Origin of the sequence: Clostridium sp. AF19-22AC, from assembly GCF_003479085.1 — a bacterium.
In the GTDB taxonomy this organism is placed as follows: Bacteria; Bacillota; Clostridia; order Lachnospirales; family Lachnospiraceae; genus Faecalicatena_A; species Faecalicatena_A orotica.
Genome location: NZ_QUGN01000002.1, coordinates 57672 through 115342 on the forward strand (window position 1 = coordinate 57672; position 57671 = coordinate 115342).

Annotated in this window: 50 protein-coding genes (2 of these 50 cut by a window edge); 40 read left to right on the plus strand and 10 right to left on the minus strand. The window is 45.9% G+C overall.

Annotation, left to right across the window (positions count from 1 at the left end; all coding sequences use genetic code 11):
- Nucleotides 1–329, minus strand: the 5' portion of a protein-coding gene (locus DWX43_RS02350) for a hypothetical protein (RefSeq protein ID WP_109729204.1). Its footprint begins 49 nt before the window's first position; the window shows 329 of its 378 coding nt (coding positions 1–329); it begins with the start codon at nucleotides 327–329; the stop codon falls past the left edge of the window.
- A gap of 135 nt (nucleotides 330–464) precedes the next feature.
- Here DWX43_RS02350 and pheA point away from each other — a divergent pair, with 135 nt between their 5' ends.
- Genes pheA through DWX43_RS02365 form a run of 3 tightly spaced genes read left to right on the plus strand, consistent with a single transcriptional unit; the run spans nucleotide 465 to nucleotide 3777 of the window.
- On the plus strand, nucleotides 465–1595 hold the full coding sequence (gene pheA, locus DWX43_RS02355) for a prephenate dehydratase (RefSeq protein WP_118618581.1): 1131 nt from the start codon (nucleotides 465–467) through the stop codon (nucleotides 1593–1595).
- A gap of 30 nt (nucleotides 1596–1625) precedes the next feature.
- Nucleotides 1626–2918 (plus strand): ATP-binding protein, encoded by a 1293-nt coding sequence (locus tag DWX43_RS02360; protein ID WP_118618583.1) that lies wholly within the window; start codon nucleotides 1626–1628, stop codon nucleotides 2916–2918.
- Between the two features lie 43 nt (nucleotides 2919–2961).
- Nucleotides 2962–3777 carry a DUF6612 family protein gene (locus DWX43_RS02365; RefSeq protein WP_109729207.1) on the plus strand — a complete coding sequence of 272 codons (816 nt, stop codon included), beginning with the start codon at nucleotides 2962–2964 and terminating at the stop codon, nucleotides 3775–3777.
- A gap of 142 nt (nucleotides 3778–3919) precedes the next feature.
- On the opposite strand, the gene DWX43_RS02370 is transcribed toward DWX43_RS02365, so the two are convergent.
- On the minus strand, nucleotides 3920–5656 hold the full coding sequence (locus tag DWX43_RS02370; protein WP_118618585.1) for an NFACT RNA binding domain-containing protein: 1737 nt from the start codon (nucleotides 5654–5656) through the stop codon (nucleotides 3920–3922).
- A 174-nt stretch (nucleotides 5657–5830) separates the two neighbouring features.
- Here DWX43_RS02370 and DWX43_RS02375 point away from each other — a divergent pair, with 174 nt between their 5' ends.
- The 9 genes from DWX43_RS02375 to DWX43_RS02415 all read left to right on the plus strand — a co-directional run bounded on the left by DWX43_RS02375 (nucleotide 5831) and on the right by DWX43_RS02415 (nucleotide 12712).
- The gene (locus DWX43_RS02375; protein WP_118618587.1) at nucleotides 5831–6709 is read left to right on the plus strand and encodes a YicC/YloC family endoribonuclease; all 879 of its coding nucleotides are present in this window, start codon (nucleotides 5831–5833) and stop codon (nucleotides 6707–6709) included.
- Nucleotides 6710–6746: 37 nt separating this feature from the next.
- Nucleotides 6747–7385, plus strand: coding sequence for a guanylate kinase (gene gmk, locus DWX43_RS02380; RefSeq protein ID WP_109729210.1), 639 nt, complete (start codon nucleotides 6747–6749; stop codon nucleotides 7383–7385).
- A 3-nt stretch (nucleotides 7386–7388) separates the two neighbouring features.
- The gene (gene rpoZ / locus DWX43_RS02385) at nucleotides 7389–7634 is read left to right on the plus strand and encodes a DNA-directed RNA polymerase subunit omega (protein WP_109729211.1); all 246 of its coding nucleotides are present in this window, start codon (nucleotides 7389–7391) and stop codon (nucleotides 7632–7634) included.
- A 59-nt stretch (nucleotides 7635–7693) separates the two neighbouring features.
- Complete coding sequence (gene rimO, locus DWX43_RS02390; protein ID WP_118618904.1) at nucleotides 7694–9016, plus strand: 30S ribosomal protein S12 methylthiotransferase RimO; 1323 nt, start codon at nucleotides 7694–7696, stop codon at nucleotides 9014–9016.
- A complete protein-coding gene (gene pgsA, locus DWX43_RS02395; protein ID WP_109729212.1) occupies nucleotides 9016–9558 on the plus strand; it encodes a CDP-diacylglycerol--glycerol-3-phosphate 3-phosphatidyltransferase in 543 nt (180 codons plus the stop codon). Before rimO ends, pgsA begins: the two co-directional genes overlap by 1 nt.
- Before the next feature lie 3 nt (nucleotides 9559–9561).
- Nucleotides 9562–10077, plus strand: a complete 516-nt coding sequence (locus tag DWX43_RS02400; protein ID WP_118618589.1) for a CinA family protein — start codon at nucleotides 9562–9564, stop codon at nucleotides 10075–10077.
- A 467-nt stretch (nucleotides 10078–10544) separates the two neighbouring features.
- Nucleotides 10545–11237 (plus strand): hypothetical protein, encoded by a 693-nt coding sequence (locus DWX43_RS02405; protein WP_109729214.1) that lies wholly within the window; start codon nucleotides 10545–10547, stop codon nucleotides 11235–11237.
- Between the two features lie 35 nt (nucleotides 11238–11272).
- Entirely contained in the window at nucleotides 11273–12283 is a 1011-nt protein-coding gene (locus DWX43_RS02410; RefSeq protein WP_109729215.1) for a GGGtGRT protein, read from the plus strand.
- Nucleotides 12284–12382: 99 nt separating this feature from the next.
- Nucleotides 12383–12712: a cupin domain-containing protein gene (locus tag DWX43_RS02415; RefSeq protein WP_118618591.1), complete on the plus strand. Its 330-nt coding sequence runs from the start codon at nucleotides 12383–12385 to the stop codon at nucleotides 12710–12712.
- Nucleotides 12713–12779: 67 nt separating this feature from the next.
- Here the strand turns inward: DWX43_RS02415 and DWX43_RS02420 are convergent, their stop codons facing one another.
- Nucleotides 12780–13598: an ATP-dependent RNA helicase gene (locus DWX43_RS02420; RefSeq protein ID WP_109729217.1), complete on the minus strand. Its 819-nt coding sequence runs from the start codon at nucleotides 13596–13598 to the stop codon at nucleotides 12780–12782.
- Between the two features lie 192 nt (nucleotides 13599–13790).
- Between DWX43_RS02420 and DWX43_RS02425 the strand changes: the two genes are divergently transcribed.
- Nucleotides 13791–15125, plus strand: coding sequence for an MATE family efflux transporter (locus tag DWX43_RS02425; RefSeq protein WP_109729218.1), 1335 nt, complete (start codon nucleotides 13791–13793; stop codon nucleotides 15123–15125).
- An 18-nt stretch (nucleotides 15126–15143) separates the two neighbouring features.
- Here the strand turns inward: DWX43_RS02425 and DWX43_RS02430 are convergent, their stop codons facing one another.
- The 5 genes from DWX43_RS02430 to DWX43_RS02450 are packed head-to-tail and all read right to left on the minus strand — an operon-like array spanning nucleotide 15144 to nucleotide 18445.
- Nucleotides 15144–15665 carry a hypothetical protein gene (locus tag DWX43_RS02430; RefSeq protein ID WP_109729219.1) on the minus strand — a complete coding sequence of 174 codons (522 nt, stop codon included), beginning with the start codon at nucleotides 15663–15665 and terminating at the stop codon, nucleotides 15144–15146.
- Nucleotides 15666–15686: 21 nt separating this feature from the next.
- A complete protein-coding gene (locus DWX43_RS02435) occupies nucleotides 15687–16418 on the minus strand; it encodes an ABC transporter ATP-binding protein (RefSeq protein WP_243099234.1) in 732 nt (243 codons plus the stop codon).
- Between the two features lies 1 nt (nucleotide 16419).
- The gene (locus DWX43_RS02440; protein ID WP_347559292.1) at nucleotides 16420–16809 is read right to left on the minus strand and encodes a GntR family transcriptional regulator; all 390 of its coding nucleotides are present in this window, start codon (nucleotides 16807–16809) and stop codon (nucleotides 16420–16422) included.
- Complete coding sequence (locus DWX43_RS02445) at nucleotides 16806–17591, minus strand: hypothetical protein (protein ID WP_118618595.1); 786 nt, start codon at nucleotides 17589–17591, stop codon at nucleotides 16806–16808. The genes DWX43_RS02440 and DWX43_RS02445 overlap by 4 nt, the downstream gene beginning before the upstream one ends.
- A complete protein-coding gene (locus DWX43_RS02450; protein WP_118618597.1) occupies nucleotides 17588–18445 on the minus strand; it encodes an ABC transporter ATP-binding protein in 858 nt (285 codons plus the stop codon). The genes DWX43_RS02445 and DWX43_RS02450 overlap by 4 nt, the downstream gene beginning before the upstream one ends.
- 183 nt (nucleotides 18446–18628) lie before the next feature.
- Between DWX43_RS02450 and DWX43_RS02455 the strand changes: the two genes are divergently transcribed.
- From DWX43_RS02455 to DWX43_RS02520, 14 genes are all read left to right on the plus strand, one after another.
- Nucleotides 18629–19573, plus strand: coding sequence for an L-lactate dehydrogenase (locus DWX43_RS02455; RefSeq protein ID WP_118618598.1), 945 nt, complete (start codon nucleotides 18629–18631; stop codon nucleotides 19571–19573).
- A 239-nt stretch (nucleotides 19574–19812) separates the two neighbouring features.
- Complete coding sequence (locus tag DWX43_RS02460) at nucleotides 19813–20622, plus strand: M15 family metallopeptidase (RefSeq protein WP_109729815.1); 810 nt, start codon at nucleotides 19813–19815, stop codon at nucleotides 20620–20622.
- 83 nt (nucleotides 20623–20705) lie between these two features.
- Entirely contained in the window at nucleotides 20706–22520 is a 1815-nt protein-coding gene (locus DWX43_RS02465; protein WP_118618600.1) for an ABC-F family ATP-binding cassette domain-containing protein, read from the plus strand.
- 227 nt (nucleotides 22521–22747) lie between these two features.
- The gene (locus DWX43_RS02470) at nucleotides 22748–23668 is read left to right on the plus strand and encodes a sugar phosphate nucleotidyltransferase (protein WP_109729226.1); all 921 of its coding nucleotides are present in this window, start codon (nucleotides 22748–22750) and stop codon (nucleotides 23666–23668) included.
- A gap of 67 nt (nucleotides 23669–23735) precedes the next feature.
- The gene (gene galE, locus DWX43_RS02475) at nucleotides 23736–24770 is read left to right on the plus strand and encodes a UDP-glucose 4-epimerase GalE (protein WP_109729227.1); all 1035 of its coding nucleotides are present in this window, start codon (nucleotides 23736–23738) and stop codon (nucleotides 24768–24770) included.
- A 15-nt stretch (nucleotides 24771–24785) separates the two neighbouring features.
- Nucleotides 24786–32159 (plus strand): non-ribosomal peptide synthetase, encoded by a 7374-nt coding sequence (locus DWX43_RS02480; RefSeq protein WP_118618602.1) that lies wholly within the window; start codon nucleotides 24786–24788, stop codon nucleotides 32157–32159.
- Complete coding sequence (locus tag DWX43_RS02485; RefSeq protein ID WP_118618604.1) at nucleotides 32156–33973, plus strand: histidine kinase N-terminal 7TM domain-containing protein; 1818 nt, start codon at nucleotides 32156–32158, stop codon at nucleotides 33971–33973. The genes DWX43_RS02480 and DWX43_RS02485 overlap by 4 nt, the downstream gene beginning before the upstream one ends.
- 5 nt (nucleotides 33974–33978) lie before the next feature.
- The gene (locus DWX43_RS02490; protein WP_118618606.1) at nucleotides 33979–35559 is read left to right on the plus strand and encodes an HD domain-containing response regulator; all 1581 of its coding nucleotides are present in this window, start codon (nucleotides 33979–33981) and stop codon (nucleotides 35557–35559) included.
- The gene (locus tag DWX43_RS02495; RefSeq protein WP_118618608.1) at nucleotides 35537–37168 is read left to right on the plus strand and encodes an AMP-binding protein; all 1632 of its coding nucleotides are present in this window, start codon (nucleotides 35537–35539) and stop codon (nucleotides 37166–37168) included. Before DWX43_RS02490 ends, DWX43_RS02495 begins: the two co-directional genes overlap by 23 nt.
- Nucleotides 37165–37410 (plus strand): phosphopantetheine-binding protein, encoded by a 246-nt coding sequence (locus tag DWX43_RS02500; RefSeq protein ID WP_243099235.1) that lies wholly within the window; start codon nucleotides 37165–37167, stop codon nucleotides 37408–37410. The genes DWX43_RS02495 and DWX43_RS02500 overlap by 4 nt, the downstream gene beginning before the upstream one ends.
- A 108-nt stretch (nucleotides 37411–37518) precedes the next feature.
- Complete coding sequence (gene ilvN, locus DWX43_RS02505; protein ID WP_109729232.1) at nucleotides 37519–38019, plus strand: acetolactate synthase small subunit; 501 nt, start codon at nucleotides 37519–37521, stop codon at nucleotides 38017–38019.
- A gap of 157 nt (nucleotides 38020–38176) precedes the next feature.
- The gene (gene ilvC / locus DWX43_RS02510; protein ID WP_109729233.1) at nucleotides 38177–39196 is read left to right on the plus strand and encodes a ketol-acid reductoisomerase; all 1020 of its coding nucleotides are present in this window, start codon (nucleotides 38177–38179) and stop codon (nucleotides 39194–39196) included.
- 94 nt (nucleotides 39197–39290) lie between these two features.
- On the plus strand, nucleotides 39291–40664 hold the full coding sequence (locus DWX43_RS02515) for an MATE family efflux transporter (protein WP_109729817.1): 1374 nt from the start codon (nucleotides 39291–39293) through the stop codon (nucleotides 40662–40664).
- A gap of 87 nt (nucleotides 40665–40751) precedes the next feature.
- Nucleotides 40752–41393 (plus strand): orotate phosphoribosyltransferase, encoded by a 642-nt coding sequence (locus DWX43_RS02520; RefSeq protein WP_109729234.1) that lies wholly within the window; start codon nucleotides 40752–40754, stop codon nucleotides 41391–41393.
- A gap of 187 nt (nucleotides 41394–41580) precedes the next feature.
- On the opposite strand, the gene rpsT is transcribed toward DWX43_RS02520, so the two are convergent.
- A complete protein-coding gene (gene rpsT, locus DWX43_RS02525; RefSeq protein ID WP_148481948.1) occupies nucleotides 41581–41844 on the minus strand; it encodes a 30S ribosomal protein S20 in 264 nt (87 codons plus the stop codon).
- A 197-nt stretch (nucleotides 41845–42041) separates the two neighbouring features.
- Here rpsT and gpr point away from each other — a divergent pair, with 197 nt between their 5' ends.
- The 5 genes from gpr to DWX43_RS26865 all read left to right on the plus strand — a co-directional run bounded on the left by gpr (nucleotide 42042) and on the right by DWX43_RS26865 (nucleotide 49336).
- On the plus strand, nucleotides 42042–43022 hold the full coding sequence (gene gpr, locus DWX43_RS02530; RefSeq protein WP_109729818.1) for a GPR endopeptidase: 981 nt from the start codon (nucleotides 42042–42044) through the stop codon (nucleotides 43020–43022).
- Between the two features lie 93 nt (nucleotides 43023–43115).
- Complete coding sequence (locus tag DWX43_RS02535) at nucleotides 43116–44297, plus strand: stage II sporulation protein P (RefSeq protein WP_118618610.1); 1182 nt, start codon at nucleotides 43116–43118, stop codon at nucleotides 44295–44297.
- A gap of 95 nt (nucleotides 44298–44392) precedes the next feature.
- A complete protein-coding gene (locus DWX43_RS02540; RefSeq protein ID WP_109729237.1) occupies nucleotides 44393–46315 on the plus strand; it encodes a DNA gyrase subunit B in 1923 nt (640 codons plus the stop codon).
- 36 nt (nucleotides 46316–46351) lie between these two features.
- Nucleotides 46352–48595, plus strand: a complete 2244-nt coding sequence (locus DWX43_RS02545; RefSeq protein WP_109729238.1) for a DNA topoisomerase (ATP-hydrolyzing) — start codon at nucleotides 46352–46354, stop codon at nucleotides 48593–48595.
- Nucleotides 48596–48925: 330 nt separating this feature from the next.
- A complete protein-coding gene (locus DWX43_RS26865) occupies nucleotides 48926–49336 on the plus strand; it encodes a hypothetical protein (RefSeq protein WP_181368529.1) in 411 nt (136 codons plus the stop codon).
- A gap of 84 nt (nucleotides 49337–49420) precedes the next feature.
- On the opposite strand, the gene DWX43_RS02555 is transcribed toward DWX43_RS26865, so the two are convergent.
- Entirely contained in the window at nucleotides 49421–49954 is a 534-nt protein-coding gene (locus DWX43_RS02555; RefSeq protein ID WP_118618612.1) for a PadR family transcriptional regulator, read from the minus strand.
- 119 nt (nucleotides 49955–50073) lie between these two features.
- Between DWX43_RS02555 and DWX43_RS02560 the strand changes: the two genes are divergently transcribed.
- The 8 genes from DWX43_RS02560 to DWX43_RS02595 all read left to right on the plus strand — a co-directional run.
- A complete protein-coding gene (locus DWX43_RS02560) occupies nucleotides 50074–51444 on the plus strand; it encodes an MATE family efflux transporter (protein WP_118618614.1) in 1371 nt (456 codons plus the stop codon).
- A gap of 214 nt (nucleotides 51445–51658) precedes the next feature.
- Nucleotides 51659–52126, plus strand: coding sequence for a ribosome maturation factor RimP (gene rimP, locus DWX43_RS02565; protein WP_109729241.1), 468 nt, complete (start codon nucleotides 51659–51661; stop codon nucleotides 52124–52126).
- Nucleotides 52127–52143: 17 nt separating this feature from the next.
- Nucleotides 52144–53355, plus strand: a complete 1212-nt coding sequence (nusA, locus tag DWX43_RS02570; RefSeq protein WP_109729242.1) for a transcription termination factor NusA — start codon at nucleotides 52144–52146, stop codon at nucleotides 53353–53355.
- Between the two features lie 44 nt (nucleotides 53356–53399).
- Nucleotides 53400–53654 (plus strand): YlxR family protein, encoded by a 255-nt coding sequence (locus DWX43_RS02575; RefSeq protein ID WP_109729819.1) that lies wholly within the window; start codon nucleotides 53400–53402, stop codon nucleotides 53652–53654.
- Nucleotides 53635–53964 carry a ribosomal L7Ae/L30e/S12e/Gadd45 family protein gene (locus DWX43_RS02580; protein ID WP_347559293.1) on the plus strand — a complete coding sequence of 110 codons (330 nt, stop codon included), beginning with the start codon at nucleotides 53635–53637 and terminating at the stop codon, nucleotides 53962–53964. The genes DWX43_RS02575 and DWX43_RS02580 overlap by 20 nt, the downstream gene beginning before the upstream one ends.
- Nucleotides 53965–53978: 14 nt before the next feature.
- Nucleotides 53979–57059, plus strand: coding sequence for a translation initiation factor IF-2 (gene infB / locus DWX43_RS02585; protein WP_118618616.1), 3081 nt, complete (start codon nucleotides 53979–53981; stop codon nucleotides 57057–57059).
- A gap of 38 nt (nucleotides 57060–57097) precedes the next feature.
- Entirely contained in the window at nucleotides 57098–57469 is a 372-nt protein-coding gene (rbfA, locus tag DWX43_RS02590) for a 30S ribosome-binding factor RbfA (RefSeq protein ID WP_109729244.1), read from the plus strand.
- A 1-nt stretch (nucleotide 57470) separates the two neighbouring features.
- Nucleotides 57471–57671, plus strand: partial view of a bifunctional oligoribonuclease/PAP phosphatase NrnA gene (locus DWX43_RS02595; protein WP_109729245.1) — the 5' end (the start) only. The gene runs 762 nt beyond the window's last position; 201 of the gene's 963 nt are visible here — the first part of the coding sequence; it begins with the start codon at nucleotides 57471–57473; its stop codon lies off the right edge, out of view.

Here is a 57671-nt window from a genome sequence, read left to right on the forward strand (position 1 = left end):
GCATAATCGAATCTTATGAGTCCTTTCAGATTATATTTGGACTTGCTGTAATCCCAGGGACACGCGTGATGCTTTTTCAAAAAGCTGCCGGAGAGGAACTCACCGGCAAAGATACAGCAGGTATACACACTGCCGCGCAAAAACGGGCTCTTCCCTTTCAGGAGACGGCAGACAGGGGTCAGCAGACAAGCTGCCCCATAAATCGGGAACATCCAGATGGAAGTCCGTCCGACCAGAGTGAATTCTTTTCGTTTAAAGGAATGCAGGGCTGTGAATATAATCTCCATGCACCAGCCCACGGTGCCGCATATAATAAATTTGTTCTTCATGGTAAGAAGTATGTTTAGGACAGGGGAATTTTATACGCAGTTTATGTTAAAAAACAGCCTGAACGGAAAAAATGGTTGGATTATACAGTTAAATGTATTATAATATTTCTTAGTTTGTGCAAAGGAGAAATAAAAATGGCTACATTGGAAGAACTGAGAATGCAGTTGGATGAGATCGATGACCAGCTTGTAAATCTGTATGAAAGCAGGATGCAGGTATGCAGGGAAGTCGGGGAACTGAAGGTAAATACAGGCAGAAAAGTGTTTGACCGGCAAAGAGAGCGGGAAAAGCTGGAGGCAGTATCTGCAAAGGTATCCGGGGATTTTAACAAGAAGGGAATTCAGGAACTGTATGAACAGCTTATGTCCATGAGCAGAAAGCTGCAGTACCAGCAGCTGGTTGAGGCCGGCGCACTCGGACGCCTTCCATTTATTGAGGTGGATTCACTGGACAAATCAAATGCCAGGGTGGTATTCCCGGGGGTGGAAGGCGCTTACAGCCAGGCTGCCATGCAGCATTATTTCGGTGAGAACTGCAACAGTTTCCATGTGCGTACATTCCGGGATGCGATGGAAGCGATTGAGGAAGGGTCTGCCGATTATGCGGTTCTTCCGATTGAGAATTCGTCTGCAGGTGCTGTCGATGAGATGTACGATCATCTTGTAGAGTTTGAAAATTACATAGTAGGTGAAACAGTGATCCCTATTACACATACACTTGCCGGCCTGCCGGGAACGAAACTGGATGATATCCAGCGGGTGTATTCAAAAGGAGTAGCACTTCTGCAGGCATCACGTTTTCTGAATGAACACGGTAACTGGCAGCAAATCAGTGTGGCTAATACGTCTATCGCGGCCAAGAAGGTCCTGGATGACCAGGATTACACCCAGGCGGCTGTGTGCAGTGCATATGCGGCTAAAGTTCATGGATTGTCTGTACTTGAAGAAAATATCAATGATGTGCCGAATAACTCCACAAGGTTTATCGTTGTAACGAATCAGAAGATTTTCCTTCATGATGCGTCAAAGATCAGTATCTGCTTCGAGGTGCCCCATGAGAGTGGTTCGCTGTACCACATCCTGTCTCACTTCATATATAATGACCTGAACATGACAAAGATCGAATCCCGCCCGATTGAGGGAAGAAACTGGGAGTACCGTTTTTTCGTGGATTTTGAAGGGAATATGGCGGATGCAGCGGTGAAAAATGCAATCAGGGGCCTTCGGGAAGAAGCCAGAAATCTGAAGATACTCGGGAATTATTAAAACAGGAACGGACAGGAAAGAGGAACAGATATGCGTACGAATGAATTAATGCTCTATAAAAATATGGAATATGGGGAACTTCTTCTGGATATGACATTTTTGATAGAGAATTATGAGAATGAATATTATAACAGGGAAGACTTAAGAAGTCTGCTCTTTGAATGTGTGAATGCGCTGCTGGAGCTGTCAGTGAGCCACGGTTTTGAAGGAAATCTGTGGCACACGTATCTGACATTTCTTCTGGCAAGCGATGAGAATGCATACAGTACATCCTGTGAGATCGTAGGCCCGGTGGATGGAAGCATCAACGATATTGCACTTCAGGACTTCGGGGTTTTCAAAGAATTGTTTGATTATGATTTCAGCAGGCTGGAGGAAATACTGGACGTAAAATGTTTCTCAGTTCTGCTGGATTATCAGAGCATCAATGAAGGCAGCAAGGTTTTCAATAAACGCATCAGGGACAGAATCTGCGGGCTTGCAAAAGCTCTTGGAAATGCCGGAAGCGTGGGGATGTTTAAAAATATACTGACCCAGTTCTATAAGGAATTTGGCGTGGGAAAGCTCGGTCTGCATAAGGCCTTCCGTGTGGAACACCCGGAAGAGGAAGGCGTACAGATCGTGCCGATTACGAATATTGCACATGTGCACCTGGATGATCTGGTCGGATACGAGATTGCAAAAAAGAAACTGATCGATAATACACGGGCATTTGTAGAGGGCAGGAGGGCAAACAATTGTCTTCTGTACGGTGATGCAGGAACAGGAAAGTCGTCTTCCATCAAGGCAGTCCTGAATCAGTATTATGACCAGGGGCTGAGGATGATCGAGGTCTATAAGCATCAGTTCCAGGATCTGAATGATGTGATCGCGCAGATCAAGAACAGGAATTATAAGTTTATTATTTATATGGATGACCTCTCATTCGAGGAATTTGAGATTGAGTATAAATACTTAAAGGCTGTCATCGAAGGCGGGCTGGAAAAGAAACCGAACAATGTACTGATCTATGCCACTTCAAACCGCAGGCATCTTGTGCGCGAGACATTCAAGGATAAGGCGGACCGGGACGAAGAATTGCATACGAATGATACAGTTCAGGAGAAACTGTCATTGGTAGCCAGATTCGGGGTGACAATCTATTTTGGTTCTCCGGACAAAAAAGAATTCCAGATGATTGTAAAAGAACTGGCAAAACAGAATGGAATTAAAATGCCCGAGGAGCAGCTGCTCCTCGAGGCAAATAAATGGGAACTGACCCACGGCGGCCTTTCAGGCCGTACGGCACAGCAGTTTATTGACTATCTTCTCGGATGTCAGTAAGACGTGTGTACAGCAGCCCCAGAACAAAAAAGAAGGATATTTCATGAATAAAATTGCAAAAAAAACAGGGAGTGTACTTTTGCTGCTAATTTTCTGTGTAGTTCTTACAGCAGGATGCAGCGGAAAACTGACTCCTAAAAAATTAATGTCATCGGTTTCAAAGAATCTTGCAGGGGCGGAATCCATAACTAATACGCTGAGTATGCATATAGAACTGGAAGATGTACTGGATACAATGAAGATTTCGATGGACATGACGATGGAAAATACTGCAAAACCGAAGGCTGGCCATGCGAAGGGGACGGCAGAGGTGAATTTCAGCGGAAATAAGGTAGGCAGCGGTATCGAGATATATCAGGTAAATGAGGGCGATGAATTTGTAACATACAGCAGTATGTATGATAAGTGGAGCAGAGAAGCTGCCAGCAGCGCCGGGAAGAGTACGTTTAACGGCAATCTTTTCGAGGAGGCGGGCGCATCCATTAATTCATTCCGCCTGGCAGAGCAGAGTGTAGAGGTAGGCGAAAAGGAATGCTATGAGATGTACGGGGATATAACAGGAAAAGAACTGCTGCAGTTTATGGGGCTGGATATGATGGGTGCATTTGGTCTGGTAGAAATCCCGGATGAAGATGCAATTGCAAATCTGGCAGTTCCGGTTACGATAGACGTATATCAGGAGGAACTACTGCCGGCCAGAGTAATCGTGGATATGACAGATGTGATGAATGACCTGTACGATGAATACGGTAAAAGTACGAATGTGAATGACTTTACAATTCAGCTCGGTTATACGGGATTCGATAATGTTGGGGAAATCCAGGTACCGCAGGAAGTAAAAGACGCCTGTACACCATAATAATGATGTATAATAGGGGCTGTAGAAATATTCCCCTAAAAGCGAAAAGCTCTCGTCGTACAATGTACGGCGGGAGCTTCTTTGACATTACGTAACGATAACGTCATTTTCCAACATATATTAAATAGAAAACTTTCCTGTACTATGAAAGCTCCTTAATATGCGAGATATCACTGTCTATGACAAGCGAATAATTTGTATAGTATACAACGAAACCGGGTTTCGCCCCTTTTGGTTTTTTAACATGTTTCTTTTCTATATAATCTATTTCTACCTTGTCACTTCCGCGTGATTTTGAATAATAAGCGGCCAGACGTCCGGCTTCTTCGAATGTCTTGTCGGGAAGTTCTTCTCCCTCTGATTTGACAATGACATGTGACCCGGGAGCCCCCTTAGCATGGAACCACCAGTCATTGCCCACGGCAAAGCTGAATGTGAGTTCATCGTTCTGAAGGTTATTTTTGCCTACATAAATATGAAACCCATCGCTGGATATATAATGAAGCGGTTTATTTTTTATTTTTACCTTTTTCTTTGTAAACTTCCGGCGCATATAGCCTGCGCTAATCAGTTCTTCCTTGATTTCGGCCAGATCGTCTTCCGTCAGTGCGATGTCCAGGGCCGTGCTTATTGATTCAAGGTAAGTTATGTCATCACCAGTTTCCTGAATCAGTTTGGATAAAGCCTCCCATGTTCTCTTTTGCTTGTTGTATTTATCAAAATAACGCTGTGCATTTTCCTGAGGTGTTTTCGTGCCATCCAAAGGAATCGTGACCATCTCATTGGTATAATAGTTGAGCGCTTCCAGTTTTTTAGCGCCTGCATCAAGGTTATAGCCGTAGGTGTTGATCAGTTCGCCGTAAACCTTGTATTTATCGCGGTTCTCCGTATCCTTAAGCTGCTTAAGCTGCAGATCATACTTTTTCCGGTTCCTTTCCAGTGCAGTCTGTACGATATGGCGCAGGTCAGCTGACTTCTGACGGATGCGCGTGATCGTATTTTTAGAAGCATAATATGTTTCCAACACTTCTGAAATACTGGAAAATTCCCGCTGCGCGTAGCCGCCAAAATGGGTCAGCGTAAGTGCGGAGAACTCTTTTGGCTCCTTTCCATCGTAATAAATGGCAGGAGAGAATTGGTTCTCCTTCACTGCCAGAAAAAATATGTTAAACTGATTATACACATGTTTCAGGATGTCTTCTGACAGTTCCTTTGGAGTGACAGAAGAATCTACACCAGAAAGCGAACATACTTCTTCAGCCACTACAGGGCTTACACCGGTGAAGCTGGTATATATGGCCTTGGAAAGCGGCATTGGCTTTTCCGTAAGAAGACGGATAAAATCAGGCTCCTCTACACTCAGGGGATCAGACTTTTCCATTGTGTCAGGGATAAAGTACTCCCTGCTCGGAAGAACCTCGCGCACAGAACTCATCTGAGCAGATACATGCTTGATACTGTCGATCACCATGCCGTCCTCTGTGCAGAAAATGATGTTGCTGTGTTTTCCCATAATCTCCACGACCAGGTCTTTCCGGCACAAATCGCCGAGTTCATCAAGATGTTCGATCGTAAAATGGATGATACGCTCCAGCTTCGGCTGGTAAATGTCTACAATCCGGCCATTACTGATATGTTTTCTCAAAAGCATACAGAAATTAGGGGCCGTCATCGGGCTTGGTTTGTTTGAATCTGTTAAATATATCAGCGGGAGAGAGGCGCTTGCAGAAATACAGAGCCGTTTCTGCCCGGAAGAAGACTTCAGTGTCAGAAGCAGTTCATCTGTCTCAGGCTGTGCGATTTTAGCGATTCTGCTATTTAATAATTGTTCTTTTAGTTCGTGGACCAGACAGGCCACGCATGTTCCGTCAAATGCCATGATTTTTCCTTTCTTTATGCGGCAGGATGGTTACCACGTTTTTAAATAATAGTAGCCTTATTCCGCCCAAATGTCAAGAATTGCAGGTGAAAGGTTGACCGGGAAGGGGCATAGGGGGTATAATGTTTCATAATGCGTAAGAAACAAAATATGGAAAATAAAGGATGAACGACCATGATAAAAAGCATGACAGGTTTCGGCAGGTGTGAGGTTTTAAAGGAATTCAGAAAGTTTACGGTGGAGCTGAAAAGTGTGAACCACAGATATCTGGATGTGAATATCCGCATGCCAAAGAAGCTTAACTTTTTTGAAACATCAATCCGTACGCTGCTGAAACAGTATGCGAACAGAGGGAAAGTGGATATTTTTATTACTTATGAGGATACGTCTGAAAGTCAGGTATCTCTCAAATACAATGCTTCACTGGCGGCAGAATACATGAAGTATTTTAAACAGATGGAAGAAGAGTTTGGTCTGGAGAACGATATACGTGTCTCTGCCTTGTCCCGTTATCCCGAGGTTATCACGATGGAAGAACAGTGTGAGGATGAGGAAGAACTCTGGAATGGGCTGAAAGAGGCTTTGGAAGGTGCATTTGCACAGTTTGTGGAGACAAGGAAGACGGAGGGGCAGAACCTGAAGCAGGACATTCTTGAGAAGCTGACAGGGATGGAGAAGCTGGTTGCTTTTATCGAAGAACGTTCCCCTGAGATCATAGCCCAGTACCGCGCCAGGCTGGAAGAAAAAGTGGGAGAGCTGCTTAAGGATACCCAGATGGAGGAAAGCCGCATTGCTGCGGAAGTCATCCTGTTTGCAGACAAGATCTGCACAGATGAGGAAGTGGTTCGTTTAAAGAGCCATATCAGTCATATGAGGGACACGCTGGAAGAAAAGGAAGGGATCGGAAGAAAGCTGGATTTCATTGCCCAGGAGATGAACCGTGAGGCGAATACGATCCTGTCCAAGGCAAATGATCTGGAGGTTTCCAACTGTGCCATCAGCCTGAAGACAGAGATAGAAAAGGTCAGGGAGCAGATACAGAACATAGAATAAGTAACATAAAATATAGAACAGGTAAAGGATGTCTGAGATGAATAGAAGAGGAATTCTGATCGTCGTGTCCGGATTTTCCGGTTCCGGCAAGGGAACTTTAATGAAGGAACTGTTGGGCCGCTATAAGGAGACATATGCGCTTTCTATCTCCGCAACAACACGTTCTCCAAGGGAAGGAGAAGTGGACGGAAGGGAATATTTTTTCAAAACCCGGGAAGAATTTGAAAAAATGATTGCGAAAGATGAACTGATAGAGTATGCTAGGTATGTGGAAAATTATTACGGAACCCCGCGTGAATATGTGGAGAAGCAGTTAGAAGCAGGCAAGGACGTCATTCTGGAGATTGAGATACAGGGCGCCCTGAAGGTAAAGGAGGCATTTCCGGACACACTGCTTTTGTTTGTCACACCTCCGTCGGCAGAAGAGCTTAAGAAGCGTCTTGTCGGAAGGGGCACGGAGACAATGGAGGTCATTGAATCCCGGATGAAGCGCGCAGTAGAAGAAGCCGAAGGCATGGACAGATACGATTATCTGATAATCAATGATGAACTGGAGGTCTGCACGGAGCAGATGCATACTATTATCCAGAGTGAACATCACAGAAGTTTTCGTAATACAGGATTTATGAAAGAAATTAAAGCTGATTTGGACAGAAGTTTGAAAGGAGAATCATAAGATATGTTACATCCATCTTACACAGACTTAATGCAGGTCGTTAACAAAGACGTAGAGGAAGGCGAGACAAAGATCGTCAACAGCCGTTACTCTATTGTACTGGCAACATCAAAAAGGGCAAGACAGCTGATCGACGGTGAACTGCCTCTTGTAAATGCAAAGAATGGCGAGAAGCCGCTTTCAACTGCTATTGAAGAACTGAATGAAGGCAAGCTGAAGATTATCGCTGAGAATGCAGAAGAAGAATAGTAAAGAAAAGGAGGCAGATGCGCTTAGAGTATCTGCCTTTTAAAAATCTGGGAGGTTTTATGAAGATACTTTTTATTTCTCTGGGATGCGACAAGAACCTGGTGGATACTGAGGTTATGCTGGGGCTTCTGGCATCAAGAGGATATCAGATGACAGATGATGAGACAGAAGCAGATATCATTGTTATCAATACATGCTGTTTCATCCATGATGCCAAGGAGGAGAGTATTCAGAATATTCTTGATATGGCAGAATATAAGAAAGAAGGAAACTTAAAGGCTCTGATTGTGACCGGGTGTCTGGCAGAACGCTATCGTCAGGAGATACTGGATGAGATTCCTGAAGTGGATGCCGTGCTGGGGACGACAGCCTATGACAAGATTCTGGATGCTGTAGATGAGGCTTTAGCTGGGCATCATGTAGTAACGATGGAAGATATCAACGCTCTTCCAGACGTGACGCAAAACCGTCTGGTAACGACAGGGGGACATTATGCATACCTGAAGATTGCAGAGGGATGTGATAAACACTGTACCTACTGCATCATCCCGAAGATCCGGGGGAACTTCCGGAGTGTACCGATGGAGCGCCTGATCAAGGAGGCGGAATATCTTGCCGGGCAGGGGGTAAAGGAACTGATCCTCGTAGCGCAGGAGACCACGCTTTATGGAAAGGACCTTTATGGAGAGAAGAGGCTGCACCTGCTTTTGAAAGAGGTGTGCAGAATTAGTGGAATTCAGTGGATCAGGATTCTGTACTGTTATCCGGAAGAGATTACGGATGAACTGATTCAGGTAATGAAGGAAGAAAAGAAGATCTGCCATTATCTGGATCTGCCAATCCAGCATGCCAGTGACGATATCCTGAAGCGCATGGGAAGAAGGACGTCAAAGCAGGAACTTAAGGATATTATCGGCAGACTGAGACGGGAGATCCCGGACATCTGCCTGCGTACAACGCTGATCACCGGCTTTCCGGGAGAGACGCAGGAGCAGCATGACGAACTGCTTAATTTTGTAGATGAGATGGAATTTGACCGTCTGGGCGTGTTCACTTACTCACCGGAGGAGGATACCCCGGCAGCTTCGATGCCGGACCAGATTGACGAGGAAGTGAAGCAGGAACGTCAGGCAGACCTGATGGAGCTTCAGCAGGAGATCGCGTTTGATAATGCCCAAAACATGGTCGGCAGGGAAGTACTGGTTATGATAGAAGGAAAAGTGGCAGACGAGAATGCCTACGTCGGCAGGACTTACCGGGATGCCCCGAATGTAGACGGACTAATCTTTGTAAATACAGACGAAGTACTTGTGTCCGGGGATTTTGCAAAAGTCAAAGTAACCGGGGCAGTAGACTATGATCTGATAGGAGGACTTGTGTAATGAATTTACCAAATAAGCTTACAATATTAAGAGTCATTATGGTGCCGTTTTTTGTATTGTTCATGCTTACTGATATCGGGGGCAGTGCAAATAAATGGATTGCACTTGTGCTCTTTGTGATTGCCAGTCTGACAGACCTTTTGGACGGGAAGATTGCAAGAAAGTACAATCTTGTGACAAATTTCGGGAAGTTTATGGACCCTCTTGCTGACAAGCTTTTAGTCTGCTCTGCAATGATCTGCCTGATTGAGATGAATAAGCTCTCAGCATGGATTGTAATCGTGATCATCAGCAGGGAGTTTATTATCAGCGGATTCAGACTTGTAGCGTCTGATAACGGGGTTGTAATCGCAGCCAGCTACTGGGGGAAGTTCAAGACTGTTTTCCAGATGGCAATGATTATCGTGCTGATCGCAGATCTGGGTGGTATGTTTGCTGTAATCGGAGATATCCTTGTATGGATTGCGCTTGCACTTACTGTAATTTCCCTGATAGACTATGTGGTAAAGAACAAACAGGTTCTGACACAGGGAGGGATGTAAAAGATGTATCCGGAGTGGGTATTGAATAAAAAAAAAGCGGATGAGGCGAGCCTTGAGGAACGCCTCGTTGCCATACTGTCCGCTAAGGGACTTACCATTACCACCGCAGAATCCTGCACCGGCGGCCTGATCGCAGGAACGCTGGTGAATGTGTCCGGTGCCTCTGACGTGCTGAATGAGGGATATGTGACCTATTCCAATGAGGCAAAGGAGCGGCTTGTCGGGGTAAAACACGAGACGCTTGAGACATACGGGGCTGTCAGTGAACAGACTGCGGCAGAGATGGCCAGGGGAGCTGCGAAGGCAGCACATGCGGATGTGGCTTTAAGTGCTACAGGAATTGCTGGACCGGGCGGCGGGACTGAGGAAAAGCCGGTCGGGCTGGTGTATATCGGATGTTATGCCTTGGGAAAGACAAAAGTGTTAAAATGCCAGTTTACAGGAACCAGAATGGAGAACCGGATGCAGACGGTGGAAGATGCCCTGACTCTGGCGGTTGAACAGCTAGAAGGCTGCTGACAGCAGATAGAATATATAGAAAGAAAAAAGACTTCTGAGTTACCATTAACCGGGCTTGCCAGCCTGGCTTCTGTAAGCAGGAGTCTTTTATTGTACCAGTTTTCTGATTTCACATAAATTCCATATAACTTTTAAGGTTCGTCTAAAGTAACGTATTTATACTGTCATGGAAATATAAAATAAGCAAGGAGAATTGGCAGTTAAGTATGAGGACAGGTAAATATGGAAGAAGAGTCGGCTGAGGCAGTGATACAGTCTATTTCCGGGGAAGTTTATCAGTACTTAAATGGTGGAGAGTAGCTGGAAACTAAAATTGTCTTATAAATATGACACATGTCAGGCGAAACTTGTATAATCTTACAATTGACGAAAGTCGAAAATTGTGCGAAAATATCTCATATACGGCGTTAAATAAATATCAAGCGCCTATAGGAAGAAAATCATACATATTTGAAAGGAGTTTTAACATGATTTATTCACATGAAGTAGAAATGATGTGTCCGGTAGCTCAGGGTGCAAATCACGGACCAGCTCCAATTCCGGAAGAAGCAAAATGGGTACAGGCTAAAGAGGTTAAAGATATTTCTGGATTAACACATGGTGTAGGCTGGTGTGCTCCTCAGCAGGGTACATGCAAGCTGACATTGAATGTTAAAGAAGGTATCATTCAGGAAGCACTGGTTGAGACAATCGGATGTTCAGGAATGACACATTCAGCAGCTATGGCATCAGAGATCCTTCCGGGAAAGACTATTCTGGAGGCACTGAACACAGACCTTGTCTGTGATGCTATCAATACAGCAATGAGAGAACTCTTCTTACAGATTGTATACGGAAGAACACAGAGTGCATTCTCTGAAGACGGACTTCCTATCGGCGCAGGTCTGGAAGATTTAGGAAAGGGACTTCGTTCACAGGTTGGTACAATGTACGGAACACTGGCAAAAGGTCCTCGTTACCTGGAGATGGCAGAAGGATATGTAACAGGAATCGCTCTGGATGAGAACGATGAGATCATCGGATACCAGTTCGTAAGCCTCGGCAAATTAACAGACTTTATCAAAGCAGGCGATACACCGAATGATGCATGGGAAAAAGCAAAAGGCCAGTACGGACGTGTTGCTGATGCAGCTAAGATTATCGACCCACGTAAAGAATAACAGGTAACGTTAAAATAAATCAGGAGGACAATTAAATGGCTTTATTTGAATCATATGAAAGAAGAATTGATAAAATCAATGAAGTATTAAACAGCTATGGCATTGCTTCTATCGAAGAGGCAGAGAAGATCACAAAGGATGCCGGACTTGATGTTTACAATCAGGTAAAGAGCATCCAGCCAATCTGTTTTGAAAATGCCTGCTGGGCATACATTGTAGGTGCGGCAATCGCAATCAAAAAAGACTGCAGGACAGCAGCGGAAGCAGCAGCAGCAATCGGAGAAGGACTTCAGTCTTTCTGTATCCCTGGTTCTGTAGCTGACCAGCGTAAAGTAGGTCTTGGACATGGTAACTTAGGAAAAATGCTTCTGGAAGAAGACACAGACTGCTTCGCATTCCTGGCAGGACATGAATCTTTTGCAGCAGCAGAAGGTGCCATCGGTATCGCTGAGAAAGCAAACAAAGTCCGTAAAAAACCTCTGCGTGTAATCCTGAACGGTCTTGGAAAAGATGCAGCAAAGATTATCTCCAGAATTAACGGATTTACATATGTACAGACAGAGTATGACTACTATACAGGAGAACTGAAAGAAGTTCAGAGAACTGCTTATTCAGAAGGACTCCGTGCAAAAGTTAACTGCTACGGTGCAAATGATGTACGTGAAGGTGTTGCAATCATGCACAGTGAAGGCGTAGACGTATCTATTACAGGAAACTCTACAAACCCGACACGTTTCCAGCACCCGGTTGCAGGTACATACAAGAAAGAATGTATCGAGCAGGGTAAAAAGTACTTCTCAGTAGCATCAGGCGGTGGTACAGGACGTACACTTCACCCGGATAACATGGCTGCAGGACCGGCTTCTTATGGTATGACAGATACTCTGGGACGTATGCATTCAGATGCACAGTTCGCAGGATCTTCATCTGTACCGGCTCACGTAGAGATGATGGGACTGATCGGCGCAGGCAACAACCCGATGGTTGGTATGACTGTTGCTGTTGCAGTTGGCATTGAAGAAGCAGCAAAGGCTGGAAAGTTCTAGGAAGATAATTTAAATATTTTTTGAGAACCGCGCTAACTGTTTATGGTTGGTGCGGTTTTTGAGAATATGAGTTGTTACTGGTTTTTAGGAGGTACTAAAATGACAGTTGAAAGAATAGAAAATATGTGCGGCGGAGAGGGCCATGTAATCATCAAAAGAATACTGGGTGAAAAAGAATTAAACGGAAAATGCGGCCTGTATGCCGAAGTTACGCTGGAACCGGGATGTACGCTGGGTTATCATGAGCACCATGCAGAGAGTGAGACATACTATATACTCTCGGGTGAAGGTGTATATAACGACAATGGAAACGAAAGAAGTGTGAAGCCGGGAGATGTTACCTTTACCCCGGATAACTGCGGACACGGGCTGGCTAATACAGGGCTGGAGAATCTGGTATTTATGGCACTGATCATTAAGGATAATTAAATCAATATAAAAAGAGCGGGCGCTGCGAAATAGACGAGTAATTCATCTATGGAGCAGCGCCCGTTTTTTAACTCATATGTCTTCGTACCAGACAGGAAACAGCACCCGCCAGACATAATCCAAGTAATACGTTATGAAGTGAACCGAATACATCAAGGGCACCTTTTATTCCATTCAAGATCTCATAAGAACCCAGAGTATCCGGCAGGAAGGAACAGAGCAGGAAGGAAAGATAAGAGGCTATATAGATAAAAATGAAGGAAAACAGGCCTCTTCCGGTATCTTCCCGGTAGACTTTCCGCCCCTCGCGTATTCTCATTTTTGTTAATGACCAGAAAAAGGAGATCAGCTCGAACAGCAGGAAAACGGCTGCTACCGCCGCATATGCGGCCAGTGCAAAGTTCTTTTCCGTTAAGATATTCTGCGGGTCCCCGTAAGGTGCGGCCCCCCTCCAGAAATTATAGGCAAGGACGCCAAACGTACCTGCCATGATCAGAACGGAAATAATTCTGACAACAGAGCGGGCTACGCGATAGATTGCTTTTGTACCGTATTTAGCTGTCTTTTTGACAGGCGAGAGCAGCCGGCCGGAAGATTTGCGCCTTGCACGTTTTCTTCTGGGGGAATCGTGGTCGTACTGATAATCATTACTGTCGTAATCGTCATCATCATACAGGTTGTCTTCATAGTCATCACCATACAGGTCGTCTTCATAGTCATCATCGTAATCGCTGTCATATTCATCCGTGTCAACGGCCACTGTTTTATTGACTGTATCACCAGACACAGGTTTCGTATCAAAGCTATATGAAAAGGGAATTTCTTCTTCGTAGGTTACTTCAAAATCATCATCAAAAATAGTAGCACCGTTTTTGGTAGTACTCATCAAACTCCTCCTCGAATTGAATCTAACAAAATATATCTATCCACTTTAGGTATGGTATAACTTTTTCTTAATATACTCAAGGGCAAACACAAAAAATTCATAAAGTCCTAAGATTTCTTTTATATTTTTATGAAAAGTGTTAGAATAAAAAAGTGTTGCGATCATGAGAAAAAAGAAGCAGGAGTGATAGATATGATTACGGATATGACAGAAGGAAAGCCTTTTGGGATACTTTGGAGATTCACGGTACCTATGCTGATCAGTGTAATGTTCCAGCAGCTTTATAATATAGTAGACAGTGTTGTAGCGGGGAAGTTTGTCGGAGTGAACGCCCTGGCGGCAGTGGGTGCATCTTATCCCATTACGATGATCTTTATGGCGGTGGCTACGGGGCTGAATATTGGATGCTCGGTTGTGATTTCGCTCTATTTCGGTGCAAAAGAGTATGAACAGATGAAGAGTGCCGTGAGCACCTCCCTTCTGACGGTTCTGGGGATCAGCGTTTTCCTTACCATCCTGGGCCTTATTCTGGGCAGGCCGCTGATGACTCTTTTAAAGACGCCGGAAGATATTTTCGGGGATTCGGCACTTTACCTTAACATATACATATGCGGACTGATTTTTCTTTTTATGTATAATATCTGTACGGGTGTCTTTACCGCGCTGGGAGATTCAAAGACTCCTCTGTATTTCCTGATTGCATCCTCGATTGGGAATATCATTCTGGACCTTGTTTTTGTCATCTGTTTCCATATGGGTGTGGGCGGCGTGGCGTGGGCCACATTTCTGGCACAGGGCGTTTCTTCCATACTTGCGTTCTTCACCCTGCAGAAGCGGTTGAAAAGTGTCGGGAGCAGAGAGTACAGAAGGTTTTCATCTACTATGCTCAAAAAGATCATGGAAGTAGCGGTTCCGAGCATCCTGCAGCAGAGCTTTATCTCGGTCGGGAACCTGTTTGTCCAGGGGCTGATTAACAGTTACGGTTCCGCGGTTGTGGCGGGGTATTCGGCGGGAATGAAGATCAATACATTTGCAATCACCTCGTTTACCACGCTGGGAAATGGTGTTTCCAGCTTTACGGCCCAGAATATGGGGGCGCGAAAGCCAGACCGGATTTCGAAAGGCTTCCGCGCGGGTACAGTCATGGTTCTGAGTGTTGCAGTACCGGTATTCCTTCTCTTTTTCTTCGCCGGACAGCCAATCGTGCAGCTGTTTATGAGCGAAGGGGGAGAGCGGGCCGCCGAAGTCGGCGTGGAGTTCCTGCGAATCACATCCCCGTTCTATGCAGTAATCTCGTTAAAACTCATTGCGGACGGCATCCTGAGGGGAGCCGGGGCAATGAAAGCGTTTATGATTGCTACGTTCTCTGACCTGATCCTGAGAGTGATTCTGGCATTTGTGTTGTCAGGAGTCTGGGGAGAGACAGGGATCTGGCTGTCGTGGCCGGTCGGCTGGGTGATAGGGACATCACTTTCCGTCGGATTTTATATATCGGGTATCTGGAAAAAGCAGAACCTGATTGCTTAGAATGTATTTAAATAAGGCTTATTCTGACGTGAGGATATCCTGTAGCCAGTCGATGCCAAGAAGGGCAAGTATGATGCAGAGCCCGAGCACAATACTGAGTATGATCTGGGAAATGGAGGGTACCCATATTGCCTTTGCCCCGAACATGGTAAAGATCACAAAATAGTAAATGATAATGGACAGTACCATATAGATACCAAAAATTTTCAGCATAACTTTTGCTTTTGCCATATAAAGATCCCGTTTCAGGATGGGGAGTGTATCGTATTTCCGGAGCAGAAAGGATAACTGATCCCGCTCACGGATCCAGAACAGGCGGAAGTTCAAATAGACTGTCTCTATGGCGAGTCCGGCCCAGAAGGCAGGATGCCAGAAGGAAACGGGTTCCACCGCTGCCGTAAGACCGTCCGCATTCAGGCCGTACGTCTGGATGGATGCCTGGGTTTGAGCCTGAATGAAGTAAACATACAGTATGATAACCATGATAATATAATAATAACTGGCATGCAGCCTCTTTTTTTCTATCTGATATAGTGTCATAATGTATCCTCCTCACAGGAATCAGGACAAAAGGTCTTTAATATGAAATCTTTTAAACGGATCGGCATCGGGATTCTTTTCCCGGGCAGAGCGGCGGTACTGGTCTTCCAGTGATTCTTTTGTATCGTTTCTGATGAGCCTCCCATTTTTTAAAACAAGGACATAGTCAGCAAGTTTGTCTAAATCCTCGGTTATATGGGTGGATAGAAGAATCCCGATATCTTTTTCGAGAACATCCTTAAGGATTGCGAGAAAATCCCTCCGGAAAACAGGATCGAAACCTGCCATCGGTTCATCCAGGAAAAGGAATCGAGGCTGGTGTGCAAGTGCGAAGCAAAACTGCATTTTCATGGCTTCCCCTTTGGAAAGCTGATAAACCTTGCAGGAAGGCGCAAGCTCCATCTTATCCAGCCAGAAGTAGTAGTCTTCAAGTGACCACTCCGGAAAATAAATTCCCAGATTCTGCCCGTTCTCCAGTATAGACTGTTCCTGAAAAAATGATAAATTCTCTGAAATATATCCAATCTTTTCTTTATATGCGGCAGGATTCTGTGACAAGGAGATACCGTCTATGACTGCCTCGCCCTGCATCCTGCGTGCTGTCCCGGATATGCAGCGGAATAAGGTTGTTTTCCCGGAACCGTTTGGGCCGATCAGTGCGGCAAGGTAACCGCTTTCGAGCATAAAGGAGATATCCTGTAATGTAAAGTTTTTATAGCTCTTTGTAATATTTCTGCATTCGAATTTTGACATCTTATTCGTCACTTCCTTCCCAGAGAATCTGCACCATATCCTGAAACTGGCTGAGTGTTAATTCCAGACGCCGGCCTTCCTGTATTAATTGGCTGATCTGCCCCTCCAGCCGCTTCAGCTGTTCTTCCCGGAGTGCCTCCCGGTCAGGTTCTTTGATATAGAAGCCTTTCTGGGGAAGTGAGTAGATCAGCCCGCCCGCCTCCAGTTCCTCATAGGCGCGTTTAGTTGTGATGACACTGATGCTTAAGTCTTTTGCCAGTGAGCGGATGGAAGGAAGCATATCTCCTGGTTTGAGCTCTCCTTTTAGGATGGCATTTTTAACAGCCTGTATAATTTGTTCATAAATAGGGAGACTTGAGTCTTCCCTGATGAATATATTCAATCGTTTCACTCCTTTTTATCCGGAATAGGGTAATATATTTTTTCATAGGAAAGCATGTAGGACAAAACAGGAGTAATGCAATACTTTGCCAGCAGGATATTGACGGCAAAGGCAATGCACCAGATAAGGAATATCCACCATGTCCATGTGATCCGGGCTGCAGCAAGGGAATAGAAAATAATAATCTCTAAGAGCAGCAGTGCAAACCAGTAGACGCCGGCAATGACCTCGCTGCTCTTTTCACTGACTATATCAGGCTCTGCAATAAGTGCTTCTTTTCTGTTGCCCGGATCTGTGCGGAGGTTCAGGTCAATCAGCAGGAAAAACCAGAGACTGAGCTGTGCGAGAATTTCCGTCCAGTTTTGGGAGACAAAGAACTGTCCTATTACGACGTAACGGAGGAGTATATATGTAAATACAATACTCAGAATTACTTTTATCATTAGATGCAGTCTTAAGTACTTCATTTTTTCTTTTTCCCCTGCCGCACAGACATACAGCGGTCTGGAAAGACGGATTGGCATTTTTTCAAGCAAAACCCACAGAAGTATGATTGCAGCTGCAGAGGCGGCAGATAAAAGGATGATTCCGCTGCTGTCAGAACTGAAAAAGTGATCCAGCGCAGCCTGCGGATAAGTGCCGTCCGGGCGCACCATATCCCCTAAGTACTGAAGAAGGGTGATGTGCACAATCATGCTCATACCGATACAATAAACGATGAAGTAAATCAGGATACTTAAAAAATTCTTTTTGATATCCAGCCATAAATCATTCAGAATAATACGGATCATTTTATGAACCCTCCTTTGCTGAGATAATACATCAGGTCTTCCAGAGACGGTCTGGTTACGGCCAGTCCTTTTAACTGTCCTTCCTTTGGAAATTCAATCAGGAGAGAACTTTTATAAGGTTCATAGAGCCGGCAGATGACATTGGGCCCGAAGGTATGTTCAATCTGCTCACGCGTTCCGGAGGCAATGTAAAAACGGTCCCCCAGTTCTTCCTTATCCAGCTCCAGGCATATGCTGCCTTCGTCTAAAAGAATGATATAATCCCCAATCTGGTCAAGGTCATTCGTCAGGTGTGTGGAGAAGAGGATGCTGCGCTTTCCGCTTTCCACAATATCCTGCATGTAGCCCAGAAGCTCTCTGCGAAAGAGCGGGTCCAGCCCGGCGGCCGGTTCATCCATCAGAAAGAGCTTTGCATCGTGTGATAAGGCAAAGGCAAGCTGGAAGCGGGTTTTTTGTCCCTTAGACAGTTTTCCGGCCTTCTGCTTCGGAAGCAGCCCGAAGCGTTCACAGAACTGGAGGTAAAGGGAATGATCGTACCGGGAATAAAGCGAACCAAAGAGCCTGCCGTTGGCTTCTATACTGAGATTGTCTTCAAACAGTGATTCATCCAGCACAAACCCGATTTCATTCTTTGCCTCTTTTTCTTCTGTTTCCATATTATACCCATTGACATAAATATCACCGCTGTCCTTCTGATACAGCCGGAGGATCGTCTTAATCAGTGATGTCTTGCCGGCCCCGTTCCTGCCAATCAGTCCCATGATATATCCCGGTTCCAGTGACAGATTAATATCGAGAAGTTGCAGACTGCCGATGGACTTGTTCAATTTGCGGATTTCCAGCAGATTATCCATAAAATCCCTCCTGACGTGTACTGTGTATAGGTGCCTATGACTGTATATAATCTGTATATGTCTATATATACAGATTAAGCCCGGAAGATATATTTGTCAATAGGGGAATAGAAAATAAAAGAATTTGGTAATAATAACCTGTGTACAGAGAATGACATACACATTTGAAAAGGAGATTATGAGATGAATATTCAGAAATGCGGAATTATCGGATGCGGCGGTGTGGGTGCCACAACCGCCTATACACTGGTCGAGAGCGGTCTTTTTAATGAAATGGTCCTGATTGATATTGACAAACGAAAGGCGGAGGGGGAAGCGCTGGATATCGGGCACGGAATTCCTTTTACTGTACCTTCGGACATCTACGCAGGGGATTACTCAGATTTGAAGGATGCCTATCTGGTCGTTGTCACAGCAGGGGCGAACCAGATGTCGGGAGAGACAAGGCTCGATATTTCGGCAAAGAATGCGAAAGTATTCCGCCAGATCATTCCGGAGATTGTAAAATACAATTCTGAATGTATTCTTTTAATTGTTACAAATCCGGTGGATGTCCTTACAAGCCTTGCACTGAAACTTTCGGGATTTCCGGCAGGACGTGTGATTGGGAGTGGGACGGTACTGGATACGGCGAGGCTGAAATATCTTCTGGGAAAGAAGTTTAATCTGGATTACCGGAATATACATGCATGGATGATCGGTGAGCACGGCGACAGCGAGCTGGCTGCATGGAGCAGTGCGACTGTGGCAGGACTCCCTGTGGATGAATACTGCCGCCAGCACGGGAGAACAAGGGACAGTCTCCAGTTGAATGAGATTTATGAGGAAGTCAGAGACAGTGCATATGAGATTATAGATCGAAAAGGTTCCACATTCTATGCGGTTGCGATGGCCGTAAAACGAATCGCACAGGCACTTGTCAGGGATGAGCATTCCATTTTGACTGTATCAAGCCTTGCCCAGGGACATTATGGAATCAACCATGTCTGCATTGGCCTGCCGACCGTGCTCGGCGTTAACGGGGCAGAAGACATCATAGAAATCCCCCTGAATGCACAGGAGAGGGAGAAACTGAAAGAGTCTGCGGCAGCCCTGAGTAAGATTTATCATGAGGTGCAGGACATTTAAAGTATAGTCTGGAAGAGGAATCCTATTTTATTAAAAAAGAATGAAAATTGTAAAATAGTGTCGACTTCTCAAATTTATCTGGTAAAATAAATATGCTAATACGATGATATAAGCTTTAGAGAAATGTGAATGACATAGAACGGGAATTGTTATGGGAAAGGAGCTCTATGCAGGAAGATTTTTATTCAGAGGCAGAGGACCCTGCTTTATATAAAAGTGAAATGAAGAGAAGGCACTGGATGGCAAGGAGAAGAAGGCAGCGGCGTATCAGGATCCTTGTATTTACAGGCAGTATTGTCCTTATGGGTACGGTTCTGTTCGCACAGAAATATACCGCATCTGAACATCAGGTGGTACGTGCGGAGAAAAAGCAGAAAGTGGTAGAGACATCAGCCGATATTGATAATTCACAGAAGAAAGTATCTGCAAATGATAAGGAAGGTGTGAATTCAGATACTGCGGAATATGAGATAGATGCATCTGCATGGAATCTGATCCTTGTAAATAGCAGCCATCTTGTTCCGGATGGGTATTCCGTGGAGCTGACAGAATTAACAGATGGTGAAGCCGTGGATTCGAGGATTTATGATGACCTGAAGGCAATGCTGGATGCAGCCGAAGGCGAAGGGCTGTCCCCGGTTATATGTTCCTCATACAGGTCACTGGAAAAGCAGACCACATTATTTGAGGAGCAGGTCAGCATGAACATGTCAAATGGCGCTTCCAGAGAAGAGGCAGAGAAACAGGCGGCGGTATGGGTGGCCCCTCCCGGTACGAGTGAACACCAGCTGGGACTGGCCCTTGACATTGTGTCGAGTTCCTACCAAGGGCTCGACGAGGCACAGGAAGAGACTGCTGAACAGAAGTGGCTGATGAAGCATTGCGCGGAGTACGGCTTTATACTCCGTTATCCCACTGATAAAAGTGATATCACGGGGATTGGCTACGAACCGTGGCATTACAGATATGTCGGGAAAAAGGCGGCCAAAGAAATCATGAAGCAGGGAATCTGCCTTGAAGAATATCTGGGTGCAGCGAAATCAAATTGATGAAGTAGAATTAAGCTCCGGCAAGTTGACGTTTTTAGGAAAATCCCTTATGATAGAAAGGTCGAAAAGGGAGGAATATTCTTATGAATGTTTTAAATATAGAGCATATCAGTAAAATTTACGGAGAAAAAGTCATCTTTGATGATGTTTCCTGCGGAATCCATGAGGGAGATAAGATCGGGATCATCGGAATTAACGGGACCGGCAAGACCACCTTACTGAGAATCATAGCCGGGCTGGAAGAACCAGATGACGGGCAGGTGGTCAGGCAGAATGGGATGAAAGCCGGTTATCTGCCGCAGAACCAGAAATTCCCGGAGGAGGCATCTGTTTTATCTTATGTGCTTGCAGGACAGAAGCAGGATGTTTGGAATGTAGAGAGTGATGCGAAAAGTATATTGAACCATCTGGGACTTACTGACCATGAGGCAGTCATGGGGCATTTATCCGGCGGCCAGAAGAAGAGGGCGGCGCTCGCAAAGGTTCTGGTAGAACCTGCGGACGTCCTGATTCTGGACGAGCCGACCAATCATCTGGACGAAGACATGATAAACTGGCTGGAGGACTATCTGAAGAGGTACAGGGGCGTCGTCCTGATGGTGACCCATGACAGATATTTTCTGGATAAAGTGACGAATAAGATTCTGGAGATCAGCTATGGGAAGCTCTATGCCTATGAAGCAAACTATTCAAGGTTCCTTGAGATGAAGGCACAGCGGGAAGAGATGGAGCAGGCGAGCGAAAGAAAGCGCCAGAGCGTCCTGAGGATGGAGCTCGAGTGGGCAGCCAGAGGCTGCCGGGCGAGGAGCACTAAGCAGCGGGCCAGACTGGAACGACTGGAAGCACTGAAAAACGGTAATGCCCCGGTCCAGCCCCAGCTGGTAGAGATGGATTCCGTCGAAACACGCATGGGCAAAAAGACGATAGAGCTTCACCATGTGAGTAAGAGTTATGGAAGCAGAATCATGGTAAAAGATTTTGACTATATCGTTTTGAGGAACCAGCGCCTTGGTATCGTAGGCCCCAACGGCTGCGGAAAGTCAACCCTGATTAAGATGATTGCCGGAATACTCCAGCCGGATTCCGGAAGTATAGAAATCGGTGAGACGGTAAAGATCGGTTATTTCGCCCAGGAAGTACCGGATATGAATACAAGCCAGAGAGTCATTGATTATGTACGCGATATTGCGGAATATATTCCGACCAGACAGGGCAGGATTACCGCTTCGCAAATGCTGGAACGGTTTTTGTTTACCCCTGATATGCAGTATTCCCCTATTGAAAAGCTTTCGGGAGGGGAGAAGAAGCGGCTGTATCTGCTCGGAATCCTTCAGGCAGGGCCGAACTGCCTGCTGATAGATGAGTGCAATGATCTTGATATTCCTACGCTGACGATTTTCGAAGATTATTTGAACAGCTTTCCGGGAATCGTAATCACAGTTTCACATGACAGGTATTTCCTTGATAATGTTGTGGACAGGGTTTTTGCGTTTGAGGGGGATGGCCGGCTTGTGCAGTACGAAGGCGGCTACACGGATTACATAGAGGCAAGGCAGCGAAATGCTGCATCTGGTGCGGCAACGGCCGGGCCAGTGGATGCTCTTGAAGAAAAGAAGAGCAGCAGGGACTGGAAGCAGAACAGCCCGGTAAAGCTGAAGTTCTCATATAAAGAGCAGAAAGAATATGAAACAATCGATGAGACGATTGCCGCACTCGAAGAGAAAATAGAATCTCTGGAGGACGAAGTTCTTAAAAATGCCACAAATTCAGCAAAATTAAATGAGCTGCTTGAGAAAAAAGAACTGGCAGAAAAGGAACTGGAAGAGAAAATGGAACGCTGGGTCTATCTGAATGATCTTGCGGAAAAAATTGAGGCACAGAAAACAGGCGGAAATTAGAATAAAAAACAGGCGGAGTGAACCGCCTGTTTTTTGTTTATCAAGTGGCCTAAGCGGCACTTATATGATATAATAATTTAGTACATTGACCCCAGGAATATTAAGATGTATAATAGTCATGTGATTTTAAAAACGAAAATGAAGTAAAAAAATCGAAAGATGTGACTATATTAAATTCGTATGTGATTATACGGGGTCGTAATCAAATCGGAAAGAGGTGTTTGGATATGAAAAAACCAGTATTAGTGATTATGGCTGCGGGAATGGGCAGCCGTTATGGCGGCTTGAAGCAGATTGATCCTGTAGATGAAGAAGGGCATATCATCATGGATTTTTCCATTTATGATGCCAGACGGGCAGGGTTTGAGAAGGTTGTTTTTATTATTAAGGAAGAGTTTGACGAAGAATTCCGCTCCAGCATAGGAGATAGAATCAGCGAATTCATGGAAGTGGATTATGTATATCAAAAGCTTGAAGATCTGCCAGAAGGATTTTCTGTTCCGGAAGGCCGTGTGAAGCCATTTGGTACAGGTCATGCCATCTTAAGCTGCCGGAATGTTGTGGACGGACCTTTTGCGGTTATCAATGCGGACGACTACTATGGAGTGCATGCATTAAAGGAAATATACAATTATCTTTCACAGAATGAAGATGATGACAAATACAGGTATGCTATGGTCGGATATCACCTGATTAAGACGATGACAGAGAACGGTTCTGTGTCACGCGGTGTCTGTGAGACTGATGAAGCGGGGTATCTGACAGGAATTACAGAACGTACGCAGATAGAAAAGACAAAGGATGGCGCGGCATTTACAGAAGACGGCGGTAAGAGCTGGACGAAGATTGACCCGGAATGTATTGTATCTTTGAACATGTTTGGCTTTACTGCAAGCATGATCAAGGAGCTCCAGATGCGTTTTCCAAAGTTCCTTGAAAAGAATCTGAAGGAGAATCCGCTGAAATGCGAATATTTCCTCCCGACGGTTGTAGGCGAACTCATTGAAGAAGGAAAGGCAACCGTGAAAGTACTGGAGTCAAAAGACAGATGGTACGGTATTACCTATAAGGAAGATAAGCAGAGCGTTGTGGATGCTGTTGCCGGGATGAAAGAAAACGGTACATATCCGATGCATCTCTGGAAATAAGGAATCAGCAGGATAGAGGCGCAGCAGGCGCCGGTAACAGGACATCAGTAGAGAAAGGAAGTAAATCATGGCAATTTTAGTAGCAGGCGGAGCAGGATATATAGGGAGTCATACATGTGTGGAACTGTTGGAGAGAGGATATGAGGTTGTCGTAGTGGACAATCTGTATAATTCAAGCGAGACGGCACTGGAAAGAGTCCAGAATATCACAGGCAGGACTCTCAAGTTCTATAAAGGGGACATTCTGAACAGGGAAGATCTGGACCCGGTTTTTGAAAAGGAAGATATTGAAGCTGTCATCAACTTTGCGGGACTGAAGGCGGTCGGGGAATCCGTGGAGAAGCCCTGGGAGTACTATCACAATAACATTACCGGGACGTTAATCCTATGCGATGTGATGAGGAAGCATGGCTGTAAGAACATTATTTTCAGTTCATCCGCGACAGTTTATGGGGATCCTGCAGAGATTCCAATTACTGAAAACTGCCCGAAGGGAGAAATCACAAACCCATATGGACGGACGAAAGGGATGCTGGAGCAGATTCTGACAGATCTGCATACCGGAGATCCTGAGTGGAATGTGATGCTCCTTCGTTATTTTAACCCGATTGGGGCACATAAATCGGGGCTGATTGGAGAAGATCCGAAAGGAATCCCGAATAACCTTGTACCTTATATCGCACAGGTTGCAGTCGGGAAATTGAACTGTCTGGGGGTATTCGGAGATGATTATGACACACCGGACGGCACAGGGGTGCGTGACTATATCCATGTAGTTGATCTGGCTGTCGGGCATGTCAAGGCAATTGAAAAGCTAAAGACCAGCAAAGGCGTCCACATTTATAACCTTGGAACAGGAGTTGGATACAGCGTGCTGGATGTGGTAAAGGCCTACGAGAAGGCATGTGGCAGGGAAATACCATATCAGATCAAGCCGCGCCGTGCGGGAGACATTGCCACCTGCTACTGTGATGCCTCAAAAGCAAAAGAAGAACTCGGCTGGACGGCCGAAAGAGGAATCGAGGAAATGTGTGAGGATTCCTGGAGATGGCAGTCCATGAACCCGGACGGTTACAGAACTGCCGGCCAGACAGAAAAGTAAATAGGAGAAAGCAAAATGTACGGAGAAGATAAATTGTCAGATATGAACTGCCTGCCATTATCCTCCAGCCAGATGAATATCTGGAACCTGGAAATGGCACACCCGGGACTCCCCATGAACAACATATGTACAGCACTGAAAATAGAAGGGAATCTAAATCTGGAGTATCTTCAGACGTGCATGGAACTTGCGTTCCGGGCATTTCCGTCTCTTCGCACAAGAATCACAGTGAGGGACGGAAAGCCCGGACAATATATTACAGAGGAACTGCCGGGAAGGACAGCTTTATTCGATTTCACGGAAACGGATGAGGAAGGGCTTACGACCTGGTTCCATTCTGTTGCCAGAGAGCATTTTATGCTCGAGGACCATTCCCTGTGTGAGATGTTATTATTTAAGACATCTGAGAGCAGTGGCGGGATCCTTACAAGAGTACACCACATCATCGCCGATGCATGGTCTCACGCATTGGTTACCAATCATATCATTCATAATTATTTCCGGCTCCTTAGCGGTCTTAAGCCTGATCATGAGGCTGTCCCGTTTTATGAGGAGCATATCATAAATGAACAAAATTATTTACAATCCAAAGCCTTTGAGAAAGATAAAAGGTACTGGAAAGAGGCTTTGAAAAATATTTCACCGGGACTGGCAAAAGAGTACCAGTGTGCTCTCGTAAGCCCTGTCGGTTATCGTAAATCATACCGGTTATCCAATCGCCTGAACCGTCTGATTGGCAGTTTTTGTGAGAAAGAGAAGGTTTCTCCGTTTGCGGTCTTTTACATGGGTCTGGCGATTTACTTAAGGCGCATGAAAGGGCAGGAGAGATTCTGCATCGGTGTGCCGACAATCAACAGACTCAATTACAGGGAAAAGCAGGCCGGCGGGATGTTTGTCAATACACTGCCATTTGTGAATGAACTTGATATTTCGATGTCATGGAACCAGTTTAATGAAAAGCTTCAGTCTGACTGGTTTTCCTTATTGTGCCATCAAAGAATCCCGTTTGAATATATAAAAAAACTGGCTCAGGAAGGCGGCCACGAAGGAAACGAGCCTTTGTTCCACATTGTGCTGTCCTATCAGAACGGTAAGATGGACCATTTAAGGGGGGCCCGTGTTTTTCTGGAAGGCCGGTGGCTGTACAGTGGTTACCAGAGCGAAGCGCTGTGCATTCATTTAAGCAGCCGCGACGGAGAAAACCAGTTTACGGTAGATTATGATTATCTGACACAGATTTTCAGTGAACAGGAAATAGAGAAGCTCCATGAAACGCTTTCACGCATCCTAAAAGAAGCCCTCCGGGAACCGGACAAGCCGATATCCTGCCTCTCCCTGCTTGGCGAGGAGACCGAGGAGAGGGTCATCTTTGATTTTAACCAGACGGATACATGGTATGAACGTGAAAAATGTATTGCACAAAAGCTGGATGAGATGATGCAGCTGTATCCGGACCGGGCAGCCGTTATATTTGAAGGAAAAAGAATATCATATAAAGAGCTGGGAAGACAGGCGGGAATCATTTCCGAAAGAATCAGGGAGATAACAGGGGATGAACAAGGAACGGTTGCATTGCTGATGGAACGCAGTGACCGTTTGTTTGCCGCGCTTACAGGTATCATATTTTCAGGTAACAGCTGGCTTTTTATAGATACAGAGCTGCCATCCATGAGGAAAGAGGAATTGCTGGCAGACAGCCATGCGCTGTTTGTCATTACTGATGACAGTCAGGCACTGGATGGGGAAGACGCCCGAAAAGAAATGTTATGGGGGCAGGACACTGCAGTACATGTCCTGGAGTTTACCGCGCTTATTTCTGGAAAGGACAGCCCGGTTTCCACTGATCCCATTGTATTATCACAACCGGATGATCTGGCATATCTGGTTTATACATCCGGCAGCACAGGTCTTCCGAAGGCGGTAGAAGTGGAACAGCACAGTGTTGTGAATCTGGCCGCAGCCATGCAGCCACTATATCCAAAGGGCGCGGTCCTTTCGATCTGTAATGTGGGATTCGATGCCTTTCTGCTGGAAAGTGTGTCCGCACTTTTAAACGGAAAGACGATCGTTATGGCTTCCGGTCAGGAAATGAATCATCCCCGGAAGATCGGCAGGCTGATTCTGAATTACGATGCTGGGTTTATGGCGCTGACGCCGTCCAGATTATCCGCTTATATGGCAGAAGAAGAATTTAGAAAAGCACTGTCTCATCTGGAAACGATCATATGCGGAGGAGAGAGTTTTCCTCTGCAGCTTTACAGAACTCTTTCAGGCCTTACATCAGCGGTGGTATACAACCAGTATGGACCTTCCGAGGCGACAGTGGCAGTCAGCCATGCAGCAGTAAACGGCAGGGAATCCGTCAATATCGGTGCCCCCCTGCAGAACTGCAGGATCTATATACTGGATGAATATATGAACCCGCTGCCGCCCGGTTCAGCCGGTGAGATTTATATCGGAGGTGAATGTCTGGCAAGAGGGTATCATAGCCGGGAGGAACTGACAAAGGAGAGTTTCCTTGCGGACCCGTTTATAAAGGGGGCGCGGATATACCGCACCGGTGATTATGGGAAATGGTCGGAAGACGGGAGAATCTTTTATCTGGGAAGGAAAGACGACCAGGTAAAACTGCTTGGACACAGAATTGAGCTTTCCGAGATAGAATCCGTGCTCATGCTCCATCCCGGAGTCCGGACGGCGGCAGTGACGGTATCAGAAGGGATGCTGACTGCGTATTTTGCGGGAGATGAAGAACTGACAGAGGAAGCACTACTTACCTACGCCGCAAATTACCTGCCGCGGTATCTGATACCGGCTGCAGCGGTAAGGGTAGAAAAACTGCCGCTTACCACAAATGGAAAAGTCGATTTCAGACTGCTGGAAAAACCGGTTATTACAAATGAGCAGGTACATCCTGCCGATGAAGTGGAAGAAGTCCTTCTCGATATCTGGAAACGGGTACTTAAGCGGGAAGAACTGGGAGTACAATCGGATTACTTCCGGTCAGGCGGCGATTCCCTGAATGCGGTGCTGATGCTTCTGGAGGTAGAAAAAGAATTTTCAAGGAGTATATCGGTTACAGAATTATATGGTTGTTCCACACTGAGAAGACTCGGCAACCTGATCCGGGGGAAGGCGGTTGAAAGTGGGAATCGGAAAGCAGGCATAAAGAAGGCTCAAGAACAGGCATTTTATCCGTTGACGCCTTCTCAGGAAAGTTTTTATGTTCTCCAGCAGCTGGATGAGACAAAGATCAGCTATAATATGCCGATGGCCTTCCGACTTGGTACATGGCTGGATTTCCCGAGACTGGAACAGGCTTTCCGCAAAATGGCAGAACAGGATCCGGTACTTAGGACTGTTTTTATGATTGAAAGCGGACAGGTGACGGCCAGAGTGCTCCCCCAGAGTGACTTCCGGATGGAATGGATGGAAGCGGCCGGATTTGAAGAGGCCATGCATCATTTTGTGCGCCCGTTTGACCTGGAGAAGGGACCTTTGTTCCGGGCGGCAATGGTTAAGCTCCCGGAAAATGAGCCGGGGCTTCTTCTGGATATGCATCACATTATCTCTGACGGAATCAGCATGCAGATTCTGCTTCACAGGCTCGACCTGTACTACCGGGGCGGCGAAGTAAAAGTACCGGAACTTACATATGCCGATTATGCATGGTGGGTGAAGGAAAATTCCGGTCAGGGGAGGGATTCCGGCAGGAAATTCTGGATGGAACAGATGAGGAACTCCCTGCCGGAGAAAACACTTCCCCTTGACCGGCCAAGACCGCCAGTGTTTGACGGAAAGGGGGCGGAGCACTGCTTTGTTCTTTCGGAAGCCTTAAGCGGCAGCATAAAAGAATTCTGCGAGGAGCATGAGGTGACACCGTTCATTCTTCTTTTGTCAGTTTACGGCCTTCTGGTCAGCCGGTATTCAGGATCAGAAAAGGTAGTGGCCGGAACCCCTGTTTCCGGGCGGCATGAACAGAACATGGAGGAAATGACAGGTGTTTTTGTACATACACTTCCTGTGTTCATCCATGCGGACCCGGAGCTGACTTTTGAAACGTATCTGCATAATGTCCGTCATACAGTGTCCGGAATGCTGGATCATCAGGAAATTTCGATGGAAGAGCTGACCGGGCTTTCCGGTGCAGAGAGATCAAGAGATAGAAATACACTGTTTGACATTCTGTTTACCATGACTCCTTTGCAGAAGGAGGATGTTACTATTGGGGGTGCAGACCTTATTTACATGCCTTATGATACACATGCAGTCAAGATGGACCTGAATCTGGAAGTGACTTACATGAAGGGCGGGTACCGTTTCCGTTTCGAGTATGCGAAGAGCCTGTTCGACGAGGTAACCATTGCTTTTTATGGAAGATGCTGTGTGCAGGGACTTAAAGAGGTGCTGAAACATCCTGAAAAGAGGCTGGGCGTCATAGAGATGCTGGATGCGGCGGACAGAATCCGCCTTCTGGAGCAGCCGAGGAGAATCCGCACGCCCTATGATGCGGCACCCGTGGACTGCCTGTTGGACGAAACAGCCGCAGCCAACCCGGATAGAATAGCGGTACAGTGGGGCGATGGGCAGTTTGACACGTTCGGAACATTAAAGGAAAAAAGCGATCTACTTGCCACTGTTTTGGAAAACAAAGGGATTACAGCAGGGGACAAGGTCGCCTTCCTGACGAAACGGACGGGGCTGATGCCAGTCCTTATGTTCGGCATTTTGAAAGCCGGGGCAGCCTATGTGCCGGTAGACCCGTCTTTTCCGAAAGAGCGGATCAGGTACATGCTTGAGCAGGCGGGGGTCCGGATGGCCGTTTACGGGCAGGAGGAACTCGTTCTGGACGGGATGCCTTGTGAGGCACTGGTCTGGGATGAGGAGGAGCTGCTCCGTTTAAAGGGAGATTCAGTGTTTCACAGGAAGCACCAGTCATCCGATGCGGCAAATGTGATCTTTACATCCGGTACAACAGGAAAGCCGAAGGGGGTTGTCATGCTTCACAGGGCGCTGTCGAATCTGTCAGCGCATCTGGAACCACTGCTTGGTACGTGGGATGAAAAAATCCTCTGTGCATCCAACTGTGTATTTGACGTGTTTACAACAGAAACAATTCTGGCGCTGGGGAAGGGGTATCCGGTCAGTATTGCGGATGAAGAAGAAATGCTGCTCCCGTGGAAGATGGCAGAGCGGATCAGGAGGGACCGGGTAACGATCCTCCAGCTGACTCCGTCCAGACTGCAGATGTGTCTGGGTGATGAAAGCTTTTGTGCGAGTCTGAGCGGCATACACAGGATTATCCTTCTCGGTGAGCCGTGGGGGATGGAGCTTAAAAGGAGGCTGAAGGACCTCACAGATGCCAGAATCTTCAATATCTACGGCCCGACGGAAACGTCTGTCCATAACTGCCAGGGAGATATTACGGATGAGGACAGCATCCATATAGGAAAGCCTATCGGAAACTGCCGCTACTACCTGCTGGATGAAAAAGGAAAGCCGCTGCCGCCGACTGCGGTGGGGGAAATATATATAGCCGGGGAATGCCTGTCAGCCGGTTATATTGGCCAGCCGGAACTGACAGAGGAGGTATTTGTGCCGGACTGTTACTCAAAAGAAGAGAAGATGTACCGCACCGGAGATCTCGGCAGACTCAGGGCGGATGGAAACTGGCAGTGTCTGGGGCGTGTTGACACACAACTGAAGCTGAATGGACACAGAATTGAACCCCTGGAAATTGCAGAAGTTATGCAGCAGTCAGGGATGGTGAAAGAGGCTGCAGTTGTTCCCGTGCTAAGGGACGGGATTCCAGAGTATTTAAGAGGTGCTGCGGTAGCGGCCCCCGGTTATCAGGAAGGGGCACTTAGAGAATTTCTGTTAGAAAGACTCCCAGATTATATGATTCCTTCTGAAATCCTGACATTTACAGAAATGCCGAGAACGGCAAGCGGTAAAACGGATTTGAAGAAACTTGCACTGCCGGATATAAAATCTGTTGCAGAAGCAGGAGAAAGAGAAATGAGTGAAATCGCTGTATTGTGGCGGGAAGTGCTCGGAAAAGACCCCGACCCGGAAGTTTCTTTTTTTGAGCAGGGAGGAACATCTCTTATGGCTATCCTGATTCTGAACAGGTATCATCAGAAACAGTACGATTTCAGCATCAATGATTTTTATCATTATCCGACACTTGATGCTCAGGAAAAGCTTTTATCTGGCAAAAAGTGGGATGGGGAGCAGAAAACGGCACAGGAGCAGACAGTGACGCCGGAAATTCCACGTAAATCAGCGGGGGTGGATGAATGTATCTGTTCACTGGGAGCCATACTCCTGACCGGTGCATCCGGATATCTGGGAAGTTATATTCTAAAAAAACTGCTGGAGTATGGTGGTGAGAAAGTATACTGCCTGGTCAGAGGGAACGGGGAACGGTTGAAAGAGGTTCTGGATACATATTTTGATTCCGGTTTTTATGAGAAGTACGCGGGGCGCATTGAAATTGCCACTGGTGACATAACAAAGGAAGGGTTCGGGCTGCCACCGGATATCTATGACAAAATGGTACAGGAAGTGACACGCGTATTCCACTGTGCGGCGGATGTCAGACACTATGCGCCGCCGGAGGAGCTGAACCGTACAAATATAGATGGGACCGCGGAGGTACTGCATTTTGTGAAAAAGGCAGGTGCGGCAATGATGCACATGTCGACTGTCAGTGTGGCCGGAAACAGGCTTCTGGAGGAACCGGGCCGGACATATACCTTTCATGAAGAAGATCTGGATGCCGGGCAGAACTGGCAGGATAATCCTTATGTCAAGAGCAAACTCCTTGCAGAAAAGCTGGTAGATGATGCCGTGAAAGAAGGAGCGCATGCAAGAATATTCAGGATCGGAAGGCTGGCGGCTAATTCTTATAATGGAAAATTCCAGAAGAACCCACAGTCAAATGCATATTACCGGCTGATCAAAGGCATTCTGGAACTGGGAATGATGCCGGAGGCCCTCTATCATCAGCCGATCGAGCTGACACCTGTCAATCAGGCCGCGGAGGCCGTGGTCAGATTAAGTGGTTCAACAGGCGGAACATACCACATATACTGCCCGTACGAGACTGAGATCGGACCGCTTGCCAAAGCCTGTGCACCAATAGAGCGAGTGTCTGCCGATGACTTTGAGCATATGCTTGAGAAACGTATGACAGAGTCTGATTCACCATATATACAGGCACTGGCACAGGTGTGGTATGAAGGAAAAACAGACGGGAGTATGGTGCAGCTTCGTCAGGACAAGACACTAAAAAAATTGGCGGAACTGGATTTCTGGTGGCAGAAACCAGATATTGATAAACAAAAGATGTGTTTTTTACAGGAAGGAAGTGAGGGAAAGGTATGACAATTGTCGGCCACATATTGGATGTATCTGCTGCGGTTCTTGCATTTTTTATAGTCAGCTGCTTTTTGAAGGGCAGACTCAGTGCAGTGCAGAAATTGTACCTGTCTTCGGCGGCCTTCCTGCTCGTCTGGCTGGTGGCGATCATTGGTATGGAGCATACGAAAAAGGTGGGCATCTGGCAGGTGCTGGATGCCATTACATGTGCATGTTCTGCACTGCTTATTATGACAATACTGATGATCTCGCTTATTTTTACAAAAAATCTTGTGAAAGTACCGCGGAATTACTGGCTGCTGTATCTGCTGCCGGCCCTGTCATCCCTGATTGTATTTACAAATCCGCTGCACCACCTGTTCTATCGCAGGTTTTCCATCTATGCCTCTGAGGTGCGTTTTGGACCTCTGTTTATTATTTCAGGGCTGCAGTATTATATTTATTCCCTGTTTGTCCTTATAATCATGATACGTTTCGGTTTAAAAAGCCGTGTGAGGAGGGTGTGGGGGCAGGTTGGCCTGTTTATCGGCGGGCTTCTGGTTCCGCTTTTCACCAACTTGCTGGCAACACTGAAGGTGGTGAATCTGCCAATATCGGCAACACCGCTTGCCTTTCTGGTCACGATTATATGCCACGGGATCGCGGTCTATTATTTTAATTTCCTTAATATCAAGCCGGCGGCGCTGGAAAATATGGTGGACAATATTTCGGAAGGATATGCAATCCTGTCTGCGGACAGCTGCATCATTTACAGCAATACGGCTTTTGAGGAGATATTCGGGGATAAGTACCATATGAGGATTAACAGCTACCTGAACAGGATTGTGGAAGAACTGGAGGACCGGAAAAAGGATGTCATCTATAATCTGCTCAATTTTTTTGATGTATGTAAGCAGTCGGTTAATATTATATCTTATGAGCAGGCCATCCTCTGTGAGGAAGGAAAATTTTATTATTCTGTAGAACTAACCCCGATTCTGGTCAAACACAGGCTGGCAGGGGTACTGGCCATGTTCAGGGACGTGACAAAATTAAAGGAAGAGATGCGCAGGAAACAGCAGAACCTGAGCCGGGCAATGGAGCGGGAACGGCTGATCTCCCTCGGCCAGATGATCGGAAGTATTTCACATAACCTGAAGACTCCTATTATGGCCGTGTCTGGTGATGTGGCGCTTCTGGAAGATCTGGTAAGAGAATATAAGGATAGTATCGGAGATCAGGATGTGACCGTAGAGGACCATAAGGAGATTGCGGATGAAATGTCCGGCTGGCTTCAAAGAATCAAAGAATGCTGTGCTTATATGTCCGATATTATTACTACGGTAAAAGGAATGGCAGCAAATCTGAGCACGTCTTCGGAAGGTGAATTTACCATTGACGAGCTGATAAAGAGAGTCCAGATGTTTTTAAAGGGAAAACTGGGAAAGAACGGCTGCCGGCTCATCGTTTCGAACGAGCTGCCCGAGGGGAATGTAATACACGGGGATATCAATAATATGGTCCAGGTAATTAATAACCTGATTGATAATGCCTGTGATGCGATGGAAGGAAGAGGCGGGGAAATAAAGCTGAGAGCCTTTCGGACAGAACACAGCATCTGTATGATGGTAAGGGACCAGGGGTGCGGTATTCCGAATGATGTGAAGGAGAAACTTTTCCGATCCATGTATACGACAAAAGGAACGAAGGGTACGGGACTGGGACTGTACAGCTCGGCGGAAATCATCCGGGCAAGATTTGGAGGAAAAATATGGGTTGAGGACAATGAGGACGGCGGGGCAAGCTTTTTTGTCGAGCTTCCTGATGAGGAGAGAGGATAGGAAACATGCGTAAGAATAGAGCTGGAAAAGAAAAAAATGGATTTAAAATGTTTATTCTTGATGATGACAGGAATATCCTGGAGGCTTTGGGGGCTAATTTCCGGACAAAGGGCTATGAGGTGGTGACACAGGAGAACCCACTGGAAGCGCTGAGGCAGATGGAAGAAGAGCATTATGATATTCTAATTCTGGATTTTATTATGACACCGGTCTGTGGGGACGAAGTGGTGGCGAGGCTCAGGAAATTCGATCAGAGAATCTATGTGATCATGCTGACGGGCCACAAGGAACTGGCACCGCCCCTTAATACGATCCGGGAGTTGGAAATTCAGGGATATTGTGAAAAAAGCAGCAGGTATGACCAGTTGGAACTGCTTGTGGAAAGCTGTGTAAAATGTATCCGCCATATTAATACCATTTACCGCTACCAGGATGGATTGTCCAGCATTCTGACAGCAATCCCGCATCTGCACCAGATGCTCCCGGTGGATGAACTGTGCAGACAGGTCCTGACTGAATTAAAGGAACTGACAAGATCTCAGGACTGCTTTGTATGGGTGAAACCGGACAGCATACTGACTGATATTGATACAGCTGAGCTGCCTGCGGATATTTACCGGGGGGCCGGAAAATATGAGATGTCTTTTTTCGAATTTGAAAGAGAAAATTATCCTGAAGTGGTGGGGGTAATCAGACAGAGTCTGAATGAACGCAGAATTATTTTTCAGGATGAAAAACATGTACTGCTGGTACCGCTTCTTGGAAAAAATGAGATGATACTTGGTGTGCTCGGGGCGGAGATGGAAGAACGTCCTGATATCACGATGGAGGCTCTGCTTTCGGTTTATGCGGAACAGGTTACAACTGCGCTTCACAATGCACTGTTGAAAATCCTGCTGAACGCAAATAATGTCAGACTTTCGAGCATGAATAAAAGACTGCGGGACAGTTTTATGCAGACAGTAGAGGCGCTGCGTCTTCTGGTGGATGCGAAGGATCTGTATACGAGGGGGCATTCCGACAGAGTATCATTTTACGGGGTGGAACTTGCAAAGAAAGTATCTGACGACAAAGTGTTTATTAACAGAGTCCGTATCGCCGGGCTTTTGCATGATGTCGGGAAGATTGGAGTATCTGATGCTATTTTAAGCAAACCGGACCGGCTGACGGAAAACGAATTTACGGAAATAAAGAAGCATCCGGGAATCGGGGCAAATATTCTGGCCTGCATGGACATGTTTAATGCAATCGGTGATATCGTTTGTGCCCACCACGAGCGTTTCGACGGGACCGGTTATCCGAAAAAGCGGATGGGGGAAGGAATTCCGAAGGAGGCAAGGATCATATCGATTGCAGATGCCTTTGATGCAATGATGTCAGACAGGCATTACAGAAAGAGGCTTTCTTTTGATCAGGCGGTGGTACAGCTCAGGACAGGGAAAGGCAGTCAGTTTGACCCATGCCTTGTGGATGCATTTTTAGAAGTGTTGGAAGATTACGATACGATATGTGGGGAACTGCAGTGGACTTATGAAGAAAATAACAAAGGGAGATATGCGGATTATGGAACAGAAGACATTATATAGAGATGTAAAAGTATATGAAACCCTTCCGGAATGTCTGTTGGAGGTAAAGGACCTCTATACAGAAAAGAAAGCTATTACTATGTTCGGGAGAGACCGGGAAGAGCTGAGCGTTACATACGGGGAATTCGCTAAAGACGTGCAGGGCGCCGCATATATGATGGCACAGAGAAAAATGGCCGGAAAGCATATCGGGATTGTAGGGGAAAACTCCTATGAATGGATCGTTGCATTCTGTGCTGCCGGCTGCATCGGTTCCGTTGGAGTTCCGATTGATGTTGAGCAGCCGGAGAATGAAATTGTAAATCTGGCTGATTTTGCAGACGCTTCCTTTGTTATTGCCCAGAAGGAGTTCCTGCCGGCATTCGATGGCTGGAAGAATGGATTCGCCATTCCGATGGAGAGTGATTTCGTGCAGATGATCCGGGAAGGTCGTGCCGCTGTATCGGCGGCAGGAATCCGGGATTTTAGCTTTGGGAAAAAGGTGGAGAAAGAGACGCCGCTTGCGATCGTCTACACATCGGGTACGACGAGTGTGTCCAAAGCGGTAGTCTTAAGCCATTACAACATGATGTATGATGCCTGCTGCTGTCAGGCTTCCGTAAAGCTGGAAGACCGGATGTTCAACCCGCTCCCGCTTTACCATACCTATTCGCTGGGCTGTGGCATACTGAACATACTTGCCCACGGCCAGAATATCTGTATCAACGGCAATCTGAAGACTTTGTTCCGCGATATTAAGTTATATAGCCCGGAAATTATCATGGCAGTGCCGCTTGTTCTGGAAAACCTCTTAAAAGAGATACACCGTGTGCAGGAAAAACTGGGGATCCGGGAACAGACAGAACAGGCCGTGGAAAGGTTCCGTAAGAGTGTATTTCTGAAAAAACCGGTCCTTGTAAACGGGATGAAAGAAATCATGGGGGATTCTCTCAAAACAATCTGTTGCGGAGGCGCGCATTTGAACGAAAAGATAGCGGAGGAATACACAGCCTATGGCATCGACCTGCTTCAGGGATACGGGATTACAGAGTGCAGTCCGCTGATCAGCAATAGTATACGCGGACAAAACAGAATCAACTCTGTAGGACTTCTGCTTCCGGGAATCGAAATGAAGATTGCAGACGGGGAGATTCTTGTGAAAGGCCCCTGCGTGTTTAAAGAATACTATAAAAATCCCGGAATTACGGAGGAGAGTTTTACGGACGGCTGGTTCCATACCGGAGATATCGGCTATCTGGACAGGAAAGGATTCCTGTTCATCTGCGGAAGAAAAAAGAATCTGATCGTGTTTAACAACGGAAAAAAAGTCGTGCCTGAGGAACTGGAAGCCTATATCCACCAGATTCCTCTTGTAAAGGAAGTCATGGTATATGGAGAAAGTACGGGAAATGCGCCAGACGAAGTGAGACTGTCCGCACTGATCTGTGTAGATATGAGTAAAACGGATGAGACGGACAACTACAAAATTTTGGAAAATATTCAGGAGGAGATTACAAGACTGAACAGCAGACTGCCTGTCTACAAAAGGATCCAGTCTGTGAAACTCTCAGAGTCAGAGTTTCAGAAAACGTCTATGCAGAAAATCCAGAGAAGGAAGGTGAGCCTATGACAGAGGAGGAAATGCTGCACATCGTAGAAGAAATTGTAGATGAGGTGACAGGCGTACAGCACCTGACGATGGATACAGAGTTTGTGAAGGACCTGGCGCTGAATTCAATGGATGTAGCAAACCTTGTATGTGCATTTGAAGAAAAATTTCAGGCGGAGATACCGATGAAGGATGTCCGCAACCTTATGGTAGTGAGAGATGTTATTCAGTATATGAAGAAATGGGAAGCAGATAAAAAATAAGAAATTCTGAAAAGCTCTTGACAAAGAAAATGGAACTTGATATGATTAAAAAACAGAACGCACTCTGTTTTTGCATTTCTGAAGTTGTTTAAGAAAGTAGGGAAGCATATGAGAAGACAGGTTTATTCATTGCTGGTTGATAACAATCCAGGTGTACTGAGCCGGATTGCGGGTCTTTTCAGCAGAAGAGGCTACAGCATTGACAGTATCACTGCAGGCATGACTGCAGATCCAAGATTTACAAGAATCACTGTAGTGGCAAGCGGAGATGAGCTGATCCTTTCCCAGATTGAGAAGCAGGTCCGCAAGCTGGAGGATGTCATTGAAATCAAAGTCCTCAAAGACGGGGAATCCGTTTACCGGGAGCTGATTATGGTGAAGATCCGTGCCAACGCTGCACAGCGTCCGGAAGTAATCTCTATCGCAGATATCTTCAGGGCCAAGATTGTAGATGTCGAGAAGGAGTCCATGATCATCGAACTGACAGGGAACCAGTCCAAGCTGGAAGCATTTTTGAATCTTCTGGACGGATATGAGATTCTGGAACTGGCAAGAACAGGAATCACCGGTCTGGCGAGAGGCATCAAGGACGTCACATTCATCGACTGAGTATGGCCGGTACCGTGGAAAAGTGCAGGTAAGACTACCGGAAGCTAGAGGCAGAGCGCCTTTAACTCATAAATCTATTGGGCAGGGGATGTTCAATACAAAGTAATGTATCATCAGACAAAAGCTCTGATGAAAAAGAATTAGGAGGAAGATTAAAATGGCAGCAAAAATTTATTATCAGGAAGATTGTAACCTTTCCATGTTAGAAGGCAAGACAATCGCAGTTATTGGTTACGGAAGCCAGGGACACGCACATGCTTTGAACTTAAAAGAATCAGGATGCAGCGTTATCATCGGTCTTTATGAGGGCAGCAAGTCATGGAAGAAAGCAGAAGAACAGGGATTCGAGGTATTTACGGCAGCAGAGGCTGCTAAGAAAGCAGATATCATCATGATTCTGATCAACGATGAGAAACAGGCTGCAATGTACAAAAAAGACATTGAGCCAAATCTGGAAGAAGGTAATATGCTGATGTTCGCACACGGCTTTGCAATCCACTTCGGACAGATCGTACCGCCTCCGTATGTAGACGTTACTATGATCGCGCCTAAGGGACCGGGACACACTGTAAGAAGTGAGTACCAGGCAGGAAAGGGTGTTCCTTGTCTTGTAGCTGTACAGCAGGATGCATCAGGAAAGGCTCTTGATAAGGCACTGGCATATGCACTCGGAATCGGTGGGGCAAGAGCAGGTGTATTAGAGACAACATTCAGAACAGAGACAGAGACAGACCTTTTCGGAGAGCAGGCAGTTCTTTGCGGTGGTGTATGTGCACTGATGCAGGCAGGATTCGAGACTCTGGTAGAAGCAGGATATGATCCGAGAAATGCTTACTTTGAATGTATCCATGAGATGAAGCTGATTGTTGACCTGATCTATCAGTCAGGATTCTCAGGAATGAGATATTCTATCTCTAACACAGCTGAGTATGGTGATTACATAACAGGACCTAAGATCATTACAGACGAGACTAAGAAGAACATGAAGAAGATCTTAAGCGACATTCAGGACGGTACATTTGCAAAAGACTTCCTGCTTGATATGTCAGAAGCAGGCGGCCAGGCTCACTTCAGAGCGATGAGAAAGCTTGCAGCTGAGCATCCGGCGGAGAAAGTCGGCGAGGAAGTAAGAAAGCTTTACAGCTGGAGTGATGAAGATAAGCTGATCAATAACTAATCTTTTCAGGAATGACGGGAGATTAGAAAAATACGTGGAACCCCGGCGCCTTATGACAGGCGCTGGGGTTTCCTTGCATGAAAGAGTGGTTTATGTGACAGAAAAAAATGATTTCAGCCAGGGCAGTATTGCCGGTAATATTTTGGGGCTCGCACTCCCTATGACGCTGGCACAGCTGATTAATGTACTCTACAGCATTGTAGACAGAATCTACATTGGTCATATCCCCCATACATCCGCAGAGGCTCTGACAGGCATCGGGCTGACTCTCCCGATTATTACGGTCATCACGGCTTTTGCAAATTTGTTCGGGATGGGCGGGGCACCTCTGTGCTCCATTGCGAGAGGCGCCCATGAGGAAGAGAAGGCAAAGAAAGTCATGGGAAATTCTTTTTCCATGCTGCTTCTTACGGGTGTAGTACTGATGTTTCTCTGCCTTGTATTCAAGAAGCCGCTTCTCTACATGTTCGGGGCAAGTAATGTGACCTTCCCGTATGCGGATTCTTATATCACAATCTATCTGTTCGGAACGATATTTGTCATGATCAGTCTGGGCATGAATAATTTTATCAATGCACAGGGATTCGGCAGGATGGGGATGCTGACGGTCATTCTCGGAGCTGTAACGAATATCATTCTGGACCCTCTTTTGATCTTTGTTTTTCATATGGGGGTCAGGGGAGCTGCAATTGCAACGGTTATTTCGCAGGGACTCTCTGCCGTCTGGGTTCTGAAATTCCTGACAGGGGAAAAGGCGATACTGACACTGGACCGCAGTTCTATGCGGCTGAGTAAGTCTCTTGTGAAAGAAATAACCGCACTGGGAACTTCTGGTTTCGTAATGTCCGTGACGAACGGCGCCGTCCAGATTGTCTGCAATGCGACCCTGTCCCGGTACGGGGGAGACTTATATGTGGGGATTATGACGGTCATCAATTCTGTGAGGGAGATCATCACTATGCCTGTGACTGGCCTGACATCCGGTGCACAGCCGGTGATTAGTTACAATTACGGGGCAGGCTGTTATGACAGAGTAAAAAAGGCGATCAAATTCATGTCAGGGAGCTGTATCATATTTACCTGCCTGATGTGGGCTGTCCTTTTCTTTGCACCGTCATTCTTTCTGGGCCTGTTTACAAGTGAACCGGAACTGATTCAGGCTGGTGTGCCTGCAATGAGGATCTATTTCTGCGGTATCTTTATGATGGCGCTGCAGTTTTCCGGACAGTCGACCTATGTGGCACTGAATCGTGCCAGGCAGGCTGTTTTCTTTTCTCTGTTTAGAAAAGTGATTATAGTCATCCCTCTGACGCTCTTATTTCCAATGATCAATGGGATGGGGACCGCAGGCGTATTCTGGGCTGAGCCGGTATCGAATGCGATCGGGGGGACTGCCAGCTTTGTCACGATGCTGATTACAGTCTGGCCGGCGCTGAAAGATGTGAAGGACCCGAAAAAAATAATTTAACTGCACTTTTCTTCCTGTATATGGTAAAATAAGATTAGTAAGATTTAAGGAAAAGCTTTTTGTTTTTACCAGAAGGGAGATGGCAGTATGGATGAAAGATTAATGAATCTTCGCTCAACGAAGAACCCCAAGGCCCGTATTAAGATTATGAGCGGCCACTTTGCAACCAGACACTCACATGTGAATACTTATATTGACATGTCTACTGTTAAAACACGCCACAATAATGCCCGGGAGACTGCAAGGACTCTGGCCTCGGAGTATCTGATGAATACGATGGTGGATACAATAGTCTGCCTGAAGAATACCGAGGTGATCGGTACTTTCATGGCAGAGGCTCTTGCTGACAGTACGAATGCGTCTATGAGCGGGGGGAATAATATTTCCGTGGTAACTCCGGAATTCGATTCTTCCGGCCAGATTCTGTTCAGGGATAACAATCAGAGGATGATCCAGGGAAAGCAGGTGCTGATACTCACAGATTCGATGGCGACAGGCGCACTGGCTTATCAGGCGATCGAATCGGTTCTCTATTATGGCGGCGTTGTCTGTGGAATCTGCTGTGTGTTCAGTGCGATTTCCAAGGTAGCCGGGATGGAAGTAAAGACGATCTTTACAAGCTCAGACCTGCCGAATTACCAGGTATATGCCCCCAATGAATGTCCGATGTGCAAGGCAGGGCAGAAGATCGAAGGACTCATTAACAGTTTCGGATATGCGAAACTATAAAGATTGACATAAAATAGAGTTTCGCTTGCGAAACTCGCGCCTGCGGCGGTCGCATCGCGACATCTGCCTTATACGCCGCAGTGCGCGTCCCCCGGAGGGTTTTTTATTTCATAGGACGTACTTTCCTATGAAATAAAAAAAGCATCCACCTGACGGGAGTGGGTGCTTTGTTCTATTATTTCAAAAATTAAGCAATCTCGTTTACAGCTTTTGATAAACGGGAGATTTTTCTTGAAACGGTATTTTTATGATAAACACCTTTGCTTCCAGCTTTAGAAATCTCTTTAATGGCAGCCTGTAATGCTGTCTTTGCTGTTGCAGCGTCCTTCTGTGCTACTGCAGCCTCTACTTTCTTTACGGCAGTCTTAACTCTGGACTTGATTGCTTTGTTTCTTGCAGCTTTTGTTTCGTTAACTAAAATTCTCTTTTTAGCAGATTTAATGTTAGCCAATCTGTACACCTCCAAATATGTGAAATTTTCAAATAGTGATTTTCATGATCCCGTAAGAATCGGACACGGACGTTCTTAGCGGAACATACTCATTCATTTTATGATAAGGAACAAAGGTTGTCAATACATATTTCCTAAATTATTGTAAAAACTAGCAATAAATGAAAATGAGGTAAAGGAAAAGTGAGGATTTGAAGATGTTGGAAAAGTATAGTGTAAGAACAGACCTTGCTCTGGAAGAAAAGGAGCGGTTTGAGTCAGACAACGTGGAAGTGCAGGGAGTTGTTCTTGAAGAGGAGTACGATGAGGAACGGGAGATCCGGATTTCCAGAGTACGCATTGAGACGGAGAAGGGGGCCAAGGTCATGGGCAAGCCGGTGGGCACCTATCTGACGGTGGAGGCTCCGAACATGGCTGTGCCGGATGAAGGGTATCACAGAGAGATTTCTGAGGAGCTGGCGGGTTATATCCAGGAACTCATTGAAAAGCTGGGCCTGATGGATAAAGAAGACCTGTCAGTTCTGATTGTCGGGCTCGGCAACCGTCAGGTGACGCCGGATGCTTTGGGCCCGCATGTCGTAGATAACCTCTGTGTGACAAGGCATATTGTGAAGGAATATGGAAAATATGCGATGGGGATGGAGCATGCGAATCTGGTGAGTGCCATAGTACCCGGTGTTATGGGGCAGACTGGTATGGAGACGGTGGAAATCGTGAAGGGGGTTGTGGATGAAACGGATCCGGACCTGGTGATTGCGATTGATGCGCTGGCAGCCAGAAACAGCCGGAGACTGAACCGGACAATTCAAATTGCCGATACGGGGATACATCCCGGGTCCGGTGTGGGAAACCACAGGAATGGGCTGACAAAGGAGTCGCTGGGGGTCCCTGTTATCGGAATCGGTGTGCCTACGGTTGTGGATGCCGCAACCATTGTAAATGATACGATGGAAAATCTGATTAACGCTCTTGAAACATCCGAGATGCTTAAAGGTGTAGGGGACGTTCTGCGTACTTATAATGCTGCGGAGAAGTATGAACTTGTAAAAGAACTGATATCCCCGCACCTGAATGGTATGTTTGTAACGCCGAAAGATGTGGATGAGATGGTGAAACAGATCAGCTATACAATATCAGAGGGGCTTAATCTGCTGTTTAACAATGCCGGGCAGGCATAATAAGCATTGGAAGGTCATATATATGGAGAAGGGCATTTCCCCCTTCTCTGTAAGGCGGCCTTTGCCCGGATTCCTTTGGAAAGAAGGCGGTATATGAAACAAACAGCAGTTCTCCGCATTGTTCTGGCTGCTTTTGGCGTGCTGGCTTGTCTCAGTATGTTTTACATATGCAGTAAAAACAGGATGAATGAGTTCAAATATGAAAGCCAGAAAATGGTTTTGAAATATACAGAAGAGATGTACATGCCGGGTCTGGCATATCTGAAAAAGGAGCCGGGGCCAACGGCGGCGGAATGGATAAAAGAGAGGGCACTTTCATGGATTCCCCTTGTGAAATATGTGGAGCAGAAAAAGCCCTATGAATCTGCGATGGAGGATGAGGAAACGATAGCAAAGATTCTGAAAAGCCAGGCAGATGATGAAAATATGGTAGATGAGAATGGAAAGCTGATAGGGGATGATACACTGGCAAAGCAGGAACCTTCTGTGGAGCAGGGACAGTCGCCTATTGATATGTCGATTGAGAAACTGAGGGATTTTGACTATCTGCTCAGTAATTTTTATACCGTGGACAGTTCGACTATGATTGGTCCTGACCAGCTGAATGTTGATGATCTGCTTAGCAGGAGTATGAAAATAGACAAGAGTACGGGCGGTCCCAAGGTGCTGATTTTCCATACACATTCCCAGGAAGAATTTGCCGATTCAACTCCCGGTGATCCAAGTACGAGCATTGTAGGGGTCGGAGATTATTTATGCCAGCTTTTGAATGAAAAAGGGATAGAGACTATACATGATACCGGTGTTTATGATATCATCAACGGACAGCTTGACAGGAGTAATGCATACGAAAATGCAGAGGCATCGGTCCGTCCGCTTATTGAAGCGAACCCTACACTGGAAGTGGCGATAGACCTGCACAGGGATGGTGTGGCAGAGGGTACACACCTTGTTACCGAGGTAAACGGGAAACCGACCGCCAAGATCATGTATTTTAACGGATTAAGCCGGACGAGAACGAATGGAGATATTTCTTATCTTTACAATCCGTATATTCAGGATAATCTGGCGTTTTCACTTCAGATGGAACTGGCTTCCGAGAGTCTGCATCCCGGTTTTGCCAGGCATATCTACCTTAGAGGCTACAGGTACAACCTGCATTTGCTGCCTAAATCACTTCTGATCGAGGCGGGGGCACAGACAAATACAGTGGAAGAGATGAAAAACGCGATGGAAGTCCTTGCGGATACACTGCAGCATGTATTGACAGAATAATGTTCCGTGATGGTCCCGGGGGAGTTTGATAATTCGATTCTTGAATGCCCTAACATTTTGTGCTAATATGAGATGAATGAAAAAGGAGAGGGACTATGGGAAATAAAAATACATATGATGCAGACAGTATTTCTGTATTGGAGGGACTCGAAGCAGTCAGGAAAAGACCTGGTATGTATATAGGAAGTGTTTCGACAAAAGGTCTGAATCATTTGATTTATGAAATCGTGGACAATGCCGTGGATGAACATCTGGCAGGGCATTGTTCCCAGATTCATGTGACACTGGAGAAGGACGGCTCGGCAACCATTGAGGACAATGGCCGGGGCGTCCCTGTTGGCATGCACAAAAAGGGTGTATCAGCAGAGCGTATCGTTTATACTACCCTTCATGCGGGTGGGAAGTTCGACGATTCCGCTTATAAGACAAGCGGCGGACTCCACGGCGTAGGTTCATCTGTCGTCAATGCACTTTCCGCTTATATGGACGTACAGGTTTTCAGGGACGGGGAAATCCATCATGACCGGTTTGAGCGCGGTATACCGGTGATCGAACTGGAGGATGGTTTACTCCCTGTGATAGGCAGGACGAGAAAGACAGGGACCAAGGTGAATTTTCTCCCGGACGATACGATCTTTGAAAAGACCAGATTCCGCTCGGAGGAAGTGAAGAGCCGCCTTCATGAGACAGCATATCTGAATCCGGAGCTTACGATTACATTTGACGATAAGAGGGCGGAGACACAGGAGCATATTGTATACCATGAGCCGGATGGCATCATCGGGTTTATCAAGGATCTGAACCAGAAAAAGGAGACGATCCATGAACCGATTTATTATAAAGGAACTTCCGAGGGCATTGAAGTTGAGGTGGCGCTTCAGTATGTCAATGAATTTCATGAGAATGTGCTGGGATTCTGCAATAATATTTACAATGCAGAAGGGGGAACCCATCTGACCGGTTTTAAGACAACCTTTACAACGGTGATGAACCAGTATGCGAAAGAACTCGGAATCCTGAAAGAAAAGGATCCAAATTTTACGGGGGCGGACATCAGAAACGGTATGACGGCGATTGTATCGATCAAGCACCCGGACCCGCGGTTTGAGGGGCAGACAAAGACGAAGCTGGACAACCCTGATGCAGCAAAGGCAGCCGGTAAAGTGACTGGTGATGAGATTGTACTGTATTTTGACCGGAATCTGGATACACTGAAAAAGGTGCTGTCCTGTGCAGAAAAGGCGGCCAAGATCAGAAAGACAGAAGAAAAGGCAAAGACGAATCTTCTGACAAAACAGAAGTATTCTTTTGACAGTAATGGGAAACTGGCTAACTGTGAGAGCAGGGATGCGAAAAAATGTGAAATCTTCATCGTCGAAGGAGATTCTGCCGGAGGTTCAGCGAAGACGGCCAGAAACCGTATGTTTCAGGCAATCCTCCCGATCCGCGGGAAGATCCTGAACGTGGAAAAGGCGAGTATTGATAAGGTACTTGCAAATGCGGAGATCAAGACGATGATCAATGCGTTTGGATGTGGATTTTCCGAGGGGTACGGTAACGATTTTGATATCAGTAAACTCCGCTATGATAAAATTATCATTATGGCCGATGCCGATGTGGACGGCGCTCACATTTCCACACTGCTCCTTACACTTTTTTACCGCTTTATGCCGGAGCTGATCTATGAGGGTCATGTCTATATTGCCATGCCGCCTCTTTATAAGGTCATGCCTAAAAAGGGGGAGGAAGAGTATCTGTACGATGACAAGGCTCTGGAAAAATACAGGAAAACACATGAAGGCCCGTTTACACTCCAGAGATATAAAGGTCTTGGTGAGATGGATGCGGACCAGCTCTGGGAGACGACACTGGACCCGGAGACACGGCTTTTGAGGCTCGTAGAGATCGAGGATGCACGCATGGCATCGAGTGTAACTGAGATGCTGATGGGGACAGAGGTGCCGCCGAGGCGTAGTTTTATATATGAAAATGCTGCAGATGCAGAGTTAGATATCTAAAAGCAGGGGCGTATTTGAGAAACAGGAGAAAAAAGAATGAGTAGTGAATCACAGATTATCAGAACCGAATATTCAGAGGTTATGAAGAAATCTTATATAGATTATGCCATGAGTGTTATTATCGCAAGAGCACTGCCTGATGTAAGGGATGGCTTAAAGCCGGTACAGCGCAGGACTCTGTATGATATGTACGAGCTTGGCATCCGTTATGACAGGCCTTACAGAAAGTGTGCCCGTATAGTCGGGGATACGATGGGTAAATACCATCCCCACGGTGACAGCTCCATCTACGAATCGCTTGTAGTCATGGCTCAGGAATTTAAAAAAGGAATGATCCTCGTAGACGGACATGGTAACTTTGGCTCCATTGAGGGGGATGGAGCTGCTGCCATGCGTTACACAGAGGCAAGGCTCACAAAATTCACGCAGGAAGCATATCTGGCAGATCTGGATAAAAATATCATTGACTTTGGCCCGAACTTTGATGAGACGGAAAAAGAACCGATTGTCCTGCCTGTCCGCGTGCCGAACCTGCTGATCAATGGCGCAGAGGGGATTGCCGTGGGCATGGCGACCAGTATCCCTACGCATAATCTGTGTGAAGTAATCGACGCTGTGAAGGCATATATGAAGAACGACCAGATCAGTACAAAACAGCTGATGAAATATATCAAAGGGCCGGATTTCCCGACAGGGGGCATTGTAGTCAACAAGGACGACCTGCTGAATATTTATGAAACCGGGCAGGGAAAGATCAAGCTGCGCGGCAAGGTGGAAGTAGAGGAGCTAAAAGGCGGCAAGAAGCAGCTTGTCATTACGGAAATACCATATACGATGATTGGAAGCGGTATCGGGAAGTTCCTCAACGATGTCTGCAATTTGGTAGAAACCAAAAAGACGAATGATATCGTCGATATTTCCAACCAGTCATCTAAAGAAGGAATCCGAATTGTCATAGAATTGAAAAAAGGTGCTGATGTAGAGAATCTGAAAAATATGCTTTACAAGAAAACAAGGCTGGAAGACACCTTTGGTGTGAATATGCTCGCAGTTGCGGATAACCGGCCGGAAACACTGGGGCTAAAGGCTATCATTGAACATCATGTGGACTTCCAGTTTGAGCTGATGACCAGAAAGTACACGACACTGCTTGCGAAGGAACAGGAAAAGCGGGAGGTACAGGAAGGGCTGATCAAGGCATGTGACGTCATCGACCTGATTATCGAAATCCTGAGGGGAAGTAAATCTGTAAAAGACGCCCGGGCATGCCTTGTGAATGGTGTGACTGACAACATCACTTTTAAGTCAAGGATTTCAAAAAAAATGGCATCCCTCCTCAGATTTACAGAACGTCAGGCGACAGCTATCCTGGAGATGCGTCTGTATAAACTGATCGGGCTGGAAATTGAGGCTCTCCAGAAAGAACACGACGAGACAGTGAAGAATATTGCCCGCTATGAAGATATCCTGAATAATTATGACTCTATGGCGGACCTGATCATCGGAGAATTGGAGTCTTACAAGAAAGAATATGGAAGAAAGCGCCGCACTGCGATTGAGAATGCGGAAGAAGCCGTTTTTGAAGAGAAGAAGATCGAAGAACAGGAAGTTGTTTTTCTGATGGATCGTTTCGGCTATGCCAAGACGATTGACGTGGCTGCATATGAGAGAAATAAAGAGGCTGCAGACAGTGAAAATAAATATGTTGTCCACTGTATGAATACCGGAAAAATCTGTATCTTTACAGATTCAGGAAGAATGCATCAGGTAAAGATGCTGGATCTGCCATATGGAAAGTTCCGTGATAAAGGAACACCGATAGATAATGTAAGCAACTACTCCAGCAGCGAGGAACAGATCATCATGGTCTGTGATGCGGAGCAGATGCGCTTTGCAAAGCTTCTGTTTGCAACAAAACAGGGAATGATTAAGAAAGTGGAAGGAACAGAGTTCCAGGTGGCAAAGCGGACGATTGCTGCAACAAAACTGCAGGAAGAAGACACCCTGATCAGTGTAAACGTTGTAACAGAGAACCAGAATGTGGTACTCCAGACAAAAGGCGGATATTTCCTGAGATTTCCGGTGGAAGAGATTCCGGAAAAGAAAAAGGGCGCAGTGGGAGTTAGAGGAATTAAGCTCCAGAAGAACGATGAACTGGAGAACATCTACTTATTTGAAGAAGGAACGGAATCGAAGGTAACATACGGAGAAAAAGAAGTAACCCTGAACCGTTTAAGACAAGGGCGCAGAGACACTCTGGGGACGAAAACACGTAATTAGCCGGAAGTTTTAGAACAGGTTTAAAATAGGCTGGGTGTGTTTATAAGAAAATATAAGGAGGAGCATGAAACAGTTGTAATCCGGCTGTTTTATGCTCCTTTTTATGTGCGCCTGACGGTATTATCCATCAGCTTCCTGCTGAAATTGAAGTTGTAACTGATTGCGCAGATAGTCTGACCATATTATAATATATACATTGACAGGGAGGGCTGCCCAAAGAGAAGGATAGGGTAATCCAGGATACAGGGCAAAAAATCAGGCTATGAAGCATGGCAGGGAGAGAAATGCAGTGTTTCAAAAGCAGGAACTATTCAGAAAGGGAGAGGTTTTATGGCAGAAAAAGAATTATTAAATGCATTATCGGAGATGATGGACTCTAAATTCGAGGCACTAAAGAGAGATGTTGTGCTGAATATGGCAACGAAAGAAGATATTCGGAATATGGCGACGAAAGAAGATATTCAGAACATGGCAACAAAGGAAGACATGCTGAATATGGCGACGAAAGAAGATATTCGGAATATGGTGACGAAGGACGACATAGCAGATTTGGTTACAAAGGAAGATTTAAGGTACGCGGAAAATGTTATTTTATCAGAAGTAGACCGTGTTCAGGAAAAATCCAACATGCATTATCATGAGTTAAAAGAGGATATTTGTCAGCTCAGGAGGGAAGTCAGGTCAATGAATGTAGAAGGTTTAAGATATAGAGTGGAACGATTGGAAGCAATTGTCTTATAAAGAATATGCCTGCATGTATGAAATGAAATCCCAGATAGAACAGCGTATCCATTCACGGAAAAAAGTGTGAATGGATACGTGATGTCAAGAGATATGCAAGTCTTGTTTCAGTGAAGTAATCCAGGTTTCGATTGCCTGTGTAAGTATAAACTGTTGTTTCAGGACCGCCATACCCGTTTCAGGTATTTCTGGAAGCTTTTCTTTTATGCTGATGTTTTCTTTCAGATATGTCTTCAAGGTTTTTACCTGAGTCTCTATTTCTGTTAAGCATGACTTTTGACTTTCAGGTGAAAGGCTGGTTAGATTTACTATTACGGCGTTAAAGTCTAAAAATATATGAATGGGTTTGGAGGCTATTTCCAACATAAGCCTTTCAAATTCATTTGCCCCGCTGTCTGTCAGGGTATAGACTGTCTTTTCAGCCATTTTCCCTTCTTTTACTATGCTGCCTTTGATATATCCTTTTTCTTCAAGCTGGATTACTTTTTTATAAATGGACGGTGTGCTGATCTTTACCCACTTCGATATATTTCGGTATTCCACTAATTTCTGAATATCATAAGCGCTTAAAGCATCTTTTTTTATCATTCCCAATACGATTAGGTCTATTGTTGCCATAAGGTTCTCCTTTTTTCTTGACAAGTACTATAAATTATAGTAGTATATGCCGTACGGCCGAATACTATAAAATATAGTACTATATTCTATTTTCCATGTCAAGAGAAGGAGAAGTAAATATGAGTGAATGTAATAAAAAAACGGAACTGCTGGGATGTGCACCGATACCAAGAGCACTTCTGGCATTGGGTCTTCCTACGATGATAGGTATGATGGTAAATGCCTTATATAACCTTGCAGATGCCTACTTTGTCGGAGGGCTGGGCACAAGCCAGACAGGGGCGATTACTGTTGCATTTCCGATCGGGCAGGTAGTGGTCGGCTTAGGGTTGCTGTTCGGTAATGGGGCAGCGTCCTATATATCCAGACTGCTGGGACTTGGCGATAAGGAAATGGCAGACCGGGTGGCAAGTACAGCTCTGTACAGCAGTATTGCTGTCGGAGCGGTTATAATTTTGGTGACAGTTATGTTTCTGAATCCAATTTTAAGACTTTTAGGTGCAACAGAGAGCATACTGCCATATGCCGTAACTTATACGAGTATCTATATTATTTCGTCTATATTCAATGTTTTTAACGTTACAATGAATAATATTGTGACAAGCGAAGGCGCTGCAAAAACGACAATGTGTGCATTACTTGCAGGAGCACTGCTGAATATAATTCTAGATCCGGTTTTTATCTATGCATTCCATTTAGGCATTGCGGGTGCAGCAGTGGCGACGGCAATCTCGCAGATTATATCCTCACTGGTATATATCTTTTATATACATAGTAAAAAAAGCAATTTCAGTTTCAGCTTAAGAAAATGCTGTTTTTCAAGGCAGATTATGTCTGAGATATTTAAAATCGGAATTCCGACATTGGTTTTCCAGCTATTGACGAGTCTTTCGATCGCGCTGATCAGCATGCAGGCGAAAAGATATGAATATGGCGATTCTGTGATTGCCGGTATGGGGGATGTGACAAGGATCATTTCTATGGGAAGCCTGATGGTGTTCGGGTTTATCAAAGGGTTCCAGCCAATTGCGGGTTATAATTACGGGGCAGGGAAGTACAAAAGGCTGCAGGAGGCAATTAAAACAATGATTCTTTGGTCAACAGCTTTTTGCATATTTTATGGAATCATGGCGGCGGTTTTTTCAGGTAAAATAATGGAACAATTTACGAAAAATGATATAGAGATGATCCGTGTAGGACGAAAAGCATTGACAGCAAACGGAATATCGTTTATATTTTTCGGATTTTATACTGTATATTCTTCGCTTTTCCTCGCGCTGGGAAAAGCGAGGGAAGGTTTCATTCTGGGAGCCTTAAGGCAGGGAATCTGTTTTGTACCGGTTATCTTGTTCCTTCCCCCTGTTTGGAGAATAGGCGGGATTTTGTATGCCCAGCCAATCGCGGATGTGATGTCCGCAGTTGTCGCCGTATTCATGGCGGTATATCTACATAAAGAATTAAAAACGTTTCAGTGTGCTGTTGAAGTATGACAGCAGTGATTCAGCAGATGCAATTGTCTGTATAATTGAGAATTACCTCTTGCAATTACTGGAAAAAGGTGCTATACTTAACAACAGTTACATAGGAACCCGGCAGAAGAGTGAACGAAAGTTCACTCTTCTTTGTTGCTAAGGGCAATGCCAGCCGGTCAGCTTATTATAACGATTATAATAGTATAGTAAATGCAGAGAAAAGGAGTATAGCGTGTCAAGAAGAGAACAGTATGAACAGCAGACAGAAGAACTTTTAGAGCCGATTGTGAAGGATCTGGAGTTTGAACTGGTAGATGTGGAATATGTGAAGGAGGCTGGTACCTGGTATTTGCGGGCTTATATTGATAAGCCGGGCGGGATTACAGTGGATGACTGTGAGATAGTAAGCAGGAAATTCTCGGATATTCTGGATGAAAAGGATTATATTGAAGATACTTATATCTTTGAGGTGAGTTCTCCGGGACTTGGGAGACCGTTGAAAAAAGAGAAGGACTTCAAAAGAAGCCTGGGAGAAGAAGTTGAGATCCGGACATACCGGGCAATCGACCGCCAGAAAGAATTCGTAGGAATATTGAAGGATTATGACAAGAACACTGTAACGATAGAATACGAGGATGAGTCTATTCAGACATTCGATAAAAGTGAGATTGCGCTTATTCGCTTAGCTTTGGATTTTTAATTTAGGAGGAAATAATAATGAATACAGAATTATTGGAAGCATTGAATATTCTTGAGCAGGAAAAGAACATCAGTAAAGAAACAATGATGGATGCGATCGAGAATTCACTTATCAGCGCATGCAAGAATCATTTCGGAACATCAGATAATATTAAGGTAATCATGGATCATGAGACATGTGATTACGCGGTTTATGCAGAGAAGGAAGTCGTTGAGGAAGTATTTGATCCTGCGATTGAGATTAGTCTGGAGGATGCAGAGAAGCTGGACAGCGCACTTCAGATCGGCGATGTTGCACAGATACCGATCGAATCAAAGTCTTTTGGGCGTATCGCAACGCAGAATGCAAAGAACCTGATCCTTCAGAAAATCAGGGAAGAAGAACGTAAAGTCGTATATGACCAGTATTTTGAAAAAGAGAAAGATATCGTAACAGGTATTGTCCAGCGCTATGTGGGAAGAAATATCAGTATTAACCTTGGAAGAGCGGATGCAATGCTGACAGAGAACGAACAGGTAAAGGGTGAGGTCTTCAAACCGACAGAACGTATCAAATTATATGTTGTGGAAGTAAAGAATACGCCGAAGGGACCAAAGATCCTCGTATCCCGTACACATCCGGAACTTGTGAAGCGTCTGTTCGAGGCAGAAGTTGCCGAGGTAAAGGACGGAACTGTAGAAATCAAGAGTATAGCCCGTGAAGCAGGCTCCCGTACTAAGATGGCAGTATGGTCCAATGATGAGAATGTTGATCCAGTAGGTGCCTGTGTAGGAATGAACGGGTCCAGAGTTAATGCAGTTGTGAATGAACTGCGCGGGGAGAAGATCGACATCATCAACTGGAGTGACAATCCGGCGCTTTTGATTGAAAATGCACTCAGCCCGGCAAAAGTCATTTCTGTTATGGCAGATCCTGATGAGAAGGCAGCGAGCGTCATTGTACCTGATTACCAGTTGTCACTGGCAATCGGTAAAGAAGGTCAGAATGCAAGGCTTGCAGCCCGTTTGACAGGGTACAAGATTGATATCAAGAGCGAAACTCAGGCGATCGAGTCCGGTGAACTTCCTGAAGACTATATGGAGCAGATGGCAATGATGGAAGATGGCTATTCGGACGGTTTTGAGAACGGTTATGAAGAAGCATATCCACAGGATAGCGAAGAGATTTACGAGGCGCCGGAGGATGAAAATATAGAAGAGATAGAATTCATCGAGACAGATGGTGAATAATAACCATATGAGAGGTGTAATTATTGAGTAATAAAAAAATACCGATGCGTAAATGCGTTGGCTGCGGCGAGATGAAGCCGAAAAAGGAAATGCTGCGCATCCTGCGTACAACAGAAGAGGAATTTGTATTAGATGCAACTGGAAAAAAGAACGGGCGGGGCGCTTATCTGTGCTGTTCGCTGGATTGTTTCCAGAAGGCAGTGAAGAACAAAGGGCTGGAACGTTCTTTCAAGCAGGCCATTCCGGCGGATGTATACGAGCGTCTGGAAAAGGAGATGAATGAGATTGATACAAAATAAAGTCTTATCTCTGGTCGGGCTTGCCACGAAAGCAGGAAAGACAGTGAGCGGGGAATTCATGACGGAGAAAGAAGTAAAGTCAGGGAGAGCCGCGCTGGTGATCGTTGCAGACGATGCATCAGATAATACAAAAAAGAAGTTTCGGGATATGTGTGAATTTTATAAGGTTCCAATTTATTTTTACGTAGATAAAGATACCTTAGGGCATGCAATGGGAAAAGAATTCCGTGCATCTCTGGCGATATTGGACAAAGGATTTGCAAAGGGAATTCAAAAACATTTAGAAACGAAAGACAATACAATTGCATAGAGGAGGTAGTTAGTATGACAAAAATGAGAGTACATGAACTGGCTAAAGAGCTGGGGATGGAAAATAAAGAACTGATGGATGTGTTAGTGAAAAAGAACGTAGAGGTGAAGAGCCATATGAGTTCTTTATCTGACGATGTGGTTGACGAGTTAAGAAAAGGCGGGAAAAAGGTGAGTACTCCTGCGGCAAAAGCGCCGGAAGCAGATAAGCCGGGAGAAGAAACAGCGCCGAAAAAGAAGAATATTGTTCAGGTTTTCCGCCCGCAGAACTCCAAGAGCGGAGGACGCATGTCAGGCGGGACAAAAGGCCAGCGCCCACAGGGAACCGCAGGCCAGCGCCCACAAGGGGCAACAGGCCAGCGTCCGGCAGGAAATGTGGGGGGACACCGTCCACAGGGAACAGCACAGGGGCAGACAGTGGGAGGCCCTGCAGGTCAGCGCCCGGTAAATGCAGCTCCGGCCCAGAGCCAGACAGCGGGTGCTTCAAACCAGCGCCCACAGGGAACCGCAGGAACACAGGATACAGCCAGACAGCCAGTATCAGCTCAGGAAACGAGACAGAACCAGCCTTCCGGACAGAGACCATATAATTCTCAGAATCAGAGGACAGGGGATGGTTCCCAGAGATACAATAATAACCGCGGCGGACAGGACCGTTATGCAGGAAATGACCAGCGTCAGGGAAGCGGGAACTATCAGGGAAACGGCCAGCGTACAGGCGGCTATCAGGGAAATAACGGCCAGCGTACCGGAGGTAGCTATCAGGGTAATGGCCAGCGCACCGGCGGTTACCAGGGAAATAACGGCCAGCGCACCGGAGGCGGCTATCAGGGAAATAACGGCCAGCGTACCGGAGGTTATCAGGGAAATAACGGCCAGCGTACCGGAGGCAGCTATCAGGGTAATGGCCAGCGTACCGGAGGTTATCAGGGAAACAACGGCCAGCGCACAGGTGGAGGTTATCAGGGAAATAACGGCCAGCGTACCGGAGGTTATCAGGGAAACAACGGCCAGCGCACAGGTGGAGGTTATCAGGGTAATGGCCAGCGTACAGGCGGCTATCAAGGAAATAACGGCCAGCGTCAGGGCGGTTATGCAGGCAATAATGCATCACGTCCGGGGGAACGCCGTGATAACAGAAGAGATGACAGAGATGCGATTCCAACACCATTGGTAGAGCAGCAGAAGGCATCCAGAAACAAGGCAAAAGATAAAGAAAAAGACTATAAGAAAAAAGAATATAAAGACGGCGATTTCGACAACAAGAAAAAAGGCAAGAAAACCAAACCGGCTGAAGTTCAGAAGCCACAGCCAAAACAGGTTGAAAAGAAGGAAGAAGTGATCAAACAGATCGTTATTCCAGAAGTCCTTACAATCAAGGAGCTTGCTGACAAGATGAAACTTGTACCTTCTGCAATTGTGAAAAAGCTATTCCTTCAGGGCAAAATCGTTACTGTGAATCAGGAGATTGATTACGAGACAGCAGAAGAAATCGCAATGGAATTTGAAGTACTCTGCGAGAAAGAACCGGTTATAGATGTCATCGAAGAACTTCTGAAAGAGGAAGATGAAGATGAAACCAAAATGGTAAAACGTCCTCCGGTAGTCTGCGTTATGGGTCATGTTGACCACGGTAAGACTTCCCTTCTGGATGCAATCCGCCACACAAATGTCATTGACCGTGAGGCCGGCGGCATCACACAGCACATCGGTGCTTATGTTGTAGAAGCAAACGGGGAAAAAGTCACATTCCTGGATACTCCGGGACATGAGGCGTTTACTGCAATGCGTATGCGCGGGGCCAGTTCAACAGATATCGCAATCCTTGTTGTAGCAGCAGACGACGGGGTTATGCCTCAGACTGTAGAAGCGATCAACCATGCAAAGGCAGCAGGGATTGAGATCATTGTTGCAATTAATAAGATTGATAAGCCAAGTGCTAATATTGACAGAGTAAAACAGGAACTGGCGGAATACGAACTGATTCCTGAGGACTGGGGCGGAAGCACAATCTTTGTACCGGTTTCAGCACACACAAAAGAAGGTATCAAAGATCTTCTGGAAATGATTCTTCTGACAGCAGAGGTGATGGAACTAAAAGCAAATCCGGACCGTGCGGCAAGAGGTCTTGTGATCGAGGCCGAACTGGATAAAGGAAAAGGTTCTGTTGCAACAGTGCTCGTACAGAAAGGTACGCTTCACGTAGGTGATGCCATTGCGGCAGGCTCAGCCCACGGTAAGGTAAGAGCCATGATGGATGACAAGGGACGCAGAGTAAAGGAAGCAGGACCTTCACAGCCGGTAGAGATCCTCGGACTGAACGATGTGCCGAATGCAGGAGAAGTTTTCGTCGGATGCGATACAGAGAAAGAAGCAAGAAGCTTTGCGGAGACATTTATTTCACAGAATAAAGTAAAACTGCTTGACGATACAAAAGCCAAGATGTCTCTGGATGATCTGTTTACCCAGATCAAGGAAGGAAACTTAAAGGAACTGAACATTGTTGTAAAAGCAGACGTGCAGGGATCAGTAGAAGCCCTGAAGCAGAGCCTCCTGAAGCTTTCCAATGAGGAAGTAGTCATTAAGATCATCCATGCCGGTGTTGGGGCGATCAATGAATCAGACGTTATCCTCGCTTCTGCATCCAATGCAATCATCATCGGATTCAATGTACGTCCGGATGCTACCGCGAAAGAAATTGCCGACCATGAAGGCGTTGACCTGAGACTTTACAGAGTCATCTATAATGCAATTGAGGATGTTGAGGCAGCCATGAAGGGTATGCTTGATCCGATCTTCGAAGAAAAGGTACTCGGACACGCGGAAGTGCGCCAGACATTCAAAGCCTCCGGCGTCGGAACCATTGCAGGTTCCTATGTTCAGGACGGTACTTTTGAAAGAAACTGTTCCGTACGCCTGACACGTGACGGTGTCGTAATGTTTGACGGCCCTCTTGCATCATTGAAGCGTTTCAAGGATGATGTAAAGGAAGTAAGGGCAGGATATGAATGTGGTTTCGTATTTGAGAATTTCAATGACATCAAAGAGGGTGACCTTGTAGAAGCCTACAAGATGGTAGAAATAGAAAGAAAATAAGACCGTAGTTTTTACAGCGGTTATGTGAAGGAGCATTTATGAGAAAAAACAGTATCAAGAATACAAGAATCAATACAGAAGTGCAGCGTGAATTAAGCAACATCCTGCGCGGAGGAATCAAGGACCCACGTGTGGCTCCTATGACCTCTGTCGTGGCTGTAGAGGTGGCTCCTGACCTGAAAACCTGTAAAGCATATATCAGTGTGCTGGGCGATAAAAAGGCACAGGAGGATACGATCAAAGGTCTCCAGAGCGCGGAAGGCTTTATCAGACGCGAACTGGCAAGGACAATTAATATGAGAAACACTCCGGAGATTAAATTCATTATGGATCAGTCTATCGAATACGGAGTAAATATGAGCAAAAAAATTGACGAATTGACCAGAGATTTGAAAGACGGGGATGAATAAAATGAGTATACAGTTATCTGATATACTGAAAGATAAGCAGACTATAGCGCTGGGCGGGCATATCCGCCCGGACGGGGACTGTGTCGGTTCCTGTATGGGCCTGTATATGTATTTAAAGGAGCAGTATCCAAATCTGGAGACAGATGTCTATCTGGAAGAAGTGCCGAAAGCCTATCAGATGATTGAGAAGACAGATGAGGTG

Coding starts and splice junctions, on each gene's coding strand:
- pheA (WP_118618581.1), top strand. CDS start 465: ATGGCTACATTGGAAGAACTGAGAATGCAGTTGGATGAGATCGATGAC.
- DWX43_RS02360 (WP_118618583.1), top strand. CDS start 1,626: ATGCGTACGAATGAATTAATGCTCTATAAAAATATGGAATATGGGGAA.
- DWX43_RS02365 (WP_109729207.1), top strand. CDS start 2,962: ATGAATAAAATTGCAAAAAAAACAGGGAGTGTACTTTTGCTGCTAATT.
- DWX43_RS02370 (WP_118618585.1), bottom strand. CDS start 5,656: ATGGCATTTGACGGAACATGCGTGGCCTGTCTGGTCCACGAACTAAAA.
- DWX43_RS02375 (WP_118618587.1), top strand. CDS start 5,831: ATGATAAAAAGCATGACAGGTTTCGGCAGGTGTGAGGTTTTAAAGGAA.
- gmk (WP_109729210.1), top strand. CDS start 6,747: ATGAATAGAAGAGGAATTCTGATCGTCGTGTCCGGATTTTCCGGTTCC.
- rpoZ (WP_109729211.1), top strand. CDS start 7,389: ATGTTACATCCATCTTACACAGACTTAATGCAGGTCGTTAACAAAGAC.
- rimO (WP_118618904.1), top strand. CDS start 7,694: ATGAAGATACTTTTTATTTCTCTGGGATGCGACAAGAACCTGGTGGAT.
- pgsA (WP_109729212.1), top strand. CDS start 9,016: ATGAATTTACCAAATAAGCTTACAATATTAAGAGTCATTATGGTGCCG.
- DWX43_RS02400 (WP_118618589.1), top strand. CDS start 9,562: ATGTATCCGGAGTGGGTATTGAATAAAAAAAAAGCGGATGAGGCGAGC.
- DWX43_RS02405 (WP_109729214.1), top strand. CDS start 10,545: ATGATTTATTCACATGAAGTAGAAATGATGTGTCCGGTAGCTCAGGGT.
- DWX43_RS02410 (WP_109729215.1), top strand. CDS start 11,273: ATGGCTTTATTTGAATCATATGAAAGAAGAATTGATAAAATCAATGAA.
- DWX43_RS02415 (WP_118618591.1), top strand. CDS start 12,383: ATGACAGTTGAAAGAATAGAAAATATGTGCGGCGGAGAGGGCCATGTA.
- DWX43_RS02420 (WP_109729217.1), bottom strand. CDS start 13,598: ATGAGTACTACCAAAAACGGTGCTACTATTTTTGATGATGATTTTGAA.
- DWX43_RS02425 (WP_109729218.1), top strand. CDS start 13,791: ATGATTACGGATATGACAGAAGGAAAGCCTTTTGGGATACTTTGGAGA.
- DWX43_RS02430 (WP_109729219.1), bottom strand. CDS start 15,665: ATGACACTATATCAGATAGAAAAAAAGAGGCTGCATGCCAGTTATTAT.
- DWX43_RS02435 (WP_243099234.1), bottom strand. CDS start 16,418: ATGTCAAAATTCGAATGCAGAAATATTACAAAGAGCTATAAAAACTTT.
- DWX43_RS02445 (WP_118618595.1), bottom strand. CDS start 17,591: ATGATCCGTATTATTCTGAATGATTTATGGCTGGATATCAAAAAGAAT.
- DWX43_RS02450 (WP_118618597.1), bottom strand. CDS start 18,445: ATGGATAATCTGCTGGAAATCCGCAAATTGAACAAGTCCATCGGCAGT.
- DWX43_RS02455 (WP_118618598.1), top strand. CDS start 18,629: ATGAATATTCAGAAATGCGGAATTATCGGATGCGGCGGTGTGGGTGCC.
- DWX43_RS02460 (WP_109729815.1), top strand. CDS start 19,813: ATGGCAAGGAGAAGAAGGCAGCGGCGTATCAGGATCCTTGTATTTACA.
- DWX43_RS02465 (WP_118618600.1), top strand. CDS start 20,706: ATGAATGTTTTAAATATAGAGCATATCAGTAAAATTTACGGAGAAAAA.
- DWX43_RS02470 (WP_109729226.1), top strand. CDS start 22,748: ATGAAAAAACCAGTATTAGTGATTATGGCTGCGGGAATGGGCAGCCGT.
- galE (WP_109729227.1), top strand. CDS start 23,736: ATGGCAATTTTAGTAGCAGGCGGAGCAGGATATATAGGGAGTCATACA.
- DWX43_RS02480 (WP_118618602.1), top strand. CDS start 24,786: ATGTACGGAGAAGATAAATTGTCAGATATGAACTGCCTGCCATTATCC.
- DWX43_RS02485 (WP_118618604.1), top strand. CDS start 32,156: ATGACAATTGTCGGCCACATATTGGATGTATCTGCTGCGGTTCTTGCA.
- DWX43_RS02490 (WP_118618606.1), top strand. CDS start 33,979: ATGCGTAAGAATAGAGCTGGAAAAGAAAAAAATGGATTTAAAATGTTT.
- DWX43_RS02495 (WP_118618608.1), top strand. CDS start 35,537: ATGGAACAGAAGACATTATATAGAGATGTAAAAGTATATGAAACCCTT.
- DWX43_RS02500 (WP_243099235.1), top strand. CDS start 37,165: ATGACAGAGGAGGAAATGCTGCACATCGTAGAAGAAATTGTAGATGAG.
- ilvN (WP_109729232.1), top strand. CDS start 37,519: ATGAGAAGACAGGTTTATTCATTGCTGGTTGATAACAATCCAGGTGTA.
- ilvC (WP_109729233.1), top strand. CDS start 38,177: ATGGCAGCAAAAATTTATTATCAGGAAGATTGTAACCTTTCCATGTTA.
- DWX43_RS02520 (WP_109729234.1), top strand. CDS start 40,752: ATGGATGAAAGATTAATGAATCTTCGCTCAACGAAGAACCCCAAGGCC.
- gpr (WP_109729818.1), top strand. CDS start 42,042: ATGTTGGAAAAGTATAGTGTAAGAACAGACCTTGCTCTGGAAGAAAAG.
- DWX43_RS02535 (WP_118618610.1), top strand. CDS start 43,116: ATGAAACAAACAGCAGTTCTCCGCATTGTTCTGGCTGCTTTTGGCGTG.
- DWX43_RS02540 (WP_109729237.1), top strand. CDS start 44,393: ATGGGAAATAAAAATACATATGATGCAGACAGTATTTCTGTATTGGAG.
- DWX43_RS02545 (WP_109729238.1), top strand. CDS start 46,352: ATGAGTAGTGAATCACAGATTATCAGAACCGAATATTCAGAGGTTATG.
- DWX43_RS26865 (WP_181368529.1), top strand. CDS start 48,926: ATGGCAGAAAAAGAATTATTAAATGCATTATCGGAGATGATGGACTCT.
- DWX43_RS02555 (WP_118618612.1), bottom strand. CDS start 49,954: ATGGCAACAATAGACCTAATCGTATTGGGAATGATAAAAAAAGATGCT.
- DWX43_RS02560 (WP_118618614.1), top strand. CDS start 50,074: ATGAGTGAATGTAATAAAAAAACGGAACTGCTGGGATGTGCACCGATA.
- nusA (WP_109729242.1), top strand. CDS start 52,144: ATGAATACAGAATTATTGGAAGCATTGAATATTCTTGAGCAGGAAAAG.
- DWX43_RS02575 (WP_109729819.1), top strand. CDS start 53,400: ATGCGTAAATGCGTTGGCTGCGGCGAGATGAAGCCGAAAAAGGAAATG.
- DWX43_RS02580 (WP_347559293.1), top strand. CDS start 53,635: ATGAGATTGATACAAAATAAAGTCTTATCTCTGGTCGGGCTTGCCACG.
- infB (WP_118618616.1), top strand. CDS start 53,979: ATGACAAAAATGAGAGTACATGAACTGGCTAAAGAGCTGGGGATGGAA.
- rbfA (WP_109729244.1), top strand. CDS start 57,098: ATGAGAAAAAACAGTATCAAGAATACAAGAATCAATACAGAAGTGCAG.